Source organism: Mycobacterium sp. NGS69, assembly GCF_059812165.1.
Genome location: NZ_JCALCD010000004.1, coordinates 514,028 through 570,840, shown reverse-complemented (window position 1 = coordinate 570,840; position 56,813 = coordinate 514,028). Strand labels below are relative to the sequence as shown.

Here is a 56,813-nt window from a genome sequence, read left to right as displayed (position 1 = left end):
GCAGGTTCTCCCTCGGCGACCGTCCGGGTCGCAGCTCGGGCACCGGCGGCAGCGCGTACACCAGGGTGGCGTGCACCAAATCATGCTTGCTGCACCAGCGCCGGTACAGGGCCGCCTTGCCGGTGTGTGCGCGCGCCGCGATGCCTTCCATCGTCAGCCCGCCGTAGCCGACTTCGGCCAACTCCGCCAGCGTCGCCTCGTAGAGCGCACGTTCGAGCACCTCGCCACGTCGGCGGCGCCGGGTGCTGCTCCGATCCTCGGTTAGCTGCGGCATTTCTCGATAGTAGCCGCCCGCGTTCCTATTCGCTGCGGGTCGGCGACGCGGAGGTAGGGTGCCTCCATGCCTGAGACTCCACGGCTGCTGTTCGTCCATGCGCATCCCGACGACGAGAGCCTCGCCAACGGTGCCACGATCGCCCACTACACCGCCCGCGGGGCGGAGGTGCGCGTCGTCACCTGCACGCTCGGCGAGGAGGGCGAGGTGATCGGCGACCGGTGGGCCGAGCTCGCCGTCGACCGCGCGGACCAACTCGGCGGCTACCGGATCGGTGAGCTCACGGCCGCGTTGCGAGAGCTGGGCGTCGACGCGCCACGCTACCTCGGGGGCGCGGGCCGCTGGCGTGACTCGGGCATGGAGGGCACCCCGAGGCGGGGCCGCCAGAGGTTCATCGACGCCGACGAACGCGAGGCCGTCGGCGCGCTGGTCGACATCATCCGCGAGCAGCGCCCCCACGTCGTCGTGACCTACGACCCCAACGGCGGCTACGGGCACCCCGACCACATCCACACCCACACCGTCACGACGGCCGCGGTCGCCGCCGCCCCCACCGACGATTACCCGGGCCGGCCCTGGGCGGTGCCGAAGTTCTACTGGACGGTCCTGGCCACCAGCGCGTTCCAGGCGGGCTGGCAGCAGCTGGATCGCGACGACCTGCTGCCCGACTGGATGGTCCCGCCGCAAGACGAATTCGACTTCGGATACGCGGATTCCGACATCGACGCCGTCGTGCAGGCCGCCCCGGATACGCTCGCGGCGAAGATCGCCGCCCTCGCCGCGCACGAAACCCAGCTCGTCGTTGGCCCGACGGGCCGGGCCCTCGCGCTGTCGAACAACCTGGCGTTGCCCATCCTCGCCGAGGAGCACTACGTCCTGGTGGCCGGTTCCGCGGGGGAGCGCGACGCGCGCGGCTGGGAGACGGATCTGCTCGCGGGACTCGGTTTGACCGCCGCCGCGACGCGGTAGGCTGCCAAACAGGCAGCCACGGAAGGAATTCGAATGGACCCCGACCTGGACCCTAATATGCAGCACTGGCAGGACCGGCTCGACAGCCTGCAGTGGGTCATCGGCTCGATACTCGCGAACGTCGACAGCGTCCCGACCTGACCGAAACCAAGCCACGCGCCGCGTCCATCCAGGACGGCGGCGCGACGGATCCCGCGATTCGTTTCGTCGTTTTGGCGCTGCTGGCCGTAGACGGGATTCTCTCGGCCCTGGCCGGCGCGCTGCTGCTTCCTTCCTATATAGGTTCGATTCCCTTTCCGATCAGTGCACTGCTCAGCGGACTGCTCAACGCGGCGCTGGTGTGGGCCGCCGGCCTGTGGACCGGCTCGGCGCGGGTGGCCGCGCTGCCGTTGTGGACGTGGCTGCTGACGGTCGCCGTGCTGAGCATGGGCGGTCCCGGCGACGACGTGATCCTGGGCGGCCGCGGACTGATGGCGTACGGGGCACTGGTCTTGATCGCACTGGGCGTCGCGCCCCCGGTCTGGGTGCTGTGGCGGCGCGGCCAGCGGGGCTGACGGCCCGGGTTAGGGGAAGAAGGGCGGCAGCGGCGGCAGCGGCGGGAGGAAGCTGAGCGCCCAGTAGACCTCGGTGTTGATGAACTGGTTGATCGACGCCGTGGTGGCATCCCAGAAGTCGGCCAGCCCCTGGGCGAAGTTGATGCTGCCCTGTAGCCAGTCGATCGTGTTGAACAGGGCGGCCTGCACCATGGGCTCGAAAAGGTCGTAGAAGAAGTAAATCTGGGGGGCCACCCAGCTGATATACGGCAGGTAACCGGCCACGTACGCGGCGAGGTCGAAACCGTACTGGACGTAGGGCTCGACGAGCAGGTACCCGGCCTTGATGGCGTCGCCGATCGACCCGGATGCCGCCGGCACGACTGCGGCGTTGGTCATGGCGGCCGGTGTGACGAGCGCGCTTGCCGCGGTGAGGGCGCGGATCCCACCGGTCGGCAGTAGCGCGCCGGCCTCACTGGCGAGCGCCGAAAGGCCACCCGGGAAACCGGAGCCCAGCAGCCCGGCGCCGCCCAGGAAGTTGGAGCCGGCCACGACGCTCTCGACCTGGTTCACCGCGCTGGACAGGCCGCCGCCGACCATGCCGATGCCGCCGCCGCCCACCAGCCCGGCGCCGCCGCCCAGGGCGTTGGAGCCGGCCACGGCGCTCTCGACGCGGTCCACCGCAGTGGTCACGGCGCCGCCGATCACGCCCGCGACGCCGCCGCCACCGCCGCCGAGCAGCGACGCGGCCGGCGCGTTGACCGCGCTGGCGAGGTTCTGCGCGGCGCCGGGCAGCGCCGCGGCGGGCGCGTTCACCGCACCGGCGAGGTTCTGCGCGGCACTGGACTCCGCCGCCGAGAACGCGTTCGCACCGGAGCTCAAGGTCTGGACAAATTGCTCGTGAAACTGTGCGATCTGCGCGCTGAACTGCTGATATCCCAGCCCGTGCTCGGAGAGGAACGCCGCGACCTGGGCAGAGACGGCGTCGGCCGCCGAAGCCGCCACGGCGGATGTCGGCGCCGCCGCCGCCGCGCTGGCGCTGTTGATGGTCGAACCAATGCCAGCCAAGTCCGAAGCCGCTGCCGCCAGCGCCTCCGGGGTGGCGAATAGGAACGACATTCGGTACCTCCCTGGATACGACGGATGCTATCTCGATCGCCGCTGGCAGGCGGGCAAGTTGGGCAAACACTTAACTTGCGGCCGCACGGGCCTGCACGAGGGCCGGGATGTCGACCGCAGACCGCCGGGAGCCTGGCGCTACTGTTGCGCGTATGGCACCGCTGCCCAGAGCTGCACGGGCTGGCGGATGAAATTCGATCGTGGGGAAGTTACACCAACGTGCCACTGACACCGGAGCCTCCGGCGCCCAGCGCTCTGCCTAGCCCTGTCGTTCCGCCTAAGGCCGGCGTGTCGGCGTTGCGGCGCGTCCTGCGGAGGGCCCGGGACGGGGTCGCGCTCAACGTCGAAGAGGCGGCCGTCGCCATGACCGCGCGCGGGGAGGACCTCGCCGATCTGTGCGCGAGCGCGGCGCGGGTGCGCGACGCGGGCCTCGAGTCGGCGGGTCGGCGCGGCGCGGGCGGCCGGCTGCCGATCAGCTATTCGCGCAAGGTGTTCGTGCCCGTCACCCACCTCTGCCGCGACAGCTGCCATTACTGCACGTTCGTCACCGTTCCGGGCAAGCTGCGCGCGCGAGGCGCCGGCATGTACCTGGAGCCGGACGAGATACTCGACCTGGCCCGCCGCGGGGCCGAACTCGGTTGCAAGGAAGCGCTATTCACCCTCGGCGACCGGCCGGAGGACCGGTGGCCGGAGGCGCAGGACTGGCTCGCCGAACGGGGCTACGACTCGACGCTGTCCTACGTGCGGGCGATGGCGATCCGGGTACTGGAGGAAACCGGGCTGTTGCCGCACCTGAACCCCGGCGTGATGAGCTGGTCGGAGATGTCGCGGCTCAAGCCGGTGGCGCCGTCGATGGGCATGATGCTCGAGACGACGTCGCGGCGGCTCTTCGAGACGAAAGGGCTTGCGCACTACGGCAGCCCGGACAAGGACCCGGCGGTGCGGCTGCGCACTCTCACCGACGCCGGCCGGTTGTCGATTCCGTTCACCACCGGGCTGCTGGTCGGCATCGGCGAGACGCTGGCCGAACGCGCGGACACCTTGCATGCGATTCGCAAGTCGCACAAGGAGTTCGGGCACGTCCAAGAGGTGATCGTGCAGAACTTCCGGGCCAAGGAACACACCGCGATGGCGGCGTACCCCGACGCCGGGATCGAGGACTACCTGGCGACGGTGGCGGTCGCGCGCCTGGTGCTCGGCCCCGGCATGCGCATCCAGGCGCCGCCCAACCTGGTGTCGCGCGACGAGTGCCTGGCCCTGATCCGCGCCGGGGTGGACGACTGGGGCGGCGTCTCGCCGTTGACGCCCGACCACGTCAACCCGGAGCGGCCCTGGCCCGCGCTGGACGAGCTGGCCGCCGTCACCGCCGAAGGCGGATACGACCTGGTGCAGCGGCTGACCGCGCAACCCAAATACGTCCAGGCCGGCGCCGCGTGGATCGACCCGCGGGTGCGGGGACACGTGCTGGCGCTGGCCGATCCGGCGACCGGCCTGGCCCGCGACGTCAACCCGGTGGGCATGCCCTGGCAGGAGCCCGACGACGTGGAGTCGGCCGGCCGGGTCGACCTCAATGCGGCGATCGACACCGAGGGCCGCAACACCGCGGCCCGCAGCGACCTGGACAGCGCGTTCGGTGATTGGGAATCGATCCGCGCGCACGTGCATGAGCTGGCGGCGCAGGGCGCCAAAGCGCCAGCACGCCTAGACACCGACGTGCTCGCCGCGCTGCGTTCGGCCGAACGCGACCCCGCCGGCTGCACCGACGACGAGTATCTGGCGTTGGCGACCGCCGAGGGCCCGGCGCTGGAAGCCGTTGCCGCGTTGGCGGATTCGCTTCGACGCGACGCCGTCGGCGACGACGTGACCTTCGTGGTGAACCGCAACATCAACTTCACCAACATCTGCTACACCGGGTGCCGCTTCTGCGCGTTCGCGCAGCGCAAGGGCGACGCCGACGCGTACTCGCTGTCCACCGAGGAGGTGGCCGACCGCGCGTGGGAGGCGCACGTCGAGGGCGCCACCGAGGTGTGCATGCAGGGCGGGATCGACCCCGAGTTGCCGGTGACCGGGTACGCCGAGCTGGTGCGCGCCGTCAAGGCCCGGGTGCCGTCGATGCACGTGCACGCGTTTTCCCCGATGGAGATCGCCAACGGGGTGACCAAGAGCGGGTTGAGCATTCGCGAGTGGCTGATCAGCCTGCGCGAGGCCGGCCTGGACACCATCCCGGGCACCGCCGCGGAGATTCTGGACGACGAGGTGCGCTGGGTGCTCACCAAGGGCAAGCTGCCCACCTCGATGTGGATCGAGGTCGTCAGCACCGCGCACGAGGTGGGCCTGCGGTCGAGCTCGACGATGATGTACGGCCACGTCGACACGCCGCGGCACTGGGTGGCCCACCTGAACGTGCTGCGCGACATCCAGGACCGCACCGGCGGCTTCACCGAGTTCGTGCCGCTGCCCTTCGTGCACCAGAACTCGCCGCTGTACCTGGCCGGCGCGGCGCGCCCGGGCCCCAGCCATCGGGACAACCGGGCGGTGCACGCGCTGGCGCGGATCATGTTGCACGGCCGCATTTCCCACATCCAGACCAGCTGGGTCAAGCTCGGCGTCGAGCGCACGCGGGTGATGCTCAACGGCGGCGCCAACGACTTGGGCGGGACGCTGATGGAGGAGACCATCTCGCGGATGGCCGGGTCCGAACACGGGTCGTCGAAGACCGCCGCGGAGCTGGCCGCGATCGCCGAGGGCATCGGCCGCCCGGCGCGCCAGCGCACCACCACGTACGCCCCGCTCGCCGCGTAATCGTCACCGGCCGCGGGTATACCCGAGGCCGTGAAGCGACACATCGACGACGACCGATTCCCCGAATGGCGTCCGTTTGTGGACGCCGTGCAGCAGCGCCCACCTGAGGCCGGCACCTGGTGCGAAGCGTGGACGGTGCGCGACATCGTCATCCATCAAGCCGGAAACGCCGAGGAGCTCGCCCGGGTGCTGGCGGCGCATCTGGAGGGCGAACCCGTCGGCACGCGCGGCTTCGAGGAACGGGAGGCTCCGCTGCGCGCCATGAATGACGCGGACCTCTGGGACGGGCTGCACGACCGGATGGCCACCCTCAACGAGGTCGCGGCCGCGGCCGAAAGCGTCCCCGCCGACACGGACGTGGCCTGGACCGGGCGCACCATGAAGGCGCCCTGGTTCGCCGAGCACATGCGAGAGGAACTCGTCCTGCACGGCTGGGACGTCACCGGCGATGACGCGGCGGCCCAGGCCCGGCTCGCCGAACCCTGGATGACGACGCACAGCGTCGTCGCGGTGGGACGGCCGCTGCTCGCCAAGGGCGCCAAGTCGCTGGGGCCCGGCGAGCGAATCGAGGCGCGGTTGCGGGTCTTCGGCAGCGACGACGTGGTGATCACCGCGGACGCGGAGCGGACCTCGATCGGAGTGGCCGGGCCCGAAGGCCCGGCCACTCTCGAAACCGATTCCGCCGCAAGGGTTTTGCTGCTCTGGGGTCGCCGACCCGGAAACCCGTCGCGGATTTGCAGCGACGCTGGGCCCGAACTGCTCGGCCAGGTGCGCCGGCTGCTCAGCGGCTACTGAACGCTCAGTAGTTGTTGCAGCTCCCGGCCACCGACAACACGTCGTTGAAGTACGGCGCGGCCGCAGGCATGGCCTGGATCTGCTGAGCCATCTGCATCCGCTTCGGCGGCGGCGAGGCCAGGAACTGGCGCAGGTAGGACGTGGCGACCGGCGATGCGGTCAGCTGCGCGGCAGCCGCCGGGTCCGTCGCGTTCAGCGCGGCCATCACCTGTCCGTAGTTGCAGGTCGTGTTGACGACCGGATCCAGCGGATCGGCGGACGCGATCCCGGCGCCGGCGGTCAACGCAAAAGCAACGCCCCCTGCGGCAGCAGCCAATTTGGTCAACGACAGCTTCACCATCTGTGGACACCTTCCCCAATTCAATGCACCGTCGATTAACGGCGACGACATCTGCCCAACGGTTGCCGTCTGCGGTCGAGGTTACCAGGCCCCGTGAGCATTCATCTATCGGAACGGTTATCGCACAGGATCTTCTAATCGTAACTATGCGCAGGTCAGGGCGTTTTGCGCGCCTGTTCGCCCACGGTGAAATGCGGCCCGGCCCGGCGCACCCGTGCCGGGTGGTTGACGTGTATGTGCAACGTCTAGTATCAGTAACCGAATGCTTGCGCTGTCGCGGCCGGAGCGCCGCGGCGAGCCGAACCGCAGCCCACACGCAGTACATGGAGGAGATGTCTGTGACGTACACGATCGCCGAACCCTGCGTCGACATCAAGGACAAGGCTTGCATCGAGGAGTGCCCGGTCGACTGCATCTATGAGGGTGCCCGGATGCTGTACATCCACCCCGATGAGTGCGTCGACTGTGGGGCCTGTGAGCCGGTCTGCCCCGTCGAAGCGATCTATTACGAAGACGACGTGCCCGAGCAGTGGAGCCAGTACACACAGATCAACGCCGACTTCTTTGCTGAGCTGGGGTCGCCGGGCGGTGCCGCGAAGGTCGGCATGACCGAGAACGACCCGCAAGTCGTCAAGGACCTGCCGCCCCAGGGCGAAGGCGACTGAGCGAGCGAGTGTCGGCGTCCCTGCCGGAGTTTCCCTGGGACACGCTGGCCGACGCCAAGGCGCGGGCCGCTGCCCATCCGGACGGGATCGTCGACCTGTCCGTCGGGACCCCGGTCGACCCGGTCGCGCCGCTGATCCGGGAGGCGCTGGCCGCGGCCAGCGCCGCGCCGGGCTACCCCGCCACCGCCGGAACCGCGCGGTTGCGCGAATCGGCGGTGGCCGCGCTGGCCCGCCGTTTCGGCATCACCGGGCTGACCGAGGCGGCCGTGCTGCCGGTGATCGGCAGCAAAGAGCTGATCGCGTGGCTGCCGGCGCTGCTCGGCCTGGGCTCCGCGGACCTGATCGTGGTGCCGGAGCTGGCGTATCCGACTTATGACGTGGGCGCGCGGCTGGCCGGCGCCCCGGTGCTGCGCGCGGATTCGCTGACCCAGGTGGGCCCGCAATCCCCGGCGCTGTTCTACCTGAACTCGCCGAGCAACCCGACCGGGCGGGTGCTGGGCGTCGACCATCTGCGCAAGGTCGTCGGATGGGCGCGTGAGCGGGGGGTGATCGTCGCCTCCGACGAGTGCTACCTGGGTCTGGGTTGGGAGGCCGCGCCCCGGTCGGTGCTGCATCCCTCGGTCTGCGACGGCGACCATACCGGGCTGCTCGCGATCCACTCGCTGTCGAAGAGCTCGTCGCTGGCCGGCTATCGGGCCGGCCTGGTCGCCGGGGACCCGGCGCTGGTCGGCGAGCTGCTCGCCGTGCGCAAGCACGCCGGCATGATCGTGCCGACACCGGTGCAGGCCGCCATGGTGGCCGCCTTCGATGACGACGCCCACGAGCGGGAGCAGCGCGAGCGGTACGAACGGCGGCGGGCCGCCCTCCTGCCCGCACTGCGCTCGGCCGGTTTCGCCGTCGACCATTCCGAGGCCGGCCTCTATCTCTGGGCCACCCGCGGCGAGCCGTGCCAGGACAGCGTCTCCTGGCTTGCCTCCCTCGGCATCTTGGTGGCGCCCGGCGACTTCTACGGCCCGGGCGGTGCCCGGCACATCCGGGTCGCGCTGACCGCCACAGACGAGCGCGTCGCCGCCGCGGTCGAGCGGCTGACTTAGCCCGTCCGCCCGCCGCGTGGAATGGCGGCGCGGCAGAATGCAGGTCGTGACAACTTCGACGGGCAAGGTTCCCATCCCGACGTCCGTCGGCGACATCGCCAGGCGGGTGTTTCTGGGCAAGCCGTTGATCACAGAGAACCTGTCGCACGAGAAGTTGTCCAACGGGATTGCGCTCGGGGCGCTTTCGCCCGATGCGATCTCCTCCACGGCCTATGGCTCTGAGCAGATCTTGATCGAGCTGCTGCCCAACGCCGGCCTGGCGGCCTTCGCGTTGCTGCTGCCCATCAACGCCGCGATCCTGGTGATTCTGGTGTTGGTGGCCGCGTCGTACCGGCAGGTCGTCATGGCCTACACCCGGGCGGGCGGCTCCTACATCGTGGCGCGGGAGAATTTCGGACCCAAGGTGGCGCAGGTCGCCGCCGCGGCGCTGCTGATCGACTACGTGGTCACCGTGGCGGTGCAGGCGGCGGCCGGGACGGTGGCGGTGGCGTCGGCGATCCCGGCCGTGGGCCCCTACAGCCTGGCGGTCACCGTCGGCGTGGTGCTTCTCATTTGTTACGCGAACCTGCGCGGATTGCGGGAAGCGGGCGTGCAATTCGCGCTGCCGACCTACTTTTTCGTCAGCATGATCGGGCTGACGATCGTGGTCGGTGTCATCCGCGAAATATTTTGGGGATTACCGACTTACGATGCCCAGCACATCGCGGGAGCGGTGCCGGTTCATCAGGGCGACGGCCTGGTGATGGGCGCGACGGTGTTGGTGCTGCTGCGCGCGTTTGCCAACGGCGGTTCGTCGCTGACGGGGGTCGAGGCGATTTCCAACACGGTCAACGTCTTCCAGAAGCCGCAGGGCCGCAACGCCCGCCGGGTGCTCACGATCATGGCCTGCATCCTCGGGTTCCTGCTGGCCGGCGTCGCCTATCTGACGTTCGTCACCCACGCGACGCCTTTCGAGGCCGGATACCCGTCGGTGTTGTCGCAGGTCGCCCGGATTGTGTTCGGCCACGGGACAATCGGCAATGTCCTGTACATCGTCGTCCAGGCGTCGACGGCCGCCATCCTGTACACCGGCGCAAACACCAGCTTCAACGGCTTCCCGGCGCTGGCGAGTTTCGTCGCCGAAGACCGCTTCCTGCCGCGTCAGCTGATGAAACGCGGTCACCGGCTGGTGTTTTCGAACGGCATCATCGCGCTCACCGCGCTGTCGGTGGTGCTGCTGGTGACGACGGGCGGCTCGGTCACCGCGCTGGTCCCGTTCTACGCGATCGGCGTGTTCACGGGCTTCTCGATGGCCGGCTACGGGATGACCAAGCACCATCTCACCCATCGGGAGCCGGGCTGGCGACGTCGCCTCGCGATCAACCTGTCCTCGGCGATCCTGTCGACCATCGTGGTGGGCATCTTCGCGGTGGCGAAGTTCACCGAGGGTGCGTGGCTGGTGGTCGTGGTCTTCCCGGTGCTGGTGTTCGTGCTGATGCGCCTGAACCGGGAGTACCGCGCCGAGGCCGCCATCCTCGAGATGTTCCGCACCGACCGCCCCGAGTTGGTGAAGTACGCCCGGCACAAGGTGTTCGTGTTCGTGAACTCGCTCGACCTCGCGGTCATCGAAGCGCTGCGCTACGGCAGGGGGTTGCGGGCCGACGAATTGGTCGCCGTGCATTTCATGGTCGACGAAGCCCATGCGAAGGCGCTGCGAAAGCGTTGGGACGACTTCGATCTCGACACCCCGCTGCGGGTGGTCGACTGCCCGGACCGCAGGGTCACTCGGGCCGCGCAGGTGCTGGTCGCCAAGGCGCGCGACGAACACAAGAACACCAACGTGACCGTGCTGCTGCCGCGCCGGACCTACGCTCCGCTGCTGGGCCGCCTGCTGCACGACCGCACCGCGGACAAAGTGGCCCAGGCGGTCAGCCTGATCCCGGACGCCGCGGCCACGATCGTTCCGTACGACGTGGAGTCCCGCATCAAGGAGGCGTATCCCGAGGGGTTCGAGCAACGAATCTCCCGCGAACTCGACAAGATCGAGGCGTGGGTTTCGAGAGACGAGGAGCAAGAGGTCGAGGCCTACGAACACCCCGATCGATCGGCGTCGGTGATCACGGTCGGTGGCCTGATCCCCGGGCAGCGCGCCACCTTCGAGGGGCGGGTCAACGAGGTCCAGGACATCAACGAACGCAGGCGCACCGTCCGGCGGGTCGTCGTCGGCGACAACACCGGCGAGATCTGCGTGACGTTCCGGCACGGGCGCGGCGGCGCCGACATCCAGCCCGGCCAGGTGCTCCGGATCACCGGCAAGCCGCGGCAGAGCGGCACCCAACCGATGGTGATGGTCGATCCCGCGTATCACGTCGTCGAGGACCCCGCGAAGGCAGCCGGGTCGTGAAACGACTGGCGGCCGTGATGGTTTCGGTGCTGTCCTCAGATACCGGCTAGGCCGACCGCCAGCAGGACGCACCCGACCGCGGCCAGTAGGGCGGTGACCTCGATGCGGCGCCGCGACCGGATCCAGTCGTGCAGCGCCGCCATCGAATCGCGCGTCGCTTGAGGCGCCAGCAGGTACACCACGAGGGGAATCTCCACCAGGGCGAAGGCCACGGCGTTGAACATCAGCAGCGCGCCGACCTGGGTCGCGGCCGCGGCGCCCGACGCCAGAATGACGGCCAGCGCGGCGAGATAGTCGACCGAGGGCAGCGCGATGCCGAGGCCGGCCGCCGCCGCGACCCACAGGGAACGACCGGTCATCACTCGCTGCGCGCGCGTCGCGAACCTCTCCGGCACGGCCACCCGGTTGCGTGTCACCACCAGTGCGGCGGCGGCCAACAGCGCCAGTAGGCCGATGCAGATCTGCACCCTCGGCAGCGTGCAATAGGTCGACCACATCAGCCTGCGCCGCAAGACGAACAGGACGACCAGCCCCACGCTCATGCCCATGGCGAAGCCGCCGCACAGGAACGCCAGCAGCTGCAGCATCGGCCGTGGCCGGTTCAACATCAGCACCGTCATGCCGACCCGGAAGGGCTCGAGGCTGACGGCGATGGCCATCACCAGGATGGTGATCCACATTGCCGGCCAGGTTACCGCCCGGCCTATGCGCTAGGCCGTTACGCCCCAATGCAACACGCGAGAGGTGAGCAGGACGATGCCGAGCGACACCGACGCGACGACGGTGAGCCCGATGACCGCGACGACCAGCGGCCGCCATCCGGTGCGGGCGATCAGGCGGATGTCGGTGTTGAGCCCGACTCCGGCGAAGGTGAGCAGAAACGCCCATTTCGACACGTTGGCGAGGTTGGCGCTCTGGCCTTTGGTCAGCAAGTGCGCGGTGGCGATCGCCGAGACGGCCAGGAAGCCGAGCACGAATTTCGGGAACTTCTTCCAGACGAACGCGGCCTTGGCCTTTGCGCCCGGCGCGATCTCGTCGGCCTGCCCCCGCGCGGCCCAATACAGCGCGAAGCCCAGGACGACGAACCCGATCAGCGCGTTGCGGGTCGACTTGACCAGCACGGCGATCTTGCCGGCGTGGTCGGAGAACAGATAGCCCGTGGCGGTGGTTTCGGCGGTGTTGTCCACGGCGAGCCCCGCCCAGATGCCGAATTCGCGATCGGTGAGGCCGATCGAATGGCCCAACGGCGGCAGTACGAACAGCGCCACCGCGCCCAGCGCCAGGATCGCGGCGATCGCGTAGCCGACGTCGGAGTTGCGGGCCCGGATCGCGCCCTTGGCGGCGATGATTGCCGACACCCCGCAGATCGAGGTGCCGATCGCCAGGAGGGAGCCGAGTTTGCCGGACAACCCGAATGCGCGGGCGGCGACGATGATGATGGTGCCGGCGACCGCCATGTCGACCACAATCTGGACCAGGCTCAGCCCACCGAGTTTGGCGACGTCACCGAGCACGAATCGGGCCCCCAGCAAGACGATTCCGACTTTGAGCCAGAACTCGTAGGTTTGAACGCCGGGGCGGAATATCCGGTGCAGGCCGATGGTGTTGGTGATCAGCAGCCCAATCACGATGGCCCACAACACGTATTCGATGTCGGGCACTCGCCAGTGTTCGTGTTTGGCCAGCGTGTTCCACCAGGTCTGCGCGTATTTGCCGAGCAGACCCACGCCGATCAGCAGCAGGATGCCCGGTAGGTAGTCCAGCGGTTGCCCGCTGGTGAAGGCGGGCGCGTCGAGCGCCTCGTCGTGCTCGGTGAACCGCACCTCGGTGGTACTCACGCGATCACCACGGAATCTTCGGCAGCACATTGGCTACCGCCAATGCCGCGATCGCACCGGCGAGCAGGGTCGCCCACCAGTCCACCGACACCGAGCTGACCCGTTCGCGCCAACTGGGCGGCTTGGAATCCTGCTCGCTCACGATGACAGCTTTGCGTGGGCGGCGCCGGCGACCAAGCGATTGGCTCGCGGTGAATCTAGGTGGGTAGCCCGTCCCGTTCGGCGTCCGTCCGGTAGCGCTCCACCCATTCGTCGGAGCGTTGGTCGGCCTGGCGCTCCAGGGCCGGCTCGGGCGCCAGCCGCGGGTCGAGCCCCAACGCCTCGAGGATGCTCGCGACCACCTGAGTCAGGTTGCGCCACAACACCGGATACGGAACTTCCATCCGCTCGATGTCTTCCTCGGCGAACCAGGTCCGCCAGCCCTCCTCCTGTGCGCGCAGCATACGGACGACGTGTGCGATCGCCTCGGCGTGATAGGTGGCGCGCGCGTCGCGCGCCGGATCGGGCCTGCCCCGCCACACCCGCGTCTGCACCGCTCGCCAGAATGAGACCGCCTGCGACACCACATCGGGGCGATGCACGTGGATGAGGAGCGGTTCCTCGCCGATGACGTCGCGGATCGCCGCCCGCAGGCCGTCGCCCGATCGATTCGGCAGGTCTTTCGCCCGGTTCAACAGCAGCGGCGTTTGGTTCCACATCAGCTTGCCGCCCCACACGCCGTTGGGTGTCCGCCCGACCGTGCGGATGTAGTCGCGCCAGATCTCGGCCGGCGCGAGGTCGGGCGTCCCCTCGTCCAGGGGATCGAGCAACCGCAGGACCGACTCGTCGTCCACGTCGGCGAACCACTGGCGCGGCTGTGGGGCCTGGCTGGTGCTCGGCAGGTACTGGAAGAATTCCTGCGGCTCGCCCGCGACGCCGGTCGCGCGCAGCGATTCCACGAGCAGCGTGCTGCCGCTGCGCTGGGAAGCCAGCACCAAATACGACGACGGCTTTTCTGTCACCAAGGAAGCCTATCCGGCTGAAAATCCGCTGCAACACTTTGAATTGGCTTCACACTGAACATAACCATTGCGGGCGGCCGGCCGCTCTTTCGCGGTTGCGGCACGGTGATGCGATGATTACCGGCGTGCAAAACTCCGCCAAAGAGGCGGCCCGCCGGAACAGCTGGTGGACCGGCTGCCCCACGAGATCGCGGTAGAAGAAGAAAGAAGCATCGAATGAACACCATCTCGGCATTGGGTGCGGCGGTCGGGGTCGCCGCACCCGCGGTCTTGCTTTTCGGTGCGGCGGGTGCGCACGCCGACGACAATTACCAGCAGTTCGCGTCCGCATCGGGAAACATTCGGTGCATTCTCAACGGCCAAGACGCTCCGCTGCCGATAGCCATATGTCAGATCGGGGACCACACTTACCCGGTCCCACCGGGATTGGGCCGGGACAAGAATGGGGGGCCGTGTCCGCCCGGATCGGATCTGGGTCGCGATTTTCGTCTCGACCAGGGCCAGGCGCCCTATGTCACGTGCACTTACTCGGCGCTCGGTTCGGGGGCCGGCGCGTGGCCGGCGCTCGGCTTCGGCCAGACGAGATCGCTGGGCACGCTCACCTGCAGCAGCGAGCCCGCCGGGGTGACGTGCACCGACGCCGGGACCGGGCATTTCTTCCGGGTATCGCGCGAGTCGTATGAATTGGGTTGAGGCAGTTATTTGACGCCTGTATTAATGCGCCTTAATTGGCGCGAGCGACAATTATTTACAGATATTCGGCTCGTTTAACCGGTTTAATGCCGGGCATGTTTGGGTAAAATTCCACATGCCCCTCGGGAAATTGCACACACGCCAGTATAAATTGCTCACCGCCACGGCGACCGTCTGCCTGGCCGCCTGGTTTGGTTCCGGAATTGCGCACGCCGACACCAACCGGGAGCGCGAGGCGTGCGCACTGATGGACGACCACTCCAGCGCGATGATCAACGGGTACTCGTCGTACGCGGGGCAGTACGCCTTCGTGGTGCTGTCCCACGAAATGCCGCCATTGGATGCGGCGCACGTGCTCAAGGCCGCCACGATTGACGTGTGCCCCAACCACGCCGGCGATCTGCCGGTCGACTGGCAATAGGGCCACCCCAGTAACCGCCGTCTAGAACGGCGGGGGCCTGTTGCGTTCGGCGACGCGGTCGTCATTGAGGGCGCGTTCGGCGTCGATGCGACGGTTGCGGTCTTGGTCGCGGGTGCGGCGCCGGGTGGGCATCACGATGCCGCGACCGCCGAGGGGCGGGTATGCGGTTGGGGCACTGGGCAATTCGCCGGTAGGCAGGCGCAGGGCGGGAAACAGTAGGCGTCTGCCCGGTCGGGTGACGTATGCGTGCCCGGCAGGGGAGGTCCACACGATGGTGCCATCGGGCCACCGTCGATCCCGCCAGCCGGGCCAGAACGTCTTGAGCAGGTGATGCTATCGACTGGCTCTATTACCCATCACCGCCAAGGCTATGGACTCCACGTGAACTGGTTCATCGGGACGCTAGCAACCCTTCGGAGAGGTAGCTAGGTTTTCCCATATCCTCTTGCCGCTCTGGAAACAGAAATACGCCTTTTTCTGGCGACCCGCTCGGAACGGGCAACCCGGGGTATGGGGCCGTTGTTAGGTTGAGACATGGATGTTGGCACGATCTCGGCGGCATCTGGCGGCGACGACACAGCGGCCGCACAGACCGGCACTGCGGCGCGTCCAGTAGCTCTGTTCGTGCTGGGCATGGGCCGCTCCGGAACATCGGCGCTCACACGGGTTCTGTCGCTGTGCGGTGGTGCGCTCCCGGCCGAGCTGCTAGGCGCCCACACGAGCAATCCGCTCGGCCATTGGGAACCGATTAAAGCCCTGCGTATCAACGAGGCAATCCTGGACCGCCACGGCAGCAACTGGCACGACCCTTCACTACGCCTGTACGAGGAGGGCGCATTCGACGCCAGAGAAATCGTTGCCTGCATCGCCGAGATCGGGGAGTTTCTCACAACCCTGCCGGCTGCGCCGCTCGTGGTCATTAAGGAGCCGAGAATAACGGCTCTCTCCAGCCTGTGGTTCGAGGCGGCGCGTCAGGCCGGCTTCGACATCGCGACCGTGATCTCGGTGCGCCACCCCCAAGAGGTCATCGCGTCGCTCGCGGTGCGCGATCGAGCTTCGACGGAGCTCTCGAGTGCCTTATGGCTGAAATACAATCTGCTGGCCGAGGGAGACACGCGCGCCCTGCCGCGGGTGTTCGTCGAATACGCCAACCTCCTCGACAACTGGCGCCAGGAAGTAAAGCGGATTTCCACGGCGCTCCAGATCGATCTCAACACCGGGGATGGCGCCACGATTGAGGATTTTCTCCGACAGGATCTTCGCCGCCACCGATACCGCGGCCCGGTCACAGAGCTCTTCGGCACAGACTGGATTTCGGTGGTCTACGAAGCGCTGTGCGCGGCGGCCCGCGACGAGCCCTGGGATGGGTCTCAGCTGGATCGCGTTTTCGCCGCGTACCGGGCAAGGAAACCCGATTTCCAGACGATGTTAGAGGATTTCCGTGCCCAGTTAGCCGAGGATGGGCGGCCCGGCACCAGCCCTTGACCACCTGGGGCCAACCAAAGCCGCCGCGGTTCTCGGTCATCGACCGGACCGCGGCCAGCTTCGGCAGTCGCCGCGTTTGCACACATAGAGCCGCAGGTCAAAGCAGGTTTTAGGCCAAAGTCACCGCTAATCGCTTCGGCACGCGGCAACGCGAACGCATTCTCGAATCTAGTCCCGGCTGCCGACCCGCGGGGGCCCCGAAAGCGCAATTGTGGGCAACCGCCAACTGTGGATAACTACGCCGGGCGTTCGGTCACCCGCAATCCCAGCGAAAACACCAACCGCACCTCGGGGTCCGACAGCGAGGTGCCAAGCAGCTTCTCGATCCGCCGCACCCGGTAGCGGACGGTGTTGGGGTGCACCTGCAGCCACTCGGCGGCGGCGGCGACGTCGCCGAAGCTGTCCAGGTACGCCCGCAGGGTCTCCGCCAGCACGGGGTCGCGGGCGCGCAGGTCGCGTATGCGCGTGTCGACCAGCCGCTCGTTGGCGCCGACCAGCGTGACGATCTCGTCGAGCAGGACGGTTGTGCGCGCTTCGGCCACCGATGTCACACGTCCGATCGAAACCGGGTGTCGCTCAGCGCTATCGAGCACGCGGTCCAGTTCGGCGCGCGCCGCGGCGACCCCCGCCAAGCCGGCGACCGGCGCGGCGATGGCGGCGCGCAGCTCTACGCCGATCTCGGCGCGCAGCGCGGCGATCGTGCCACGGACCCAGGAAGCGACCGACCGCATCTGGGTCTGGGGCAACAGCACGTAGATTCGCGAATCGTGCGACGCGATCTGGGCGTCACGACGAAAAGCGCTGGCGCTCAGGGCCAGAACCTCGGGCAGCCGTGGATGGGGGTCCCCGATGGTATTCCAGCCGATCAGCGCGGCGGCGCCATCGGCGGCGAGGCCGAGGTCGCGCGCTATGGCGCCCACGTCGGCCGGCTCGTCCGTCAGCCCCAGAAGTTGCTGCACCCGGCGCGCCTGCGTGGACGGCCGCGCGGCCAGGCGGGCCATGATCCGGGCTGCCAATACCGCTGCGCCGCGCAATATTTCGTCGGCGTCGTCGGCCAGGGGCTGCGACCCTTGCTGCACCCAGATCGTGCCGGCGAACACCGGCGGCCGGCGGGCACCGGCCGGCGGTTGGTGGACCCCGATCGCCAGCCGCGGCCGAAGCCCCAGCTCCGGGCGTTCGGCGACGCGCACCACCTCGCCGCTGGCTCGCAGCGCGTCGAAGATGCCCCATTGGCCGATCCACTGCAAATGCTCGGGCGGGCCGGCGCGGCCCAGGATGGAAAGGCGGCGCAACTCGTCGGCCTCGTCGTTGGAGGCCGAATAGGCGAGCACGTGCGACTGCGCGTCTTCGATGCTGACCATGCCGTGGATGCGGTCGGCCAGCGACTGGGCCAGGCCGAACAGGTCGGTGCCCGAATCGTCGACCGGCTCGCCGCGGTCCCCATGGTGTTCCAGGACGTGATTGACCAACTGGTAGAGCCGCTCCCAGCGCGCCCTCGGTTCGACGGCCACCACCGCCGACCCGGCCGCGACCGCCTTGGTCACCAACGCATTCGACGGCTCTTTGGCGAAGACGGCCACCGGCGCGCGCGCTTGTTCGTGAAGCCAGCGCAGGGCCTCGTCCTCGGCGACCCCGAGCAGGAAGAAGGCGTCGGCCGAGCCGGCCGCGGCCGCCAGGCCCAGCCGCACGTCATCGGAATCGATCAGCGCCGCGGATCCCACCGGAAGGTCGAGGCCCCTGGGCGCGTCGACCAGGCTGACCAGCGTCGCGTCCAGCGCCAGCAGCAGCTGGCCCAGGCCGACCCGCGCCGCTTGCATGTTGTCCGATCTTACTACCAAATGCAGACGATCTTGTTCAATCGGCTAACGGGATGGCGCCGCGTCCGGGGGACCCTTAGCGTCATGGACGCGATCACCGAGGTACCTGTCCCTGCCAACGAGCCGGTCCACGACTACGCCCCGAAATCCCCGGAACGAACCCGCCTGCTCTCCGAGCTCAGCGACCTGGCCGCCAATCCGATCGACCTGCCGCACGTCATCGGTGGCAAGCACCGGATGGGCGACGGCGAGCGGATCGACGTCGTGCAGCCGCACCGGCACGCCGCGAAGCTGGGTACCCTCACCAACGCCGGGCACGCCGACGCGGCGGCGGCCATCGAGGCCGCGATGGCCGCCAAGAAGGACTGGGCGGCAATGCCTTTCGACGAGCGCGCCGCGGTGTTCCTGCGTGCGGCCGACCTGCTGGCCGGGCCGTGGCGCGAAAAGATCGCCGCCGCAACGATGCTCGGCCAATCCAAGTCGGCTTATCAGGCCGAGATCGACTCGCCCTGTGAGCAGGTCGACTTCTGGCGGTTCAACGTGGCGTTCGCCCGCCAGATCCTGGCGCAGCAGCCGATCAGCGGGCCCGGCGAGTGGAACCGCAGCGACTACCGGCCGCTGGACGGCTTCGTGTACGCGATCACTCCGTTCAACTTCACCTCGATCGCCGGCAACCTGCCGACCGCGCCCGCGTTGATGGGAAACACCGCGGTGTGGAAGCCGTCCATCACCCAAACCCTGTCGGCCTACCTGACCATGCAACTGCTCGAGGCGGCCGGCCTGCCACCCGGCGTGATCAACCTGGTCACCGGCGACGGGTTCGCGGTTTCCGATGTGGCGCTGGACGATCCGCGGCTGTCCGGCATCCACTTCACCGGGTCGACGGCCACCTTCCAACAACTTTGGCAGCGGGTCGGCGCCAACATCGGCCGCTACCACAGCTATCCGCGGCTGGTCGGGGAGACCGGCGGCAAGGACTTCGTCGTCGCGCACGCCTCGGCGCGCCCGGACGTTTTGACCACGGCGCTTATTCGCGGCGCGTTCGACTACCAGGGGCAGAAGTGCTCGGCCGCGTCGCGGGCGTTCGTGGCGCACTCGGTGTGGCAGCGCATGGGCGACGCCTTCCTGGGCCGGACCGCCGCGCTGCGCTACGGCGACATCACCGACCTGACCAACTACGGCGGCGGGCTGATCGACCGGCGGGCCTTCACCAAGAACGTCGACGCCATCGAGCGGGCGAAGGGCGCGCCCGGGATGACCATCGCCGTCGGCGGCGAATACGACGACAGCGTCGGCTATTTCGTGCGGCCCACCGTGCTGCTGTCCGACGACCCCACCGACCAGGCCTTCGCGACCGAGTACTTCGGTCCGCTGCTGTCGGTGCACGTCTATCCCGACGACCAGTACGAACGGATCCTCGACGTCGTCGACACCGGCTCTCGCTACGCGCTGACCGGCGCCGTCATCGCCGACGACCGTGCGGCCGTGTTGACCGCGCAGGACCGGCTGCGGTTCGCCGCCGGGAACTTCTACGTCAACGACAAGCCGACCGGGGCGGTGGTCGGGCGCCAGCCGTTCGGGGGTTCGCGCGCATCCGGCACCAACGACAAGGCCGGATCGGTGCTGAACCTGTTGCGCTGGACGTCGGCCCGCACCATCAAGGAAACATTTATCCCGGCCACCGACCACACCTACCCGCACATGCAGGGCGACTGATGGCCGGCGTCTTCGCGCGCACGGTTCGTCCGGCGATCATGGCGGCCCGGCGGCGCGAGGGGTTGCGCCGGGCCGCCGAGCGGCTGCCGATCACCCGGCGGGTGGTGCGCCGGTTCGTGCCTGGGGAGACCATCGATTCGGCGCTGAATAGCGTTGCCGCGCTACGCGAATCGGATCGATGGGTCAGCGTCGACTACCTCGGCGAGGACGTCACCGACGTTGACGACGCCGACGCGGCGACGCAAACCTACCTGGATCTGATCGAGGTGCTGAGCCGGTCCGGCGATGTCGGTGATGACGGCATCCGGCCGCTGGAGGTGTCGCTGAAGCTGTCGGCGCTGGGGCAGTCGCTGGAGCGCGACGGCGAGAAGATCGCGCGGGAGAACGCCTGGTCGATCTGCTCGGCCGCGCGGCGGGCCGGGATTTGGGTGACGGTGGACGCGGAGGACCACACCACGACCGACTCGACGCTGTCGATCGTGCGCGACCTGCGGGCCGAATTCCCCTGGCTTGGCGCGGTTTTGCAGGCCTATCTGCGGCGCACGCTCGGCGACTGCGAGGAATTCGCCGCTTCCGGGGCCCGGATCCGGTTGTGCAAGGGCGCCTACGACGAGCCCGCGTCGGTGGCCTACCGGGACGGCGCCGAGGTCACCGAGTCCTATCTGGCCTGCCTTCGGGTGCTGATGGCCGGGTCGGGCTATCCGATGGTGGCGTCGCACGACCCGGCGATCATCGAGGCGGTTCCCGGCATCGCCGGGGAATTGGGCCGTGGCGCAGGTGATTTCGAATACCAGATGCTGTACGGCATCCGCGACCGCGAACAGCGGCGGTTGGCCGACGCGGGCAACCGCGTGCGGGTGTACGTACCGTTCGGCACGCAGTGGTACGGATACTTCCTGCGGCGGCTCGCCGAGCGGCCGGCCAACCTGGCGTTCTTCCTGCGGGCGCTGACGCACTAGGGCGTAGCCTCTGCGCTATGAGCCTGGTTGTCGACGAGATGCCCGACCTTGGCATCACGCGGGTGTCGCGCTGGATCTTCAACTGTTATGTGCTGCGGGGCGACGACGGCGTGGTGGTCGTCGACGCCGGACTGCCGCGGGTCGCCGGCGACCTCGCGGCCGTGCTGGGCCGCGGCGGGACCCTGCGGGCCGTGGTGGCGACGCATGGCCACAGCGACCACGTCGCCGGCGCGGTGGAACTGGCGGCACGCCACCGCGCGCCGATCTGGTTGCCCGAGGCGACGCTCACTTACCTCGACGGGGTGAAGCCGCGGACGCCGACGCCGGCCAAGGCCGCAACCATCTGGCCCACCATGATCGACCAGCCGCTCGACCGGGTCGGGGTGGCGGGGCTGCTCGGCGGCGCCCGGGTGGCCGGATACGGCACCCCGCTCGGCATGCGCTGGAGGGGTCCCTCGCCGGCCGGCGGGCTCGGCGACGGCCGGCCGCTGCCCGGCGCGTCGGAGTGGACCGTGATCAATGCTTACGGTCACACCGACGACAGCATCGCGCTGTGGAATCCGAGCACCCGGACGCTGCTGTCCGGTGATGCCGTGCTGACCGTGCGCGGCAAGGCCTGGCACACACCGGAAATCGTCGACGCGTCGAGTGCCGCCGCCACCCGCCGGCGCCTCGAGGAGCTGCCGGTCGCCCACCTGCTGCCCGGCCACGGCCGACCGGTTCATGCCCCCGAAACCGTTTGGCCGCAACAGCGGCGCTGAGCCCTAGCCGCGCCGGGGCCGCGGGCGATCGCCCGCGAATCCCCGCACCACGTGCGCGCGTACGAACTCCGCCACCACCTCGGGGTCGTTCATGTCCAGCGTCGACGACGGCGTGCTGAAGAGCGAAAAGAGCATGCGGGCAAACCATTCCCCGGCGGCCTCGACGTCGAGGTCCTTGCGGACCTCGCCGGTGAGCCTGGCGGCGGACAGGTAGGGCGCGAAGAACTCGACGCACTCGCGCAACAACACCGCGGCGTCCTTGGTCAGCAGCAGGCTGGTGGCGTCCTCGTCAAAGTACTTCTCGGAGGCCAGGACCTGCCGCGCCTGGGTGACGAACACCGCCGCGCGGCTCAGCTTGTCCTCGAGCGAGCTGCCCGCCTCCATCGCCCTGGACATCTCGCGGTAGAAGCGTTCGGACGCGTGTTCGGCGCACGCCTCGACGATCGCGCCCTTGTCGCTGAAGTACTCGTAGACGGTGCTGCGCGAAACGCCGGCCTGCTTGGCGATGTCGACGATGGTCGCCTTGTCCAATCCCTGTCTGCCGAAACAAATGAACGCGGACTCGACGATGAGTTCGCGCGTGTCGGTGGTCTGCGCCGCCTGTGTCGTCACGGCACCAACGCCCCCCTCGGCACCAGCCCGGCGTCGGCGGCGGCGAACGCGTCGTTGACGTCGCCCAGGCGAAACGGTTTGGGCATCAGCCGGCCGAACGGAAAATTGGTGTGCCGCAGGAAGGACAACCCGATCGCCAGCGTGACCGGGTCGTAGAGCATCACGCCGCGCACCGACTTGTTGCCGTAGACCAGGGCGCTGGGGTCGAGCTCGAAGGTGCGTCCCATCCCGACGTTGCCGACCTCGAGCAGCGTGCCGCCGTTGTTCAGAAAGCCGACCCCTTCGGGAATGACGCCCGGCACGCCGACGACCTCGAGCACCCAGTCGGCGCCGATGCCGTCGGTATGTTGGCGGACCCGCTCGGTCAGCTCGTAGGATGAGATGTCGCTGGCGTCGATGCAATGGGTCGCACCGAAATCGGATGCGACGTCGAGCCGTTCGGGGATCTTGTCGATGACGATGACGGCCGCCGCGCCCGCGGTGCGGGCCACTGCGGCGGCGTTGATGCCCAGCCCGCCCGCGCCCTGGATGACGACGGTGTCGCCCAGTCGCACGTCGCGCAGCGCGAAAAGCACCTGTGCCAGCGCACAATTGAGCGGCGTGACGGCCTCGTCGGAGAGCTCCTCGGGCACCTTGTACACCGGTTGCCGCCGACTGGTGTAGTAGTACTCGCCGTGCGCGGCCACGAAGTGCGGTCGCTGCTCGTGGGTGCGGTATTCGCCGGCCATCAGGTTCTGGCACGCATACGACCGGCCCCGCGCGCACGCGTGGCACTGCCCGCAGGTCCAAAAGTACGGTGTGACGACGCGGTCGCCGACGGCGAGCGGCTTGCCGGTCGCGTCGGAGGTCAGCCCCTCGCCGAGTTCGGCTATCTCGCCGACCATTTCGTGGCCCAGGGCAAAGGGGCACGGCAGCGGCAGCTCGCCGCGGAAGATGTGCAGGTCGGATCCGCAGATGCCCGCCATCCGCAGCTTGAGCGCCGCGGTCCCCGGCGCGGGCGCGGTGAGCGGGAATTCGGCCAGCTCGATCGGCCCCCCCGGTGCGGTCAAGACCGCGAGCTTGGGCATGAGCTTCCCCCTTAGTCGGCGGGCGCGAGGATCAGCCCGCTGGTCGGCACGCCGGTTCCCGACGTGACGAGCACGTGCTCGACGCCCTCGACCTGGTTGTGCGAGGTGCCGCGCACCTGGCGCACGCCCTCGGTGATGCCGTTCATGCCGTGGATGTAGGCCTCGCCGAGCAGCCCGCCGTTGGTGTTGATCGGAAATTCCCCGCCCAGCGACAGCCGCTCGACGGTGGCGAAGTCTTTGGCCTCGCCGCGCCCGCAGAAGCCGAGCTCCTCGAGCTGCGTGAACACGAACGGCGTGAAATGGTCGTAGATGAAGGCGGTTTGGATGTCCTGGGGCTTGAGGCCCGAGTCGCGCCACAGCCGGTTGGCGACCACCCCCATCTCCGGGAGCCCGGTGATGTCGTCGCGGTAGTAACTGGTCATCATCTCGCCGTTGGCGGCCGCACCCTGGGCGGCCGCGGTGATGATGGCCGGCGGCTGCCTCAGGTCGCGCGCGCGTTCGGCGCTGGTCACCACCAACGCGACCCCGCCGTCGCTTTCCTGGCAGCAATCCAGCAGGCGAAGCACGGGTTCGACGATCCAGCGCGAGTTCTGGTGATCCTCGAGCGTGATCGGGCGCTGGTAGAACCAGGCGTCGGGGTTGGTCGCCGCGTGCGCGCGGTCGACGACGGCGATGCGGCCGAAGTCCTCGTTGGTCACCCCGTACGTCGACATGTAGCGCTGGGCGTGCATCGCGACCCACGCCGCGGGGGTGAGCAATCCGAACGGGGCGTAGTGCGCCATGAACAGCGGGGTCGCGGACATGTCGCGCCCGCTGCCGCCGAACCGGAAGCCGGACCGTTCGTTGAATGCGCGCCAGCAGACCACCACGTCGGCGACCCCCGTCGCGACGGCCATCGCCGCGTGCACAACCGTGCCGGCCGCCGCGCCGCCGCCGTGATGGACGCGGGAGAAAAAGCTCAGGTCGCCGATGCCCACGTTGCGGGCGATCTCGATCTCGTCGCTGGAGTCCATGGTGAAGGTGACCATGCCGTCCACATCGGCAGGCGTCAGGCCGGCGTCGTCGAGCGCGGCGCTGACCGCCTCGCAGGCCAATTGGAGCTCGCTGCGCCCGGATTCCTTGGAGAACTCGGTCTGGCCGATCCCGACGATGGCGCAGCTGCCGGGCAGCGAGGAGCTCATGCGCGGGCCCCGTCGAGCAGGCTCAGCACCGCGGTGCCGGAGACGTGATCGCCCAGGCTGTTGGAGCCCTTGAAGGTCACTTCGACGAAGTTCTCGCCGTCCGAGCCCTCGGTTTTGGACGTCACGCTGCCGGTGAAGCGCAGCGGGTCGTCGGGGAAGCACGGCACGCCGAGGCGGATCGACAGGTTCTTCACCATCGCCTCGGGACCGGCCCAGTCGGTGAGGAAGCGCACGCAGTACCCGTTGGTGGTCAGGATGTTCATGAACAGGTTCGGCGAGCCCTGCTTGTTGGCGAAGTCGCGGTCGTGGTGCACCGGCATGAAATCCCGCGACGCGATGGCGCCGGCGACGATCATCGTTGTGGTGATCGGGATTTCGAGCGGGGTCGCCTCGTCGCCGACGTTGATGTCGACCCACTTGAGGGTGGTGCGGCTGGTCATCGGTTTCCTTCCGGATAGGTGCTGCCGATACTGGCCAGCTGCGCAGTGGCGGGACCGAGGGTGAGCTCGTTGTGCTTGGCCCACAGGAAATAGCGGTGTAGGGGATAGGTGACGTCGATCCCGATGCCGCCGTGGACGTGTTGGGTGGTGGCGGCGACCCGGGCGCCGGCGTCGGCGGCCCAGAACTTCGCGATGCGAGCCGCCCGGTCCGCAGCTCGTTCCCGCGCGATCAGCCAGCCCGCGTGCCAGGTGGTCCATCGGATCGCTTCGACGTCGATGAAGGCGTCGGCCATCCGCTGCTGCACCGCCTGGAAGCTGCCGATGGGCCGCCCGAATTGCTCACGGCCGCTGGTGTAGTCGGCCGCGATGCGCAAGGCCCGCTCACAGACGCCGAGCTGGATCGCGCACAGGCCGACCAGCGCCCGCGTGTGCAGCGATTCGATCCGTCCGTCGAGCCGGTCCTGCGCGGAAACCGTTGCACCATCGAGGAATACGTCGGCGTGCGGTTCGCGGTTGGTGGTCGCGACCGGCCGGATCTCGACGCCGTGGGCGTCGGTGGGCAGCAAAAACAGGCCGACCTCACCGTCGTCCGTAGCGGCGGGGATCAGGACGGTGTCGGCGATTTGGGCAGCCGGGACCAGCTCCTTGGCCCCGTCCAGCCGCCAATTCGCCCCGTCGCGAGAGGCTTTGGTGGCCGGGCTCGCCGGATCGGATCGGCCCGGCTCCTGCAGGCCCGCGCTCAGGATGCGGGTTCCGGCGACGACGCCGGGCAGGAACCGTTGCCGTTGCTCGGGGGATCCGTGTCGGGCGATCGGGTCGGCGCCGAGCACCAGCGTCGCGTACGCGGGCACTGGGGCGACGCTGAAGCCCACCTCGGCCAGCAGCACGCCCAGCTCGAGGAAGCCGCCGCCGTTGCCGCCGACCGCCTCGGGCAGCGCGGTGCCCAACAGGTCGGCGGCCGCAAGCTCGCTCCACAGCGCGGCGTCATAACGGGTTTCGCCGGCCTCCAGCTCGGTCAGCCGTTCGGGGGTGGCCCGGCGCTCGAAGATATCCCGGGCGAGTTTGGCGATCGTCTCCTGCTCTTCGGTGAACGTGAAATCCATCGCCCCACCTACCGGACGGGCCGAAACTGGTGCAGCACCAGGTCGTCATCGAAGGCCTGGTAGTAGACCTCGACCGGCATTCCGACCGTCACGTCGGCGGGGTCCATGCCACACAGGTTCGACACCACCCGCACCCCTTCGTCGAGCTGCACCAGCGCCACGATGTAGGGATATTCGAAGAACGGGAACCGGGGTTCGTGCGGCATCACGTAGCTGTACACGGTGCCGCGGCCCGAGGATTCGATCGGCTCCCACTGCAGGGACCGGCAGTTCGGACACATGGGGCGAGGCGGGTGGCGCAGCGCGCCGCATCCGCCGCAGCGCTGGATCAACAGCTTGTGCTCGCGCAGGCCGTTCCAGAAGAACTCGGTGTCCGGGCTGATCGCCGGCGCCAGCCGGGGGGCCATCAGGCTGCCGGCCTGAATCGCAGGACGCGGAATCGCTGTCGCCCCAGTACCTCACCGGTCTCGTCGGTGTAGGTGATCAACCAGGTCAAAAAGAAGCCGGTGCCCAGCGCCGTCTTCTTCTCGTCGGAGACGTCCTCGAACACCGATGTCGCGCTGATGACGTCACCCAGCCGCGGATAGCGTTCGATCTCGAATTCCGAGTTGGTCGCCACCGTGCTGGTGTACCCGGCCTCATCCAGAAATGCCGTTGGGTTGCTGAGGATCTCGACGGGGGCGCCGCCCCGCTCGCGGATCCCCTCCAGCTTCGGGGACGGCATGGTCCAGGTTTGCAGCATCACCGGCGGCGACACGATGCCGCCGAATCGCGACGACGCCGCGAACTCCGGGTCGAGGTAGACCGGGTTCATGTCGTCGAGCGCGTGGGCCCAGTGCCGGATCATCGGCTGGTTGACCGGATCCGGTGCCACCGTGGGCGCTCCGGTGCCGCCGGTGGGCTGGCCGACGAGCGCCCGCAGCTTCGCAAGCACCTCGGAATCTTGGTCGGTCATGAGGTTGTTGCGGCGTGGAAACCCCTGGCTTTAGCCACGAGTGGGAACGCCGCGTCTCCTTTCGGTGGGTTGTCGGTGGTGACGGTTAGGTTGCGGGGGTGTCGCGTTATCGGTTGTTTCCGACTGTCGAGCAGGCGGTGGTGTTGGTTGAGCACTGTCGCCACGCTCGGTATGTGTGGAACTTGGCGGTCGAGCAGCAGCAGCACTGGCAGCCGGGTCGGCGAGCGCCGGGCTACAACGAGCAGTGCGCCCAGTTGACGGTGGCCCGTGCCGAGTATGAGTGGCTGGCGGCTGGCTCGCAGACGGTGCAACAGCAAGCGTTGCGGGATTTCGCCCAGGCGATGCGCAACTTTTTCAATGGCACTCATCGTCGGCCGACGTGGCGCAAAGCCGCTGTGCATGAGGGCTTTCGGCAGGTCGGGTTGAAGGCCCACCATGTCGAGCATCTGAACGGGCGGTTTGCTCGGGTGTGGGTGCCCAAGGTCGGCTGGGTCCGGTTTCGTCTGTCGCGGCCGGTCCCCGGGGGTGTCAAGTCCTACCGCGTCACCTGTGATCGGGCCGGGCGCTGGCACATCGCGTTCGCCCACGTCCCGCAACCCATTCCGGGGCCTTCCGATGACTCGGTGGTGGGTATCGACCGTGGCGTGACGGTGGCGGCAGCCTTGTCGACGGGTGAGCTGCTGTATGCCCCTGGCCTGAGCCGCGGCGAGGCCAAGCGCCTCAAGGTGCTGCAACAGCGCCTGGCCCGCGCCAAGCGTGGCTCCAATCGGCGCGCTCGCACGAAACGCGCAATCGCGAAACTCAAGGCCCGTGAGGTCGACCGACGTAAGGACTGGGTCGAAAAGGCCACCACGGATCTCGCGCACCGGTTCGAAACGATCCGCATCGAGGCGCTGGACGTGCGCGCGATGACCCGCTCTGCGCGGGGAACCGTGGAGCAGCCCGGAGTAGGTGTTGGCGCCAAACGCGCTCTGAACTGCGGGATCAACCGCAGCGGTTGGGGTCTGCTCGCTGCGCGCTTGCAGCACAAAGCCGTTGGTCGAGTCGAACAGGTCCCGGCCGGGTACACGTCGCAACGATGCTCGGCGTGCGGGTATGTCGCTCCCGGAAACCGTAAGAGCCAAGCGGTTTTCCAATGCGAAGCCTGCACCGCGGGTCCGTGCAACGCCGACGTGAACGCCGCACGCAACATCGCCGCCGGACGGGCGGTGACAGCACGGGGAGACCTCGGCATTAGCCGGTCTACGAACCGTGAACCTCAACTCTGCTCTCCTGCCGCATAGATAGTGGGACGGGTTGGAATCCTCTGGCTTCGGCCAGAGGAGGACGTCAAGATCCTCCTGTTTGCTGGGGGCGAAGGTCGCGGGGCGCCCTCGGCATCCCCAACCCGGCCATGGCGATGATGTCACGCTGAATCTCGTTGGCGCCACCGCCGAACGTATTGATGACGGCCCAGCGATACGCGGTTTCCAGGGCGCCGCGCAACGGCGCGTCGTCGCCGCGGCGCACCCCGTTGCCGTCGAGCACCTCCAGCAGCTCGCGGGCGACCTGCTGCGTGAGCTCGGTGCCGAAAACCTTGGCGGCCGACGCTTCTCCCATGCTGAGCACGCCCTTCGTCATCGCCGCGTTGATCCGCGTGTTGACGAGTTTGTACGCGGCGACCTGGGCCTCCACCCTGGCCAGCGCGAGCCGCACCCACGGCTGGTCGATGACGCGTCCGCCGTCGAGCTCGGTGGTGGTGGCCCAGTCCAGGGTCTTCTCGAACAGCGGCTCGAGCGCGCCGAGGTTGCCCAGGGCGGCGCGTTCGAAGTTCAACTGGGTGGTGATCAGCTGCCAGCCCTGGTTCTCGCCGGCCACGATGGCGCTGGCCGGGACCCGGACGTCGTCGTAGAACGTGTAGAAGGTGGAGATGCCCGGCATGGTGTGCAGCGGCTGCCAGGAGAAGCCGGGCGACGAGGTGGGCACGATGAAGATCGAAATGCCCTTGTGCTTCTTGACGTTCGGGTCGGTGCGGGCGGCCAGCCAGATGTAGTCGGCGTAGGCGGCGCCACTGGTGAACATCTTCTGGCCGTTGATCACGTAATCCGCGCCGTCGCGCACCGCGGTGGTGCGCAGCGACGCCAGGTCGCTGCCCGCCCCCGGCTCGGAGTAGCCGATCGCGAACTCCACGCTGCCGTCGAGGATGGCCGGCAGGAACTTCCGCTTCTGCTCCTCGGTGCCGCATTGCATCAGGGTGGGACCGACCGTGTTGAGCGTCACCAGCGGGATCGGTGCGCTGACCCGCTGCGCCTCCTGGGCGAAAATGAATTGCTCGATCTCCGAGAAACCCCGTCCGCCATACTCTTTGGGCCAGCCGACGCCCAGCAGCTTGGCCGCCGCCAGGGCGCGCACGCATTCGCGCACCTCGGGACCGCCCTCCATGCGCTCGCTCAGCGCCATGGTGCGTTCGGGCGTCATCACCTCTTCCAGCGCGGCGCGGATCTCGGCGCGCAGCTGCTGTTGCTCGGGCGTGTAGTCGAGCTCCATCACTCGGCCGTCCCGAGCCGCACCGGCATCCGTTTCACGCCGGGCACCATGGTGGCGCGCATCCGGTCCACCTCGCCGACCAGCTCCAGCCTGGGGAAGCGCCGCAGCAGCTCGTCGAACATCACCGAGGCCTCCAGCCGCGCCAATTGCGCACCGACGCACGAGTGTTCACCGCACCCGAACGCGATGTGCGGATTCGGGTGGCGGGTCACCCGGAACTCCTCCGAGTCGGCGCCGAAGATGTCCTCGTCGCGGTTGGCCGACCCGTACAGCATCACCACCGTGTCGCCCTCGGCGATCCGCTGCCCCCGGATCTCGACGTCGGCCGTCGCGGAGCGGGCCATGTGCGTCACCGGGCTGTTCCAGCGCAGCATCTCCTCGACGGCGCCCGGGATCAGCGAGCGGTCCTCGACCAGCAGCCGGCACTGGTCGGGGTGGGCGATCAGCGCCCACGTGCCCAAAGCGATGAGATTGCGGGTGGTTTCGTTGCCGGCGACCAATAGCAGGAACGCGAAGTTGAGCAGGTCTTCGTCGGTGAGTCGCACCCCGTCGATCTCCGCGCCCGCCAGGACCGACAACAGGTCGTCGTGCGCCTCGACGCGCCGCTGGGCGATCAGCTTCTGGAAGTACTCGAAGAGCTGCCCGATGGCCACGAAGGGATCGAGTTCGATCTCGGGGTCGGCGCTTCCGGTGGCGGCGTCCGACCACGCCCGGAACTGCTCCCAGTCGTCGGGCGGGGCGCCGATGAGCTCGGCGATCATCCGGGTGGGCAGCGGCGCGGCGATCTCTTCGGCGAACTCGTGGACGGAGTCGGGTCGGACGTCGTCGAGGATGCCCCGCACGATCTCGCGGATCTTCGGCTCGAGGACGGCCACCCGGCGCCGGGTGAACCCGGAGTTGATCAGCTTGCGCATCTGCCGGTGCCGCGGCGGGTCGGTGAAGATCAGGCTGCCCGGCTGGACCGGGCTCGGCTGTGCGGGATCGGGGATGGTGATGCCCTTGGTGGAGCTGAACAGCGCCGGGTTACTCGACACGAAGCGGATGTCCTCGTACTTCAGCAACGCCCAGAAGTTCGTCACGTCGTTCCAGCACACCGGCGACGAGGCGCGCAGCTCCCGGTACGCCGGGTACGGGTCGCCCGCGTAGAAGTCCGGGGAATGCAGTGGAACAGCGGTCCGCATGGCGGGCCTCCCTCGGCAGGCGATCCGACACATCACACTGATGTGTCTTGCGACGTTGTGTCTACTCCGGTGCGGCCGTGTCTGTCAATGCGCCGCCAACGCCGTGCAGTAGCGCGGAATTCGTTCAATTGGTGATTGACGCCGGGGGGCCGTGGGTGAACACTGGCTGACTAGATGACCGACGTTCGGGTGAGGAAGCGCGCATGACCGAGCTACAGACTCCGGGATCTCTTGTCGACACCTACCAGCTCTACATCGACGGCGGCTGGGTCGACGCCGAGGACGGTCGCTACGACGACATCAATCCGGCCACCGAACAATCGATCGGCACCGCGCCCGACGCCAGCATCGCCCAGGTCGGCGCGGCGATCGACGCCGCGCGCCGGGCCTTCGACAGCGGGCCGTGGGGCCGCACGGGTCCCGACGAGCGGGCCGCCTGCCTCAACCAGCTCGGCACGGCGCTGCTGAAGCACGCCGACGAATTCTTCGCGCTGTCGCAGGCGGAGTGGGGCTGTGTGTCGAACGAGCGGATGATGCAGATCGACGGGGCCGGCTACATGTCGATGGTCGCGGCCCAGCTCGCCGCGCAGCTGGGCGAGGAAGCGGTGACCGGAATGAGCGCCGGCACCACGCTGCTGCGCCACCAGCCGCTGGGCGTCGTATCGGTCCTGACGCCGTGGAACTTCCCGCATTGCCTCAACGTCATGAAGCTCAACCACGCGCTGGCCGCGGGCAACACCGTCGTGCTCAAGCCCTCGCCGCTGACCCCGCTCGCGGGGCTGGCGCTCGCGCGGATCATCGACGAGGAGACCGACATCCCGCCCGGCGTGGTCAACGTCGTCACACCGTCGGGCGTGGAGGCCGCCCGGCTGCTTACCACCGACCCGCGCATCGACATGGTGAGCTTCACCGGCAGTTCGGTCGTCGGGCGCCAGGTCATGTCCGCCGCGGGCGACACCATGAAGCGGATCCTGCTGGAACTGGGCGGCAAGTCGGCCAGCATCGTCCTGGACGACACCACGGTCACCGACGAGATGTTGCGGCAGATGCTGTTCGAGTCGTGCTCGCTGCACGCCGGGCAGGCCTGCATCCTGCACAGCCGGATGCTGCTCCCCGATTCGCTGCACGACGACGTCGTCGACCGGCTGGTGGCCCTAGCCCGCGACGTCAAAGTCGGCGATCCCGCCGACCCCGACGTGCAGATGGGGCCGCTGATCAGCGCGGCGCAGCGGGACCGGGTCCAGGCGCACGTCGACGGCGCGGTCCACGACGGAGCCCGGCTGGCGACCGGCGGTGGCCGCCCGGCCGGCCTGGACGTCGGATTCTATTTCGAGCCAACGATTCTCACCGGCGTCGATCCGGATTCGACCATCGCCCAGGAGGAGGTGTTCGGGCCGGTGCTGACGGTGCTGCGCTACCGCGACGACGACGACGCGGTCGCCATCGCGAACAACTCCCAGTACGGACTTTCCGGGGCGGTATGGGGCGGCGACCTGGACCGCGCCGTCGGTGTCGCGCGACGCATCCGCACCGGACAGGTCGCGGTCAACGGGGTCGGTCCCGGCGGCGCGCCGTTCGGCGGGTTCAAGCTGAGCGGGTTGGGGCGCGAGGGCGGCGGCCTCAGCGGCCTGCACCAGTACATGGAGGCCATGGCGATCGGGGTTCCCGCGTGAGCGGACCCCTCGCGGGGCTGTCCGTCGTCGAAATCACCAAGGAAATCTCCGGCCCTTACGCGGCAAAGCTTTTGGCCGACCTCGGTGCCGAGGTCACCAAGATCGAGCCGCCGGGCGGGGATCCGCTGCGCCACTGGGGCAGCAGTGGGTTGTTCGAATACCTCAACGCGGGCAAGCGAATTGTGGCACTGGAGGACGCCCCGGACCTGATCGCGCAAGCGGACGTGCTGGTGGAGAACCTCGGCCCGGGAGAGCTGGAAGCGTTGGGCTTCGATCTCGACAGCGTGGTGCTGCTGCGCATTTCCGCGTTCGGGCAGTCCGGGCCGTGGCGCGACCGGCCGGCCACGTCACTGACGTTGCAGGCGGCGTCGGGCTGGGTCAGCGCCCGCGATCCCGACCGCCCGCCGGTGCAGGTCGGCGCGCGCATCGCCGAGTACGTCGCGGGTGGCTACGGCGCACTGGGCGCGTTGACCGCGCTGCGGTGCGCGTCCGATGAAGTTGTGCGGGTGGATGTTTCGGAATTCGAATCCTTGCTGTCGACGCTGCCGTATCCCATGCTGATGGCGCAGAAGATGGTCGGCCTGGGCCTACCCGCCAACGCCCGCAGCGCTCCCATGCTGGGGGTGGTCCGCGCCGCCGATGGCTGGGTGGGCATCAACTGCCTGACGGGCCAGCATTGGCTTGACGTGTGCGCGATGCTGGGCCTGCCCGAGTTCGGCGAGCAGCAGATCGCGATCATGCTGGGCGGCCCCGAACGCGCCGAATTCTATGCTCGCGCAGAGCCATTGCTCGCCGAGCAAACCGTCGCCGAGATCGTTGAACTCGCCCAGGCGATGCGCATTCCGGCCACCCCGGTCAACGACGGCGCCACCGTCCTGGAGTGTCCGCAATACGTCAAGCGCGAGTTCTTCGTCCAACAGGCGGGCTTCCGACGCCCGGGGAAGGCGTTTCGGTTCAGCGGTGCCGCGAACCGAACCGCACTGCGAAATCGGGGCCCGGAAATCGCAGTGCCGTTCGATTCGCGAACCGAAGGGCCCTTCACGGGACTGAAAGTCCTTGATCTGAGCACCTTCTGGGCGGGCGCCTACCTGACCTGCTACCTGGGCGCGTTCGGCGCCGACATCATCAAGGTCGAGTCGATCCAGCGGCCCGACGGTTTTCGCTACTCGGGCGCGTTTCCCTTCGAGGGCGACGACTGGTACGAGCGGAGCGGCCTGTGGCAGGCCACCAACCTCAACAAGAAGGACCTTACGCTGGACCTGACCTCGCGGCGCGGCCGGGAAATCGTCCGGCGGCTGGCCGCGCAGGCCGACGTCGTCGTGGAGAACTTTTCACCGCGGGTGGTGGAGCAGTTCGGCCTGGACTACGAGTCGCTGGTGGAGCTGAAACCCGACGTGATCATGATCCGGATGCCGGGTTTCGGCTTGCAGGGCCCTTGGCGCGACTACGTCGGGTGGGCGTTGAACTTCGAGCAGACCGCGGGGATGTCGGCCGTCACCGGATATCCGGACGGGCCGCCGTGCAACCCGCAGGGACCGGCCGACCCGATCGTCGGCGTGCATGCCGGCGTCGCGCTGCTGGCCGCGCTCGAGCATCGGCGCCGCACGGGGGAGGGTCAGCTGATCGAAATCGCACAGATCGAGGTCGCGGCCGCCGTGACCGCCGAACCGGTGATCGAGTACTCGATGAACGGCGTCGTGCAGGCGCGGCAAGGCAACCGCCGGCTGGGCTACCTGCAGGGCGTCTACCCGACGAACGTCGACGACGCGTGGGTGGCGCTGTCGCTACCCGGGGACCCGGGAATCGACCATGACGCGTTCGACGAACTGGTCGCCGCGTGGACCCGCACCCAGCCGCCGGAGGCGATCGTCGAAACCCTTCGGGCCCAGGGCATCCCGGCCGAGCAAGTGATGACCAGCGAGAAGATGTACGACATAGTCCAGCTCGACGCGCGCGGGTTCTACGAGGAGCTCGCGCATCCCGTCACCGGATCGCACCGCTATCCCGGCTGGCCGTTTCGTATCACCCCTGGGCCGGCACGCCACCACCGCGGCGCCACGCCGACGCTGGGCCAGCACAACGACGAGATCCTGTCAGGGCTTGGCCTTTCCGCCGACGAGCTGGCCGCCCTGCGGGCCGAACGGGTCATCGGGGAGCGGCCGCTCAACGGGTAGGTCGTGAGCCTTTGGTAAACGGCCCGTCACATGCAAAGCTGCTGGCATGGTCATCCAGATCGCCCGCCCCAAGCTCGAAGGCAACATCGCGGTCGGGGAGGATCGCCAGATCGGCTTCGCCGAGTTCGGCGCCCCCTGGGGTCGCGCGTTCTTCTGGTTCCACGGAACTCCCGGCGCCCGTCGGCAGATCCCCATCGAGGCCCGGGTCTACGCCGAAGAGCACGACATCCGCCTGATCGGCATCGACCGGCCGGGCATCGGGTCGTCGACGCCGCATCGGTACAAGAACATCCGGGCGTTCGGCGACGACCTGCGGACCATCGCCGACACCCTGGGCATCGACAAGATGGCCGTCATCGGCCTGTCCGGCGGCGGCCCGTACGCGCTCGCGTCCGCCGCGGTGCTGTCCGACCGCGTGGTGGCGGCCGGCGTGCTGGGAGGCGTCGCGCCGTTCCTCGGCGACGAGGGGATCACCAGCGGCCTGATGAACCTGGGCAAGCGGGCGGCGCCGCTGTTGAAGCTGGGGGGTGACCCGCTGCGAATCGGGGCGAGCCTGGTGATCCGGATGATCCGTCCCGTGGCGAATCCCGCGCTGTATCTGTACGCCGCGGTGTCGCCGGAAGGCGACCGGCGCCTGCTCACCCGCCCCGAGTTCGCCGCCATGTTCCTCGACGACCTGCTCAACGGCAGCCGCAAGCAACTGGCGGCCCCCTTCAACGACGTCATCCTGTTCACCCGCGACTGGGGCTTCCGGCTCGACGAGGTCAAAGTCCCGGTCCGCTGGTGGCACGGCGACAGCGACCACATCGTTCCCTTCGCCCACGGCGAGCACGTGGTGTCCCTGCTGCCCGACGCCGAGCTCATCGTGCTGCCCGGCGAAAGCCACCTCGCCGGGCTGGGCCGCGGCGAGGAGATCTTGGCCACCCTGACGAAGATCTGGGACGAGCAGCCCTGACGCTGCCGGGTAACCTGCAGACGTGCTGCTCGCGTCGCTCAATCCCTCGGCCGTTACCACCACCGACATCGCCGACGCGGTGCGCATCGACGGCGCCACGCTCAGCCGCAGCGACTTGGTCGGCGCGGCAACGTCGGTGGCCGAGCGGGTCGCCGGCGCCAATCGGGTCGCGGTGCTGGCCACGCCGAGCGCGGCTACCGTGCTCGCGGTCACCGGCTGCCTGATCGCCGGCGTGCCCTTCGTGCCGGTGCCGTCCGACGTGGGTGTGGCCGAGCGCCGGCACATGCTCACCGACTCCGGGGCGGAAGCCTGGCTGGGCCCCGAGCCGGACGACCGCGACGGGCTGCCGCACATCCCGGTGCGCCTGCACGCCCGGTCCTGGCACCGCTACCCCGAGCCCCCGCCGGACGCGACCGCGATGATCATCTACACGTCGGGCACCACCGGGCTGCCCAAGGGCGTGCAGCTGAGCCGCCGCGCGGTCGCCGCCGACCTCGACGCGCTGGCCGAGGCCTGGCAGTGGACAGCCGACGACGTGCTGGTGCACGGCCTGCCGCTGTTCCACGTGCACGGGCTGGTGCTGGGCCTGCTCGGGTCGCTGCGGATCGGAAATCGCTTCGTGCACACCGGAAGACCGACACCGGCCGGCTACGCGCAGGCGTGCTCGGAATGGGGCGGATCGCTTTTTTTCGCGGTCCCCACCGTGTGGTCGCGGGTGGTCGCCGACGGCTCGGCGGCCGAGGCGCTGCGCCCGGCGCGACTGCTGGTGTCCGGCAGCGCGCCGCTGCCGGTGCCGGTGTTCGACCGGCTGGCCGGGCTCACCGGGCATCAGCCCATCGAACGCTACGGCGCCTCGGAGTCGCTGATCACCATCTCGACGCGCGCCGACGGCGAGCGCCGCGCGGGCTGGGTGGGCCTGCCCGTAGCCGGCGTGCAAACCCGGCTGCTCGACGACGACGACAACCCGGTGCCGCAGGACGGGGAAACCGTTGGGCGCCTTCAGGTTCGCGGGCCGATGATGTTCGACGGCTACCTGAACCGGCCCGAGGCCACCGCGGAGGCGTTCGCCCCCGACGGTTTCTACCGCACCGGCGACGTCGCGGTGATCGACGGCAGCGGCATGCACCGCATCGTCGGACGCGAGTCGGTCGACCTGATCAAGTCCGGCGGGTACCGCGTCGGCGCGGGCGAAATCGAGACGTCTCTGCTGGGGCACCCCGGCGTGCAGGAGGCCGCCGTCGTCGGCCTGCCCGACGAGGACCTGGGCCAGCGCATCGTCGCCTACGTCGTCGGCTCGTCCGAGCTGCGCGCCGACGAGCTGATCGAGCACGTCGCCAAGGAGCTGTCGATCCACAAGCGGCCGCGGGAGGTCCGCCTGGTGGCGGCGCTGCCGCGCAACGCCATGGGCAAGGTCCTCAAGAAGCAGCTGCTGTCCGAGGGCTGAGCGCCCAGCGCCCCGGTCGCGAGCGTGCGCAGATGTACACGCTTTGCGGCGCGTCGCCGGTCAAACACGCACGCTCGCGGTGGGGAACGCTTAGGCGACACGCAGCGTTTTGCCAGGTTTTCCATCGAGCGGGACGGTGAACCTTCACCTACCGTCGTAGGCGTGACGGAACTGCCGACGGTCGCGCCCGCACCCGCCCGCACCCCCATGCGGCGGGTGGCGGCGGCCTGCCTCGTCGGCTCGGCGATCGAGTACTACGACTTTCTCATCTACGGCACCGCGGCCGCCCTGGTGTTCCCGACGGTGTTCTTCCCGCGCCTCGGTTCGACGCTGGGCGTCATCGCCTCGCTGGCGACGTTCGCGACGGCCTTCCTGTCCCGCCCGCTGGGCGCCGCGGTGTTCGGGTACTTCGGCGACCGGCTGGGCCGCAAGAAGACGCTGATCGCCACGCTGCTGATCATGGCCGTCTCGACGGTCAGCGTCGGGCTGGTGCCCAGCACGGCCGCCATCGGTGCGGCCGCCCCCTTGATCCTGATCGTGTTGCGACTCATGCAGGGGTTCGCCGTCGGCGGCGAATGGGCGGGGTCGGCGCTGCTGAGCGCCGAGTACGCGCCGCCCGGCAGGCGGGGCCGCTACGGCATGTTCACCTTGCTCGGCGCCGGCACCGCCGCCGTGCTGGCCAGCCTGACCTTTCTGGGCGTCAACTTCAGCATCGGGGAACGCAGCGCCGCGTTCATGCAGTGGGGATGGCGGCTGCCGTTTCTGTTCAGCGCCGCGCTGATCGGGATCGCGCTCTACGTGCGGCTCAACATCGACGAGACCCCCGTGTTCGCCGAGGAGAAGGCGCGCGACCTGGTGCCCAAGGCGCCGCTCGGGGAGGTCTGGCGCCTGCAGCGCCGCGAGATCCTGCTGGCCGGCGGCAGCCTGCTGGGCGGGTTCGGTTTCGGCTACCTGGGTCACACCTATCTGCTCATCTACGCCAATTCGCACCTCGGGTATACGCGCGGCTTCATCTGGTCGGTGGGCGCTCTGACCGGGCTCGTCAGCATCGCCACGGTCGCGGCGTCGGCCACCCTGTCCGACCTGGTCGGGCGCCGCCGCCTGATGTTGCTGGGCTGGTCCCTGCTGCTGCCGTGGGCGTTCGTGGTGATGCCGTTGCTGAACACCCGCAACCCGGCGCTGTACGTGGTCGCGGTCGTCGGCATGGCCGTCGGCGGGGCGATCGGCGCCGGGCCCACCGCGGCCTTCATCCCGGAGCTGTTCGCCACGCGTTACCGCTACAGCGGGTCGGCGCTGGCCCTCAACCTCGCCGGAGTCATCGGCGGTGCCCTGCCGCCGCTGCTGGCCGGGACGCTGGTCGCGACGTACGGCAGCTGGGCGATCGGCGCCATGCTGGCCGCGCTGACGTCGGTCGGCCTTCTCTGCACCTACCTGCTGCCGGAAACCAACGGCACCGCACTGGGTTTGGAGGATGCGCCCCGCTGACTCAGTTGGCGTGCAGGTCCTCGTTGAGCGCGATGCCCTGACCGTCGCGGGCCACCACCTCGACCGCCCCGGTGACCGAATTGCGCCGGAACAACAGGTTGTTGGCGCCGGAGAGCTCGCGGGCCTTGACCGCTTTGCCGTCGGGCATGGTGACCTTGGTGCCCGCGGTGACGTACAGGCCGGCCTCGACGACGCAGTCGTCGCCCAGCGAGATGCCCAGGCCCGCGTTGGCGCCGAGCAGACACCGCTTGCCGATCGAAATCACTTCGGTGCCACCGCCGGACAGCGTGCCCATGATCGACGCCCCGCCGCCGATATCGGACCCGTCGCCCACCACGACCCCCGCCGAGATGCGCCCCTCCACCATCGACGCGCCCAGGGTGCCGGCGTTGTAGTTGACGAAGCCCTCGTGCATCACCGTCGTGCCCGGCGCCAGGTGCGCGCCCAGGCGCACCCGGTCGGCGTCGGCGATGCGCACGCCGGTGGGCAGGACGTAGTCGACCATCCGCGGGAACTTGTCGACGCCGTAGACCGTCACCGGCCCGTGGCGGCGCAGCCGCGCGCGCACGGCCTCGAAACCCTCGATCGCGCACGGACCGCGATTAGTCCACACGACGTTGGTCAATACCCCGAACAAGCCGCCGGCGTTCAGCCCGTGCGGCGCCACCAACCGGTGCGACAGCAGATGCAGCCGCAGGTAGGCGTCGTAGGCGTCGGCGGCCACGTCGTCCAGCGAACCGATGACCGTGCGCACGGCGATGGTCTCGGTGCCGCGCTCGTCGTCGCGGCCGACCAGCCCGACCAGCTCCGGCGGCACGTCGGACAGCGCGAGCCGCGAGGTGGCAGTGGTGTCAGCCGTGCCCGATTCCGTCAGTTCCGGTGCGGGAAACCACGTGTCGAGCACCGACCCGTCGGAGGCCAGCGTCGCCAACCCAATGCCTGCAGCTCCAGTCACGGCGGCCAGGTTACTTGTGCCGCCGAGCAGACGCAGAATCGCATCCCAAGGCGGCCGATAGTGCGATTCTGCGTCTGCTCGCCGAATGAAGGCGACCCATTACCCTTGGGGGCGTGCTGGACCTATGCGGGGACCCCGTCGAGCTGACCGCGGCGCTGGTCGACATCCCCAGCGAATCGCGCGACGAGACGCGCCTCGCCGACGAGGTGGAGGCAGCGCTGCGCGCCCAGACCGACGGGTTCGAGATCGTCCGTAACGGCAACGCCGTGCTGGCGCGCACTTCGCGGGGTAGGCCGTCGCGGGTGCTGTTGGCCGGGCACCTCGACACCGTGCCGGTGGCGGACAACCTGCCGAGCCGCTTGGCGGGCGGCGACCTGTGGGGTTGCGGCACCGCGGACATGAAATCCGGTGACGCCGTCTTCCTGCACCTGGCCGCCACCGTCGCCGAGCCGGTGCACGACCTGACGCTGGTCTTCTACGACTGCGAGGAAATCGACGCGGCGGCAAACGGTTTGGGCCGCATCGAGCGCGAGCTGCCGGAGTGCTTGACGGCCGACGTCGCGATCCTGGGCGAGCCCACCGGCGGCTACATCGAAGCCGGCTGCCAGGGCACGCTGCGCGTGGTGGTCAGCGCCACCGGGGCGCGCGCGCATTCGGCCCGATCCTGGTTGGGCGACAACGCGATTCACAAGCTGGGCGCCGTGCTGGACCGGCTGGCCTCCTACCGGGCGCGCAGCGTCGACATCGACGGCTGTGAATACCGCGAGGGCTTGTCGGCGGTGCGCATCGACGGCGGCGTGGCGGGCAACGTGATCCCCGACGCGGCCGCGGTGACGGTCAACTTCCGGTTCGCCCCGGACCGGTCGGTCCAGGCGGCGCTGCGGCACGTGCACGAGGTGTTCGACGGGCTGGACGTCCGGATCGAGATGACCGACTCCGCGGCGGGCGCGCTGCCCGGCCTGTCCCAGCCCGCGGCCAAGGCGCTGGTCGAGGTCGCCGGCGGGCGCGTGCGCGCGAAATACGGCTGGACCGACGTGGCGCGGTTCGCCGCGCTGGGCATCCCGGCGGTCAACTTCGGGCCGGGCGATCCCAACCTGGCGCACACCCGCGACGAACGGGTACCGGTCGCCAACATCACCGCCGCGGTGGAGACGCTGCGGCGCTATCTGAGTGGCTGACGTGGCCGAGCCGCGCGCCAGCGCAGCGTTCGGCGCCGACGGCCGCGCTAGCGCGACGCTCGGCGGAACATCGGGGCGTCACGCCGGCGTCACGGCCACGTCGACCCTGGCCGCGCCGGGGCTGGCCACGACGGCCAGCACGGGCGCGTTGGGCGGCGAAACAACTTGTCCGCCAGTCACATTCACGTGATAGCCATTCGGGTACTCGACGGGCGGCACCGAGATGAAGGTCTGCGCGCCGGGGGCGAAATTGCCCGCATGGTCGGCCCGCTCGATCGTGTAGCAGAGCCGGAAGACGCCCGACCGGAACGACCACTCCCTCGGCGTGCCCGCCACCACCTGCGGGTACGGTGCGGCGAGCACCGCGAGCTTGGCCGCGTTCACGTTGGCGCCCGTCGGCGGCTGGCTCGGGTCGAAGACCAGCGCCTGGTCCGTCGGCGACGAGCTCGTCTTGTCGTTGCCGGTGTAGGCCCACTCCAGCCAGCCCATCCGCTGGTGGTCGGTGTGGCGCATCACCTCGGCGAGGTTGTTCAGGTCGTTGGTGGCGCCGAACTCCGTCAGCAGCGGCGGGACGTGGTGGAAGCCCGAGTAGAGGTTGGCGTTGGTGATCGTGAGGCCGTCCTCGAAGCGGCAGGTGATGTTCTTGTGCAGCACCGATTCGATGGCGCAGTAGTCGTGGAACGAGAACCCGGTGTTCGGGTCGGCCACCCCGCCGATGTCGGTGTGGACGCCCTCGTCGGACAGCGTGTTCGGCTCGAAGAACACCAGCGTGGTGGGGTCGGCCGTGCGGATGACCGGCACCACCTTCCGATAGAACACGGTCAGCTTGTGGTCCTGGATCGGGCAACCCAGCACGAAGTTGAAGCAGCCCTCCCAGATGAAGCCGGGCCACGGCTCGTTCAGGATTTCGTAACCGAACACGCCCGGGTTGCCGTGGAAGAAGCCTGCGACGTGCGCCCACGCGCGCGCGTAGTGGTCCTGCAGCCCGATCCCGTCGGGCGCCGGGGCGTCGCGCCAAAAGGCGTTCCAGGCGAACTCCTCCGCGGGGTTGAGGAAGTAGTTGCCGGGAAAGCCGAGCTGCGGGTTGGGCAGGCCCGCCTGCGCCACCGCCCACGCCGGGGCGCCCTCGCCCTGGAACGCCTCGTTGTAGAGGTCCTGGTGGAAATCGAGCAGGCTGACGATGCCGTGCGCCGCCAGCGTGGCCACGGTCTGCGCGATCGACGTGAGGTAGTTGTCGTCGTAGCTGAGCGGCTGCGGTTCCACGGCGGCCCAGATGACGCCGACCCGCATCGCGTTGAAGCCGTTGGCCTGCAGGAAGGCCGCGTCGTCGTCGCCGAACCCGTCGGCCGACGGCGTATAGGGCGGCACCTTGTACACCTGGTTGAGCCCGTGCAGGATGACGACGCGCCCGTCGGCGTCGGTCATCCACCGGCCGGCGTGGCCGAGCGGCAGCGTCGGCCCGGTGGGCGCCGCCAGGGCGCGCGGCGGCGCGACGACCGACGACGCGTCAGTCGTCAGCGCGGCGATCAGCAAACCGGCCGCGAGCAGCCGGGCCGCGCGCGAAGGGCGGATACGCATCCAGCCTCCAAGCCCCGAGCGAAGTCACTCTGGGAAACAGTGAGGCGCAATAGTCACTGTGGTAACACGTGCGAGTCACGGTTCGCGCACAATGCGGCGCGCCTGCGCGCCGGCATCCGCGGCTGCGGCGTGCATCCCGACGGCCGCCAGCTCGTCCGCCACGACCCGCAGCGCCGCCTCGTCGCCGGCCGCCAAGGCGCGCGCGTGGGCGAGCGCCAGGCCGCCCGCCGCGCAGTCGACCTCGCCGCACAGCCGGGTCAGCGGGTCCACCGCGCGGGTGTCGCCCAGGCGGACGGCCTCGTGCCAGGCGCGCAGCGCCACCGCCGACTGCCCGCCGCGTTCGGCCATCCGGGCGGCCTCGCGGGCGGCCGCGACGGCGCCGGGCGCGTCGCGGGTGGCCGCCAGCCGCCACGCCCGCGCAATGCCGAGCTCCGGACCGAACAGCGCCGACTTCGTTCCATGCCGAGACTCGGCCCGGCTCAGCGCCTTCGCCGTGGCGGCGATGTCGCCCTGCTGGGCCAGCGCGGTGGCCAGCAGCGTCAGCGACAGCGGCCCCCACGAGTAGCCGGTGCGTTCCAGGGTTGCGGCGGCCGGGCCGAGCAGCGCCGTGGCTTGGGCGAACTCGCCATCGGCGATCAGCACGTGCGCGAGCAGCACCTCGCCGATCGCACGGCCGGGCTGCTGCAGTTCGGCGAAATCGGTGAATTGCTGGGCCAATTCGCGCGCCCTGGCGTGCTCGCCGGCCATCAATAGCGCGGTGGTCTGGCCCAGCCCGATGGTGAACCGCAGCAGCCCGGGGTGTTCGGCGGACAGGGCGCGCTGGGCCAGCGGTTCGACGTCGCCGAAACGGCCCTGCCGGGCCGCGCACAGCGCGGCGGCGCTGGCCGCCCAGGCCACGGCCTGGTCGTCGGCCGACGGTGAGTCCAGCACCTCGCCGGCGACCTTGACGGCGTATCCGACGTTGCCGGCGTTCATCGCGAAGGTGGCGCTCAGCGCGTCGAGCGTGGTGCGCGGGCCGGGATCCGCGACCCGGTTGCGGACGGTGCGCAGGAACGCGGTGGCCCGCTCGGGCTCGCTGAGCATCCAGAACTGGTTGGCGGCCCGCAGCAGCGCCCAGTCCATGAGCGCCGGCTCGGCCAGCGCGGCGGAGTCGACCTCGGCGAGCAGCGCGTCGGCCTCGCGGCCGCGGCCCTGAAACCCCAGGGCGTGCGCCAGCGACAGCCGCGCCGTCAGGCCGCCGGACCGCTCCAGCGCCCAGCGGGCCAGCCGCTCGCCGAGCGCGAGGTCGCCCAGGCGCAGCGCCTGCTGCGCGGCGGCGGCGACGTCGGCGACGCGTTGGGGGGTGTCGCTGTCCAGCGCCAGGGAAGCCAGCCGCAGCCGGTCGCTGAGGTGGTCCGAGGCGCGTCGGGACAGCAGCTCGACGACCTCGCTGCGCCGTCGTCGCGCGTCGTCGGGACCGAGCGCGGCGCGCGCCCGCTCGGCGAACAGCGGGTGTGCGGTGTACACGACCGGCTCGCCGCCGTCGCCGCGTGCCCGGGTTTCGGCCGCCCCGGCGTCCTCCGCCGCGCCGACCGCGCCCGCGCCGGCGAGGGCGGTCAGGTCGGCGAGCGACAGCGGCTCGGCGACGGCGAGGTAGTCCAGCACCGCCCGCGCCGCGGCGGGCAACTCGGCGAGGAACGCGTCGACTTGGGCGGGCGTGGTCGCGCCCCCGGGCGCCTCGACGTCGATCCGCTCCAACAGGCCGTCGGTCCACAGCGCCGCGATGGCCTCGGGCGCGGCCTCGGCGCGGGCGGTGACGACCATCCGGGCCGTGCCGGCCAGCGCCAGCTGGTACACCAACGTGGCCGACAGGACGTCGAGCTCGTGGGCGTCGTCGACGACGAGCAGCAGATCGTCGTCACCCAACGAGGCCCGGGCGGCCCGCAAGAGCGCGGCCGGCTTGCCGAGGTCGGAGATCGCCACCAGGTGGCTGAACGCCCCGAACGGGACGGCGCGCTCGGTCGGGGTGCCGGTGACCCAGCGGGTGAGTGTGCCCGGGTGCTCGCGGACGTAGCCTTCGGCGGCCAGCCGGGCCAGGGTGGATTTGCCGCAGCCGTCGGGCCCGAGCACGACGGCCCCGCCCGGCGACGATGCGGGCCGCTTGCGGCCGGCGAAGGAGGCGGGCAATCCGGCAGGCCCGTTCCCGAGCGCGTCGTTCAGCCGCTCCAACGCCGCCGCGTGTTGGGGGACGTTCCAACGAATCGGCACCCGCCGGAGTTTATTGCGCGCGGTGTGCGGGCCGCACCGGGCGTGGTCTACCTTTCGTTGTATGAGCTCCGACTGGGCGGTGTGCGTTTACTGCGCCTCCGGTCCCGAGCATGCCGAATTGCTTGAGCTGGCTTCGGAACTCGGCGATGCGATCGCCGAGCGCGGCTGGACCCTGGTGTGGGGCGGGGGCCGGGTTTCGGCGATGGGCGCGGTGGCGAGCGCGGCGCGGGCGCGCGGAGGGCGGACCGTCGGCGTCATTCCGCAGCACCTGATGCGCCTCGAGGTCGCCGACCGCCACGCCGACGAGCTGATCGTCAGTGACACCATGCACGAGCGCAAGCAGATCATGGAGGCCCGCGCCGACGCGTTCATCGTGCTGCCCGGCGGGCTGGGCACCCTGGACGAGCTGTTCGACGCGTGGACCACGGGTTATCTGGGGCTGCACGACAAGCCCATCGTGCTGCTGGACCCCTTCGGGCACTACGAGGGGCTGTGGCTGTGGTTGTGCGGGCTGCTCGACAGGGGGTACATCACGCAAGCGGCGATGGACCGGTTGGTGCTGGTGGATAAGGTGGGGGCCGCAGTGGAGGCGTGCGCACCCGCCTGAGTTTGCGGATCTGCACCTAGGGGAATCGAGGATGACGTGTCCGACCACGACGGGGGAGCCCGCACGGCCGTCAGGCTGACCGACATCGCGTCTCGGGTGCCGGGGCTGCTGGCCGACCTGCCGGCGATCGTGCGCGGGGCACGAACCGGCCTGCTGGCCCAGCCGGGCTCCAAGAAATCGATCGGCACGGTGTTCGCCGAGCGGGCCGCCCGCCACGGCGACCGGGTCTTCCTGCGGTTCGGCGATCAGCAGGTGACCTATCGCGACGCCAACGCGACCGCCAACCGGTACGCCGCGGTGCTGGCCGCGCACGGCGTTGGCAGCGGCGACGTCGTCGCGATCATGCTGCGCAACTCGCCCCACGCGGTGCTGGCGATGCTGGCCGCGGTCAAGTGCGGCGCGGTCGCCGGGATGATCAACTACCACCAGCGCGGCGAGGTGCTGGCGCACAGCCTGGGCCTGCTGGACGCCAAGGTTTTGATCGCCGAGACCGACCTGGTCAGCGCGGTGGCCGAGTGCGGCGGCACGGGCGCCACCGAGACACTGACGGTCGAGGACCTGGACCGCTTCGCCGTCAGCGCGCCGGCGACCAACCCGTCGTCGGCGACGGCCGTGCAGGCCCGCGACACCGCGTTCTACATCTTCACCTCGGGCACAACGGGTTTCCCGAAGGCCAGCGTGATGACGCACCTGCGCTGGCTCAAGGCGCTGGCCGCGTTCGGCGGCATCGGGTTGCGGCTCAAGAGCACCGACACGCTGTACAGCTGCCTGCCGCTGTACCACAACAACGCGCTGACGGTGGCGTTGTCGTCGGTGATCAACTCCGGGGCGACGCTGGCGCTGGGCAAGTCGTTCTCGGCGTCGAAGTTCTGGGACGAGGTGATCGCCACCGAGGCCACCGCGTTCATCTACATCGGCGAGATCTGCCGCTACCTGCTCAACCAGCCGGCCAAGCCGACCGACCGCGCGCACAAGGTCCGGGTGATCGCGGGCAACGGGCTGCGCCCGGAGATCTGGGACGAGTTCACCAAGCGGTTCGGCATCGCGCGCGTGTGCGAGTTCTACGCGTCCAGCGAGGGCAACACCGCGTTCATCAACATCTTCAACGTGCCGCGGTCCACCGGCGTCTTCCCGATGCCGCTGGCCTACGTGGAATACGACCCCGACACCGGCGAGCCGTTGCGCGACGAGAACGGGCGGGTGCGCCGGGTGCCCGCCGGCCAGCCCGGCCTGCTACTCAGCCCGGTCAACCGGCTGCAGCCGTTCGACGGCTACACCGACCAGGAGTCGACCGAAAAGAAGTTGGTGCGCAACGCTTTTCGTGAGGGCGACTGTTGGTTCAACTCGGGCGACGTGATGAGCCCCCAGGGCATGGGGCACGCCGCGTTCGTCGACCGGCTCGGCGACACGTTCCGGTGGAAGGGCGAGAACGTCGCCACCACCCAGGTGGAGGCGGCGCTGGCCTCCGACGAGTCCGTCGAGGAGTGCACGGTGTTCGGCGTCGAGATCCCGCACACCGGTGGGCGCGCCGGGATGGCCGCGGTCCAGCTGCGCGAGGGCGCCGAGTTCGACGGACACTCGCTGGCGCGCGCGGTGTACGGGCAGCTGCCGCCGTATGCGCTGCCGTTGTTCGTGCGGCTGGTGAAGACGCTGGAGCACACCTCGACGTTCAAGAGCCGCAAGGTGGAGCTGCGCGAGCAGGCCTACGGGTCCGACGTCGAGGATCCGCTGTACGTGCTGGCCGGCCGCGACGAGGGCTACGTGCCGTTCTACGACGAGTACCCCGAAGAGGTCGCGGCGGGTAAGCGGCCGAAGGGCTGAGTTGGCTTGCGCCGAGCGTGCGGCCAGCCGCACGTTCGGCGTCCAACGTGCGGCTGGCCGCAGACTCGCGGACCGGGCCAGGCACCATGGATGGGTGCATTCGACGTTCTGCGGCCGGCCGGTCGCGGGGGATCGCCCGCTGATCATGGCGATCGTCAACCGCACCCCGGACTCGTTCTACGACCGGGGTGCGACCTTCAGCGACGCGGCGGCCCGGGACGCCGTCCATCGGGCCGTCGCCGAGGGCGCCGACGTCATCGACGTCGGCGGGGTCAAAGCGGGCCCGGGACAGAGCGTCGACGTGGACACCGAGATCGCCCGGCTGGTGCCCTTCGTCGAGTGGTTGCGCGGCGCCTACCCCGACCAGCTGATCAGCGCCGACACCTGGCGCTCCGGGGTGGCCCGGGTGGCCTGCGCGGCGGGCGCGGACCTGATCAACGACACCTGGGGCGGCATCGACCCGGCCCTGCCCGAGGTGGCCGCCGAGTTCGGCGCGGGTCTGGTGTGCTCGCACACCGGTGGCGCGCTGCCGCGCACCCGCCCGTTCCGGGTGAGCTACGGGAACGCGACGCGCGGGGTGGTGGACGACGTGATTCGCCAGGTGACCGGCGCCGCCGAGCGGGCGGTCGCGGCCGGGGTGGCGCGGGACCGGGTGCTGATCGACCCGGCCCACGATTTCGGCAAGAACACCTTCCACGGGCTGCTCTTGTTGCGACACGCGGGCGAACTTGTTAACACCGGATGGCCCGTCCTGATGGCTTTGAGCAACAAGGACTTCGTCGGGGAGACTTTGGGTGTGGAACTGACCGAACGGCTGGAGGGGACGCTGGCGGCCACCGCGCTGGCGGCGGCGGCCGGCGTCCGAATGTTCCGGGTGCATCAGGTGGAGGCCACCCGGCGGGTGCTGGAGATGGTGTCCTCGATCCAGGGGACACGCCGACCGGCGCGCACGGTGAGGGGCCTGGCATGACGGAGCTCGCGGACCTCGCCGGCGTGGGCATGCTCGCCGCGCGGCCCGGAGACGTCTGGCTGGCCGACCGACGCAGCAGCCGTGGCGGCCGGACGGTCCGCGAGCTGGAAGAGGCGAAGGCCGGCCGGACCGTCTCGGTGGTGCTGCCGGCCCTCAACGAGGAAGCCACCGTCGAGTCGGTGATCGACAGCATCTCACCGCTGGTTGACGGCCTGGTCGACGAGCTGATCGTGCTGGATTCCGGCTCGACCGACGACACCGAGATCCGTGCCATCGCCGCCGGCGCCCGCGTCGTCAGCCGCGAACAGGCGCTGCCCGAGGTGCCGGTCCGGCCCGGCAAGGGCGAGGCGCTGTGGCGCTCCCTCGCGGCGACCAGCGGCGACATCGTGGTTTTCGTCGACTCCGACCTGATCAACCCGCACCCGATGTTCGTGCCGTGGCTGGTGGCCCCGCTGCTCACCGGCGACGGGATCCACCTGGTCAAGAGCTTCTATCGACGCCCGCTCAAGGTGGGCGAGACGGGCGCCGCGGCGGCGACGGGCGGCGGCCGGGTGACCGAGCTGGTGGCGCGGCCGCTGCTGGCGGCGCTGCGCCCGGAGCTCAGCTGCATCCTGCAGCCGCTGGGCGGCGAGTACGCGGCCAGCCGGGAACTGCTGACCTCGCTGCCGTTCGCGCCGGGCTACGGCGTGGAGATCGGGCTGCTGGTGGACACCTTCGACCGGCTGGGCCTGGGCGCGATCGCCCAGGTCAACCTCGGCGTGCGGGCGCACCGCAACCGGCCGCTCGCCGAGCTCGGCGCGATGAGCCGCCAGGTCATCGCCACCCTGCTGTCGCGCTGCGGGATCCCCGACTCCGGGGCCGGGCTGACCCAGTTCTTCGCCGACGGGCCCGACGGTTACGGCTATACCGCGCACACCTCGCCGGTCTCGCTGGACGACCGGCCGCCGATGAACGGGCTCAGGCCGCGCTAGGTTTGTCGGTCGGATAGGGCAATATCGACGGCGTGGCGTTGGTGTTGCTGTACCTGGTGGTGTTGGTGCTGGTGGCGATCGTGTTGTTCGGCGCGGCCAGCCTGCTGTTCGGCCGCGGTGAGCAGCTGCCGCCCCTGCCGCGCGGGACGACGGCGACGGTGCTGCCCGCCTACGGCGTGACCGGCGCCGACGTCGACGCCGTCAAGTTCACCCAGGTGTTGCGGGGATACAAGACCAGCGAGGTGGACTGGGTGCTGGACCGGCTCGCCCGCGAGCTGGAGGCGCTGCGCGGCCAGCTGGCGGCCGTGCACGCCCCGTCGGCCGCCGCGGAAGAAGACCGGCCCGGCGCCGCGGAACCCGCGGACGCCGAGAATCGTCAGGACTAGATATGAACGACGACGGCCTGGTTCGGTGCGGTTGGGCGGCCATTCGGCCCGGGCCGGACTTCGAGATGTACCGCGACTACCACGACCAGGAGTGGGGCCGCACCCTGCGCGACGGGGTGGCGCTGTTCGAGCGGATGAGCCTCGAGGCCTTCCAGAGCGGCCTGTCGTGGCTGATCATCCTGCGCAAACGGGAGAACTTCCGGCGCGCCTTCGACGGGTTCGACATCGAGGCGGTCGCCGGCTACACCGACGCCGACGTGCAGCGTTTGATGGCCGACACCGGGATCGTGCGCAACCGCGCCAAGATCGACGCGACCATCGCCAACGCGCGCGCCGCCGCCGAGCTGGGATCCGCCGAGGACCTGTCCAAGCTGCTGTGGTCGTTCGCGCCGTCGCCGCGCCCCCGCCCGGCCGACGGCTCCGAAATCCCGTCGGCCACCGCCGAATCGAAGGCGATGGCCAAGGAGCTGAAACGGCGCGGATTCCGGTTCGTGGGGCCGACCACCGCCTATGCGCTGATGCAGGCGACCGGCATGGTCGATGACCATATTCGCGATTGCTGGGTGCCCGCCACGCCCGTTTGACGGCCCGATGCCGCATCAGAAGCGGGTCTTTGTGTAACTGCCGACCCGAATAGGGAACAATGGAGGGGTGATTTGGCAGTTCAATGTCGGGTATGGCTGGAAATCCACTGGCGGGGCATGCTCGGCGCCGACCAGGTCCGGGAAGCCGGGCCAGCTCGAATCTGGAGGGAGCACTCGATGGCGGCGATGAAGCCCCGTACCGGAGACGGTCCTTTGGAAGCGACCAAGGAGGGGCGCGGCATCGTTATGCGGGTACCACTCGAAGGAGGCGGACGGCTGGTCGTGGAACTGACGCCCGACGAAGCCGCCGCCCTGGGTGACGAACTCAAGGGCGTAACCAGCTAAGGCGGCGTTACGCGCACACCTTCCGGTAGATCTCCAGCGTCTGCTCGGCGACGTGCGCCCACGAGAAGTCCTCGACGCACCGCTGACGTCCCGCCTCGCCATAGCGCTTCGCCTTGTCGGGGTCGGCGACGAGCTCATTGACCGCTTCGGCCAGGCCGGCCCGGAAAGCTGCCGGGTCCTCGGCGTCAAAGCGCACCAGCGACCCCGTGACGCCGTCCGAAACCACCTCGGGTATGCCGCCCACTCTGGACGCCACCACCGCCGTCGCGCAGGCCATCGCCTCGAGGTTCACGATACCCAAGGGCTCGTATACCGACGGGCACACGAAAACCGTTGCCGCCGAGAGTATTTCGCGCAATTCTCCGATCGGTAGCATTTCCTGGATCCAGAACACCCCGTCGCGCGCACGGGCCAGCTCGGCGACGGCGGCGCGGACCTCCTCGGCCAGCTCGGGCGTATCGGGAGCGCCGGCGCACAGCACCAACTGCACCTCCGGGCTGAACTGGTGCGCGGCCGCCACCAGGTGCGCGACGCCCTTCTGCCGGGTGATCCGCCCCACGAACGCCACCATGGGCCTGGCCGGGTCCACCCCGAGTTCGGCCAGTACGGACCCGCTCTCCGCCGGGCCGGCCGGATACCAGACGCCTGTGTCCACCCCGTTGCGCACGACGTGCACCTGGCTCGGATCCAGCGCGGAGTACACGCGCAGAATGTCTTCGCGCATCGCCGAGCTGACCGCGATGACGGCGTCGGCGCCCAGCACCGCGGTCCGCTCCACCCACGTCGACACCCGGTAGCCGCCGGCGAGCTGTTCGGCCTTCCACGGCCGCAGCGGCTCGAGCGAATGCGCGGTCAGGACGTGGGGGATGTCGTACAGCAGGGCGGTCAGATGCCCGGCCAGTCCGGTGTACCAGGTGTGCGAGTGCACGACGGTCGCCGCCGATGCGGCGTTCGCCATCAGCAGGTCGGCGGACAACGTGGACAGCGCCGGGTTGGCGCCGTGGATGCGCGGGTCGGGCTCCTGGGCGAAGGCATCCGGACGCGGTGCGCCCATGCAGTGCACGTCGACCGGGCACAGCCGGCGCAGCTGGGCGACGAGTTCGGTGACGTGTACCCCGGCTCCGCCGTAGACGTCTGGTGGGTACTCCCGAGTCATCATCGCAACCCGCATACCCGCACCGTAGTTCGGCGACGGGGCCGCGCGCATCTCGGGGGAGGATCGCGCCGCGGGCGGAGCCAAAACCATTGACGGACAGCCCGTCAGGGGGCGGCCAATAGGCCGCTCCCCCTGGCAGCGGTTCGCGGGGGCCGATAGTTTGTAGCCATGAGGGAAGCGCCACACGTGCTGGGGATTGTCCTGGCCGGCGGTGAGGGCAAGCGGTTATACCCTCTGACCGCCGACCGGGCGAAACCCGCCGTTCCCTTCGGGGGCGCCTACCGGCTGATCGATTTCGTGCTCTCCAACCTGGTCAATGCCCGCTACTTGAGAATTTGTGTTCTCACGCAATACAAGTCGCATTCACTCGACCGTCATATTTCGCAGAACTGGCGGCTGTCCGGCCTGGCCGGCGAGTACATCACCCCGGTGCCCGCGCAGCAGCGCCTCGGACCGCGCTGGTACACCGGTTCCGCCGACGCGATCTATCAGTCCCTCAACCTGATCTACGACGAAGACCCCGATTACATAGTCGTTTTCGGCGCCGACCACGTGTATCGGATGGATCCCGAGCAGATGGTCCAGTTCCACATCGACAGCGGGGCCGGCGCGACGGTGGCGGGCATCCGGGTGCCGCGCAGCGACGCCAGCGCGTTCGGCTGCATCGACGCCGACGACTCCGGTCGCATCCGCAATTTCGTGGAGAAGCCGCTGGAGCCGCCGGGCACCCCCGACGACCCGGAGACGACGTTCGCCTCGATGGGCAATTACATCTTCACCACCAAGGTCCTCATCGACGCCATTCGCGCCGACGCCGACGACGACCACTCCGATCACGACATGGGCGGCGACATCATCCCGCGGTTGGTCGACGACGGGATCGCCGCGGTCTACGACTTCTCCGACAACGAGGTGCCCGGCGCCACCGACCGCGACCGCGGCTACTGGCGCGACGTCGGGACGCTGGACGCGTTCTACGACGCGCACATGGACCTGGTCTCGGTGCATCCGGTGTTCAACCTGTACAACAAGCGCTGGCCCATCCGCGGCGAGTCGGAGAACCTGGCGCCGGCCAAGTTCGTCAACGGCGGCTCGGCCCAGGAGTCGGTGGTGGGCGCCGGCAGCATCATCTCGGCGGCGTCCGTGCGCAATTCGGTGCTGTCGTCGAACGTCGTGGTCGACGACGGCGCCATCGTGGAGGGCAGCGTGATCATGCCGGGCGCGCGAGTCGGCCGGGGCGCGGTGGTGCGGCACGCGATCCTGGACAAGAACGTGGTCGTGGGCCCCGGCGAGATGGTCGGGGTGGATCTCGAGAAGGACCGCGAGCGCTTCGCGATCAGCGCCGGCGGCGTGGTCGCGGTCGGCAAGGGCGTCTGGATTTAGCGCGGCTGGTTGGCCGCTCGCGAGGTGACTACCACACGTTGGGCACCAAGCGATACCGCACGTGCTGCGCGTATTCGCGGTACCCCGGCAAGTCCTGGACGAGCAGCTTCTCCTCGTCGAGGATGCGGAAGACCAGCACCGCGATTCCCGGGACGACGAAGAGCAGCCCCCAGTACGAGCCCAGCGCCAGCGGCATGCCGACCATCATGATGACGTTCCCGACATACATCGGGTGCCGGACGAGCTTGTAGACGCCGTCGGACGCCACCTTCTGGCCGGCTTCCACGGTGATGTTGGCCGCGGCGTAACTGTTTTGGATGATCACCAGCATGGCCAGACCGAGTCCGGCCGCCACCAGCGCGTCGCCGAGCAGGGACAGCCACGCCGGCACCGTGGACCAGCCCATCCGATGATCGAGTGCGCTGAACGCCATCATCGCGAAGAGGACCAGGAACGAGCTGGTGATGATGACCTTCTGCGCCGGCCTGGTCTCCGCCCGCGGGCCGGCGTGCATGCGGCGCTGTAGGGCCGCCGGGTTCGCCTTGGCCAGGTAGATCGTCGGGCCCAACGAGGCCACCGTGAACACGGCGAGGAAAACCCATGCCTGCCAGTAGTGGAACGTGCCCGCCGGTCCGAACAGGATCAAGCAGGTCGCGGCGGTCCCGAAGACCGAGGATGCGGCCAGTCGAATAGCGGTTTTCATGATCGTGCCCTCCCTAGCTACGTAGATCACGGCGTCGAAAAGCCATGATTCCCAAGGTGATCAGCGCGGCGTCGATGGCCAGCAGCCACAGCAGCGGCGCGGCGGTGAAGTCGGCCCCGACCCGCGGCGTGTGCGCGAACGGTTCCAGGTCTTGCACCCACTGCGGGAACCGGGCCAGCGAACCGATCAGGTACACGGTGATGAACGCGATCAGGACGCCCCATGCGACCGGTGTGAACCGCGGGGCCAGGCCGAACACCGCGACGGTGACGGCGGCCAGCAGCCACACGGCGGGCAACTGGACGGCCGCGGTGCCGACGACGACGGCGACCTTGCCGCCGACGTCGCCGGCCGCGACCCCGTAGACGAGCCCGCCCGCCACGCCGCTGACCAGCATCGCGATCGCGGACCCGGCGAGGGCGGCCACCAAATGGCTTGCCAGCCAGTGGGTTCGGGAGACCGCGCCGGCCAGCGCGGTCTCGGCGCGCTGGCCGGTCTCCTCATGGTGCGGGCGCAGGGCGAGCGAGATGGCGAACGCGGCGGCGACCATGCCCATCATGGCGTATGCCACCGCGATGAAGGCCTCCTCCAGGGCGCTGGTGCCGCCCATCCGCGCGACGATGTCGCGCACGATGGCGCTGCCGCCGATCTCGTCGCCGATGCCGTGCACCACGCTGCCCATCAGCAGGCCGTACAGGCACAGGCCCACGGTCCACAGCACCAGCGCGCCGCGGTCCAGCCGCCACGTCAGGCCGTCCACGCTGCCCAACCGCGGGCCGGCGCGGCCCGGACCGGGACGTTCGGCGATCAGCCCGGCGCCCACGTCGCGGCCGGCGAGCAGCCGGTAGGCGACCAGGGTGAGCACGGACGTCGTCGCCACGTGCAACAGCAGCACCCACCAGCGATCGCCCGCGTACGGACGGACCTGCAGCGACCACCCCAGCGGCGAGAGCCACGACAGCGTTCCGTCGCCGGCGTCACCGATGGCGCGCAGCGTGAACGCCGTCCCCAGCACCGCGAACGCGGTGCCGCGGGCGACGCGGGCGCTCGGCGAGAGCTGCGCGGTGACCGCGGCGACCGCGGTGAAGACCAGCCCGGAGCACGCCAGCGCCGCGCCGAAGGCGAGCGACCCGCCGCGCGGGATGTCGGTGGTCAGCAACCCCACCGCGCCGATCGCGCCGGTAGCGATCGACGCCCCGAACGACAGCAGCAGGGCCGCGCTCAGGCTGGCGTACCGCCCGACCGCGGTCGAGTCCACCAGTTCGGTCCGGCCCGTCTCCTCGTCGGCGCGGGTGTGCCGGATCACCGTGAGGATGACGGCCACCGCGATCAGCAGGTGGAACATGCCGGCCTTCCAAATGCCAACGGCGCCAACGCTGTGGTTGTACACCTGACCGTAGAGCGCGCGCTGGGCCGGGCTGGCCATGATGGATGCCGCGAACCCGGCGCGGGCGGTCTCGGAGGGGTAGACCTTCAGGACGCTGCCGACGTAGACACTGGCCAGCGGCACCGACAGCAGCAGCACCCACAGCGGCAACGAGACCCGGTCGCGGCGCAGGTACAGCCGCAGCATCCCAAGAGTCCCGGAGAAATTCGAACCGGCCCGGGGCGCCGGGTGCGCCGGGTGGCGGGGCCGATCCAGGGTCGCGGTGCTCATGCCGAGACCTTGTCGGTGGTGTCGTAGTGGCGCAGGAACAGTTCCTCCAGGGTCGGGGGCTGGCTGACGAGGCTGCGCACGCCCGCGTCGCCGAGGGCCCGGATGAGTTCACCCAGGCTCTCGCTGTCGACCTGGGCGCGCACTGTGTTGCCGTCGATGCTGACGTCCTCGACGCCCTTGATCCGCCTGAGATCGCCTGGGTCACCGATTATTTCGGCGCGGATCGAGGTGCGGCTGAGGTGCCGCATGGACTCCAGCGTGCCGCTCTCGATGGTCTGGCCGGCGCGGATGATGGTCACCCGTTCACAGAGCGCTTCCGTTTCGGCCAGGATGTGGCTGGACAGCAGAACCGTCGTGCCACGGTCGCGCGCCTCGGCGACGCACTGCTGAAACACGTTCTCCATCAACGGGTCCAGGCCGCTGCTCGGCTCGTCGAGCAGGAGCAGCCGCGCGCGCGACGAGAAGGCCGAGATCAGGGAGACCTTCTGCCGGTTGCCCTTCGAGTAGGTGCGCGCCTTCTTGTGCGGGTCGAGGTCGAATCGCTCGATGAGCTCGGCGCGACGTCCTTCGTCGATGCCCCCGCGCATGCGGGCCAGCAGGTCGATGGTCTCGCCGCCGGTCAGTGACGGCCACAGCGTGACATCACCTGGTACGTAGGCGATTTGGCGGTGCAGCTCGACGGCGTCGGTCCACGGGTCGCCGCCCAGCAGCCGGACGCTTCCGCTGTCTGCCTTCACCAGGCCCAGCAGGATGCGGATGGTGGTCGACTTCCCGGCGCCGTTGGGTCCGAGGAAACCGTGTACCTCTCCCGCGCGCACCGTGAGGTCGAGGCCGTCCAGCGCGCGTACCGCGCCGAAGTTCTTTGTCAGGCCACGGATTTCGATGGGTGCGACATTGGCGGAGTTGTCAGCCGGCATGGGATTCTCCTTGATCTTCTGCTGCCAGAAATGCGTCGTACATGGTGCGATCGACCATCAGGCCCTCGGTGTAGATCTCGAGGGCCGGCAGGATCATGTCCCGGGCGTAGTCGCGCAGGACCGCACGCAGATCGGTTGGGGTGTCGTGCATTTGGATGTAGAGCAGGAGGCTGCCGCCTCCGGTGATGCCGAGATATTTGGCTCTGGCCTTCGGATCGCGGCTGGGCTTTATCGTGCCGGCCCGCACGCCCTCTTCCATGTATTCTTCGGCGTTATCAATCATCCTCTGCCACAACATCTTCGCGAGGTCGCCGCCGGTCTGCATGCTACGCACCAGGTAGGCCGTCATCGGGGCGAATTCCTCGATCTCGGCGAGCTGCGCGAACCAGGTGGCGGGATCGTTCGACTTGATCGTCTCCGACTTGGTGTTGCGGATCTGTTCGGCGATGTACTCGTCGCAGGCCTTGCGCAGGCGTTCCTTGGAGCCGAAGTGGTGGATCACCAGCGCGGCGCTCACCCCCGCGGCTTCGGCGATGGCCCGCAGACCCACGCCGAAGCCGTGCTGTCCGAACTGCTCGATGGCCGCGTCGCGGATTCGAGCCGTCGCGGTCAGGTCAGCTGAACGCATGTTCAGTAGATTAAACGCGCGTTCAGCCGCCGGTCAAGGGGCGCCCCGTCAGGAACTCGTAAAGATTTGGCTCGCCGGGAGAACTAGTCGCGGACGGCGGCCAGCAACCCGTCGCCGAGCGGCACCAGGGCGGGGGTGAGCCGTTCGTCCTCGGCGATCAGCCGGGCCGCCTCGCGCACCGCGGTCACCTCCGCGTCGCGGGCCGCGGGATCGCCCGCCCGGCCGCCCAGCGCCGCGCGGTGCACCACGATGACGCCGCCGGACCG

Annotated in this window: 53 protein-coding genes and 1 pseudogene (2 of these 54 running past the window's edge); 28 read left to right on the top strand and 26 right to left on the bottom strand. The window is 69.4% G+C overall.

Features of this window, described 5'->3' with window-relative positions:
* On the bottom strand, positions 1-274 hold the beginning of the coding sequence (locus AC5Y2S_RS15470; RefSeq protein WP_499956952.1) for a TetR/AcrR family transcriptional regulator. 338 nt of this gene lie to the left of the window's left edge; only the first 274 of its 612 coding nucleotides appear in the window; the start codon lies at positions 272-274; its stop codon lies off the left edge, out of view.
* A gap of 66 nt (positions 275-340) precedes the next feature.
* On the opposite strand from AC5Y2S_RS15470, the gene mshB reads away from it, so the two are divergent.
* Positions 341-1,243: an N-acetyl-1-D-myo-inositol-2-amino-2-deoxy-alpha-D-glucopyranoside deacetylase gene (mshB, locus tag AC5Y2S_RS15465; protein WP_499956951.1), complete on the top strand. Its 903-nt coding sequence runs from the start codon at positions 341-343 to the stop codon at positions 1,241-1,243.
* A gap of 92 nt (positions 1,244-1,335) precedes the next feature.
* Positions 1,336-1,797, top strand: a complete 462-nt coding sequence (locus AC5Y2S_RS15460) for a hypothetical protein (protein ID WP_499956950.1) — start codon at positions 1,336-1,338, stop codon at positions 1,795-1,797.
* Between the two features lie 9 nt (positions 1,798-1,806).
* Here the strand turns inward: AC5Y2S_RS15460 and AC5Y2S_RS15455 are convergent, their stop codons facing one another.
* Positions 1,807-2,895, bottom strand: coding sequence for a PE family protein (locus AC5Y2S_RS15455; RefSeq protein ID WP_499956949.1), 1,089 nt, complete (start codon positions 2,893-2,895; stop codon positions 1,807-1,809).
* A 225-nt stretch (positions 2,896-3,120) separates the two neighbouring features.
* Between AC5Y2S_RS15455 and AC5Y2S_RS15450 the strand changes: the two genes are divergently transcribed.
* Together AC5Y2S_RS15450 and AC5Y2S_RS15445 are read left to right on the top strand one after the other, a co-directional pair.
* Positions 3,121-5,697 (top strand): bifunctional FO biosynthesis protein CofGH, encoded by a 2,577-nt coding sequence (locus AC5Y2S_RS15450; protein ID WP_499957070.1) that lies wholly within the window; start codon positions 3,121-3,123, stop codon positions 5,695-5,697.
* 30 nt (positions 5,698-5,727) lie between these two features.
* On the top strand, positions 5,728-6,492 hold the full coding sequence (locus AC5Y2S_RS15445) for a maleylpyruvate isomerase N-terminal domain-containing protein (protein ID WP_499956948.1): 765 nt from the start codon (positions 5,728-5,730) through the stop codon (positions 6,490-6,492).
* Positions 6,493-6,496: 4 nt separating this feature from the next.
* Here AC5Y2S_RS15445 and AC5Y2S_RS15440 read toward each other — a convergent pair whose 3' ends face one another.
* A complete protein-coding gene (locus AC5Y2S_RS15440) occupies positions 6,497-6,829 on the bottom strand; it encodes a hemophore-related protein (protein ID WP_499957069.1) in 333 nt (110 codons plus the stop codon).
* A gap of 341 nt (positions 6,830-7,170) precedes the next feature.
* Between AC5Y2S_RS15440 and fdxA the strand changes: the two genes are divergently transcribed.
* From fdxA to AC5Y2S_RS15425, 3 genes are read left to right on the top strand one after another with little or no spacing between them, the layout of a single operon-like run.
* Positions 7,171-7,497 (top strand): ferredoxin, encoded by a 327-nt coding sequence (fdxA, locus tag AC5Y2S_RS15435; protein ID WP_067151133.1) that lies wholly within the window; start codon positions 7,171-7,173, stop codon positions 7,495-7,497.
* Between the two features lie 8 nt (positions 7,498-7,505).
* Positions 7,506-8,591, top strand: a complete 1,086-nt coding sequence (gene dapC, locus AC5Y2S_RS15430; RefSeq protein ID WP_499956947.1) for a succinyldiaminopimelate transaminase — start codon at positions 7,506-7,508, stop codon at positions 8,589-8,591.
* Between the two features lie 46 nt (positions 8,592-8,637).
* Entirely contained in the window at positions 8,638-10,974 is a 2,337-nt protein-coding gene (locus tag AC5Y2S_RS15425; RefSeq protein ID WP_499956946.1) for an APC family permease, read from the top strand.
* A gap of 35 nt (positions 10,975-11,009) precedes the next feature.
* On the opposite strand, the gene AC5Y2S_RS15420 is transcribed toward AC5Y2S_RS15425, so the two are convergent.
* From AC5Y2S_RS15420 to stf0, 4 genes are read right to left on the bottom strand one after another with little or no spacing between them, the layout of a single operon-like run.
* Positions 11,010-11,654, bottom strand: coding sequence for a GAP family protein (locus tag AC5Y2S_RS15420; RefSeq protein ID WP_499956945.1), 645 nt, complete (start codon positions 11,652-11,654; stop codon positions 11,010-11,012).
* A gap of 30 nt (positions 11,655-11,684) precedes the next feature.
* Positions 11,685-12,797 carry a YeiH family protein gene (locus AC5Y2S_RS15415; RefSeq protein ID WP_499957068.1) on the bottom strand — a complete coding sequence of 371 codons (1,113 nt, stop codon included), beginning with the start codon at positions 12,795-12,797 and terminating at the stop codon, positions 11,685-11,687.
* Positions 12,798-12,816: 19 nt separating this feature from the next.
* A complete protein-coding gene (locus AC5Y2S_RS15410; protein ID WP_499956944.1) occupies positions 12,817-12,954 on the bottom strand; it encodes a hypothetical protein in 138 nt (45 codons plus the stop codon).
* Positions 12,955-13,009: 55 nt separating this feature from the next.
* On the bottom strand, positions 13,010-13,813 hold the full coding sequence (gene stf0 / locus AC5Y2S_RS15405; RefSeq protein ID WP_499904691.1) for a trehalose 2-sulfotransferase: 804 nt from the start codon (positions 13,811-13,813) through the stop codon (positions 13,010-13,012).
* A gap of 216 nt (positions 13,814-14,029) precedes the next feature.
* Between stf0 and AC5Y2S_RS15400 the strand changes: the two genes are divergently transcribed.
* The 3 genes from AC5Y2S_RS15400 (at position 14,030) to AC5Y2S_RS15390 (ending at position 16,412) form a co-directional block, all read left to right on the top strand.
* Positions 14,030-14,506 carry a hypothetical protein gene (locus AC5Y2S_RS15400; RefSeq protein WP_499956943.1) on the top strand — a complete coding sequence of 159 codons (477 nt, stop codon included), beginning with the start codon at positions 14,030-14,032 and terminating at the stop codon, positions 14,504-14,506.
* Between the two features lie 151 nt (positions 14,507-14,657).
* A complete protein-coding gene (locus tag AC5Y2S_RS15395) occupies positions 14,658-14,927 on the top strand; it encodes a hypothetical protein (RefSeq protein WP_499904688.1) in 270 nt (89 codons plus the stop codon).
* 633 nt (positions 14,928-15,560) lie between these two features.
* Positions 15,561-16,412 (top strand): sulfotransferase family protein, encoded by an 852-nt coding sequence (locus tag AC5Y2S_RS15390; RefSeq protein ID WP_499957067.1) that lies wholly within the window; start codon positions 15,561-15,563, stop codon positions 16,410-16,412.
* Between the two features lie 236 nt (positions 16,413-16,648).
* Here the strand turns inward: AC5Y2S_RS15390 and AC5Y2S_RS15385 are convergent, their stop codons facing one another.
* On the bottom strand, positions 16,649-18,229 hold the full coding sequence (locus tag AC5Y2S_RS15385; RefSeq protein ID WP_499956942.1) for a PucR family transcriptional regulator: 1,581 nt from the start codon (positions 18,227-18,229) through the stop codon (positions 16,649-16,651).
* A gap of 84 nt (positions 18,230-18,313) precedes the next feature.
* Between AC5Y2S_RS15385 and pruA the strand changes: the two genes are divergently transcribed.
* Genes pruA through AC5Y2S_RS15370 form a run of 3 tightly spaced genes read left to right on the top strand, consistent with a single transcriptional unit; the run spans position 18,314 to position 21,665 of the window.
* On the top strand, positions 18,314-19,945 hold the full coding sequence (gene pruA / locus AC5Y2S_RS15380; RefSeq protein ID WP_499956941.1) for an L-glutamate gamma-semialdehyde dehydrogenase: 1,632 nt from the start codon (positions 18,314-18,316) through the stop codon (positions 19,943-19,945).
* Entirely contained in the window at positions 19,945-20,904 is a 960-nt protein-coding gene (locus AC5Y2S_RS15375; protein WP_499956940.1) for a proline dehydrogenase family protein, read from the top strand. Before pruA ends, AC5Y2S_RS15375 begins: the two co-directional genes overlap by 1 nt.
* A 17-nt stretch (positions 20,905-20,921) precedes the next feature.
* Entirely contained in the window at positions 20,922-21,665 is a 744-nt protein-coding gene (locus AC5Y2S_RS15370) for an MBL fold metallo-hydrolase (RefSeq protein ID WP_499956939.1), read from the top strand.
* A gap of 3 nt (positions 21,666-21,668) precedes the next feature.
* On the opposite strand, the gene AC5Y2S_RS15365 is transcribed toward AC5Y2S_RS15370, so the two are convergent.
* The 7 genes from AC5Y2S_RS15365 to AC5Y2S_RS15335 are packed head-to-tail and all read right to left on the bottom strand — an operon-like array spanning position 21,669 to position 27,023.
* Positions 21,669-22,277 (bottom strand): TetR/AcrR family transcriptional regulator, encoded by a 609-nt coding sequence (locus AC5Y2S_RS15365; protein WP_499956938.1) that lies wholly within the window; start codon positions 22,275-22,277, stop codon positions 21,669-21,671.
* Positions 22,274-23,344, bottom strand: coding sequence for a zinc-binding dehydrogenase (locus AC5Y2S_RS15360; RefSeq protein ID WP_499956937.1), 1,071 nt, complete (start codon positions 23,342-23,344; stop codon positions 22,274-22,276). The genes AC5Y2S_RS15365 and AC5Y2S_RS15360 overlap by 4 nt, the downstream gene beginning before the upstream one ends.
* Before the next feature lie 11 nt (positions 23,345-23,355).
* Entirely contained in the window at positions 23,356-24,525 is a 1,170-nt protein-coding gene (locus AC5Y2S_RS15355) for a lipid-transfer protein (protein ID WP_499956936.1), read from the bottom strand.
* Positions 24,522-24,965 (bottom strand): MaoC family dehydratase, encoded by a 444-nt coding sequence (locus tag AC5Y2S_RS15350; RefSeq protein ID WP_499904675.1) that lies wholly within the window; start codon positions 24,963-24,965, stop codon positions 24,522-24,524. Before AC5Y2S_RS15350 ends, AC5Y2S_RS15355 begins: the two co-directional genes overlap by 4 nt.
* Entirely contained in the window at positions 24,962-26,068 is a 1,107-nt protein-coding gene (locus AC5Y2S_RS15345) for an acyl-CoA dehydrogenase family protein (protein WP_499956935.1), read from the bottom strand. The genes AC5Y2S_RS15350 and AC5Y2S_RS15345 overlap by 4 nt, the downstream gene beginning before the upstream one ends.
* Positions 26,069-26,076: 8 nt before the next feature.
* The gene (locus tag AC5Y2S_RS15340) at positions 26,077-26,475 is read right to left on the bottom strand and encodes a Zn-ribbon domain-containing OB-fold protein (RefSeq protein WP_499956934.1); all 399 of its coding nucleotides are present in this window, start codon (positions 26,473-26,475) and stop codon (positions 26,077-26,079) included.
* A complete protein-coding gene (locus AC5Y2S_RS15335; protein ID WP_499956933.1) occupies positions 26,475-27,023 on the bottom strand; it encodes an FAS1-like dehydratase domain-containing protein in 549 nt (182 codons plus the stop codon). The genes AC5Y2S_RS15340 and AC5Y2S_RS15335 overlap by 1 nt, the downstream gene beginning before the upstream one ends.
* A gap of 98 nt (positions 27,024-27,121) precedes the next feature.
* On the opposite strand from AC5Y2S_RS15335, the gene AC5Y2S_RS15330 reads away from it, so the two are divergent.
* On the top strand, positions 27,122-28,306 hold the full coding sequence (locus AC5Y2S_RS15330; RefSeq protein ID WP_499956932.1) for an RNA-guided endonuclease InsQ/TnpB family protein: 1,185 nt from the start codon (positions 27,122-27,124) through the stop codon (positions 28,304-28,306).
* 46 nt (positions 28,307-28,352) lie between these two features.
* On the opposite strand, the gene AC5Y2S_RS15325 is transcribed toward AC5Y2S_RS15330, so the two are convergent.
* Both AC5Y2S_RS15325 and AC5Y2S_RS15320 read right to left on the bottom strand, forming a co-directional pair.
* Complete coding sequence (locus tag AC5Y2S_RS15325) at positions 28,353-29,549, bottom strand: acyl-CoA dehydrogenase family protein (protein ID WP_499956931.1); 1,197 nt, start codon at positions 29,547-29,549, stop codon at positions 28,353-28,355.
* A complete protein-coding gene (locus tag AC5Y2S_RS15320; RefSeq protein ID WP_499956930.1) occupies positions 29,549-30,730 on the bottom strand; it encodes a cytochrome P450 in 1,182 nt (393 codons plus the stop codon). The genes AC5Y2S_RS15325 and AC5Y2S_RS15320 overlap by 1 nt, the downstream gene beginning before the upstream one ends.
* 203 nt (positions 30,731-30,933) lie before the next feature.
* On the opposite strand from AC5Y2S_RS15320, the gene AC5Y2S_RS15315 reads away from it, so the two are divergent.
* From AC5Y2S_RS15315 to AC5Y2S_RS15295, 5 genes are all read left to right on the top strand, one after another.
* On the top strand, positions 30,934-32,403 hold the full coding sequence (locus tag AC5Y2S_RS15315) for an aldehyde dehydrogenase family protein (RefSeq protein ID WP_499956929.1): 1,470 nt from the start codon (positions 30,934-30,936) through the stop codon (positions 32,401-32,403).
* Positions 32,400-34,577, top strand: a complete 2,178-nt coding sequence (locus AC5Y2S_RS15310; RefSeq protein WP_499956928.1) for a CaiB/BaiF CoA transferase family protein — start codon at positions 32,400-32,402, stop codon at positions 34,575-34,577. Before AC5Y2S_RS15315 ends, AC5Y2S_RS15310 begins: the two co-directional genes overlap by 4 nt.
* A 46-nt stretch (positions 34,578-34,623) precedes the next feature.
* Positions 34,624-35,532, top strand: a complete 909-nt coding sequence (locus tag AC5Y2S_RS15305) for an alpha/beta fold hydrolase (RefSeq protein ID WP_499904665.1) — start codon at positions 34,624-34,626, stop codon at positions 35,530-35,532.
* 22 nt (positions 35,533-35,554) lie between these two features.
* Entirely contained in the window at positions 35,555-36,976 is a 1,422-nt protein-coding gene (locus tag AC5Y2S_RS15300; protein WP_499956927.1) for an acyl-CoA synthetase, read from the top strand.
* A gap of 207 nt (positions 36,977-37,183) precedes the next feature.
* Entirely contained in the window at positions 37,184-38,461 is a 1,278-nt protein-coding gene (locus AC5Y2S_RS15295) for an MFS transporter (RefSeq protein WP_499957066.1), read from the top strand.
* 1 nt (position 38,462) lies between these two features.
* Here AC5Y2S_RS15295 and dapD read toward each other — a convergent pair whose 3' ends face one another.
* On the bottom strand, positions 38,463-39,425 hold the full coding sequence (gene dapD, locus AC5Y2S_RS15290; RefSeq protein WP_499957065.1) for a 2,3,4,5-tetrahydropyridine-2,6-dicarboxylate N-succinyltransferase: 963 nt from the start codon (positions 39,423-39,425) through the stop codon (positions 38,463-38,465).
* A gap of 104 nt (positions 39,426-39,529) precedes the next feature.
* On the opposite strand from dapD, the gene dapE reads away from it, so the two are divergent.
* Positions 39,530-40,594 (top strand): succinyl-diaminopimelate desuccinylase, encoded by a 1,065-nt coding sequence (gene dapE, locus AC5Y2S_RS15285; RefSeq protein ID WP_499956926.1) that lies wholly within the window; start codon positions 39,530-39,532, stop codon positions 40,592-40,594.
* Between the two features lie 78 nt (positions 40,595-40,672).
* Here dapE and AC5Y2S_RS15280 read toward each other — a convergent pair whose 3' ends face one another.
* Positions 40,673-42,172 carry a cellulase family glycosylhydrolase gene (locus AC5Y2S_RS15280; RefSeq protein ID WP_499956925.1) on the bottom strand — a complete coding sequence of 500 codons (1,500 nt, stop codon included), beginning with the start codon at positions 42,170-42,172 and terminating at the stop codon, positions 40,673-40,675.
* 75 nt (positions 42,173-42,247) lie between these two features.
* The gene (locus tag AC5Y2S_RS15275) at positions 42,248-44,419 is read right to left on the bottom strand and encodes an AAA family ATPase (RefSeq protein WP_499956924.1); all 2,172 of its coding nucleotides are present in this window, start codon (positions 44,417-44,419) and stop codon (positions 42,248-42,250) included.
* Positions 44,420-44,480: 61 nt separating this feature from the next.
* Here AC5Y2S_RS15275 and log point away from each other — a divergent pair, with 61 nt between their 5' ends.
* From log to AC5Y2S_RS15240, 7 genes and pseudogenes are all read left to right on the top strand, one after another.
* Complete coding sequence (gene log, locus AC5Y2S_RS15270) at positions 44,481-45,026, top strand: cytokinin riboside 5'-monophosphate phosphoribohydrolase (RefSeq protein WP_499956923.1); 546 nt, start codon at positions 44,481-44,483, stop codon at positions 45,024-45,026.
* Positions 45,027-45,062: 36 nt separating this feature from the next.
* Positions 45,063-46,847, top strand: coding sequence for a long-chain-acyl-CoA synthetase FadD6 (gene fadD6, locus AC5Y2S_RS15265; RefSeq protein ID WP_499956922.1), 1,785 nt, complete (start codon positions 45,063-45,065; stop codon positions 46,845-46,847).
* Between the two features lie 145 nt (positions 46,848-46,992).
* Complete coding sequence (gene folP / locus AC5Y2S_RS15260) at positions 46,993-47,817, top strand: dihydropteroate synthase (RefSeq protein ID WP_499957064.1); 825 nt, start codon at positions 46,993-46,995, stop codon at positions 47,815-47,817.
* Positions 47,814-48,788 carry a glucosyl-3-phosphoglycerate synthase gene (locus AC5Y2S_RS15255; protein WP_499956921.1) on the top strand — a complete coding sequence of 325 codons (975 nt, stop codon included), beginning with the start codon at positions 47,814-47,816 and terminating at the stop codon, positions 48,786-48,788. Before folP ends, AC5Y2S_RS15255 begins: the two co-directional genes overlap by 4 nt.
* Before the next feature lie 32 nt (positions 48,789-48,820).
* Entirely contained in the window at positions 48,821-49,174 is a 354-nt protein-coding gene (locus AC5Y2S_RS15250; protein ID WP_499956920.1) for a DivIVA domain-containing protein, read from the top strand.
* Positions 49,175-49,176: 2 nt separating this feature from the next.
* Positions 49,177-49,795 (top strand): annotated as a pseudogene (locus tag AC5Y2S_RS15245) (DNA-3-methyladenine glycosylase I).
* A 140-nt stretch (positions 49,796-49,935) separates the two neighbouring features.
* Entirely contained in the window at positions 49,936-50,103 is a 168-nt protein-coding gene (locus tag AC5Y2S_RS15240) for a DUF3117 domain-containing protein (RefSeq protein ID WP_003406247.1), read from the top strand.
* Between the two features lie 7 nt (positions 50,104-50,110).
* On the opposite strand, the gene glgA is transcribed toward AC5Y2S_RS15240, so the two are convergent.
* Entirely contained in the window at positions 50,111-51,274 is a 1,164-nt protein-coding gene (glgA, locus tag AC5Y2S_RS15235) for a glycogen synthase (RefSeq protein WP_499956919.1), read from the bottom strand.
* A 153-nt stretch (positions 51,275-51,427) separates the two neighbouring features.
* Between glgA and glgC the strand changes: the two genes are divergently transcribed.
* Entirely contained in the window at positions 51,428-52,642 is a 1,215-nt protein-coding gene (gene glgC / locus AC5Y2S_RS15230; protein ID WP_499956918.1) for a glucose-1-phosphate adenylyltransferase, read from the top strand.
* 28 nt (positions 52,643-52,670) lie between these two features.
* Here the strand turns inward: glgC and AC5Y2S_RS15225 are convergent, their stop codons facing one another.
* The 5 genes from AC5Y2S_RS15225 to AC5Y2S_RS15205 all read right to left on the bottom strand — a co-directional run.
* Entirely contained in the window at positions 52,671-53,345 is a 675-nt protein-coding gene (locus AC5Y2S_RS15225) for a methyltransferase family protein (protein WP_499956917.1), read from the bottom strand.
* Positions 53,346-53,358: 13 nt separating this feature from the next.
* Positions 53,359-55,002 carry an ABC transporter permease gene (locus AC5Y2S_RS15220; protein ID WP_499956916.1) on the bottom strand — a complete coding sequence of 548 codons (1,644 nt, stop codon included), beginning with the start codon at positions 55,000-55,002 and terminating at the stop codon, positions 53,359-53,361.
* Positions 54,999-55,919, bottom strand: coding sequence for an ABC transporter ATP-binding protein (locus AC5Y2S_RS15215; RefSeq protein WP_499956915.1), 921 nt, complete (start codon positions 55,917-55,919; stop codon positions 54,999-55,001). The genes AC5Y2S_RS15220 and AC5Y2S_RS15215 overlap by 4 nt, the downstream gene beginning before the upstream one ends.
* Positions 55,909-56,547: a TetR/AcrR family transcriptional regulator gene (locus tag AC5Y2S_RS15210; RefSeq protein ID WP_499956914.1), complete on the bottom strand. Its 639-nt coding sequence runs from the start codon at positions 56,545-56,547 to the stop codon at positions 55,909-55,911. Before AC5Y2S_RS15210 ends, AC5Y2S_RS15215 begins: the two co-directional genes overlap by 11 nt.
* 83 nt (positions 56,548-56,630) lie before the next feature.
* Positions 56,631-56,813: the 3' portion of an O-methyltransferase gene (locus tag AC5Y2S_RS15205; protein WP_499904634.1), read on the bottom strand. Its footprint extends 486 nt past the window's final position; the window shows 183 of its 669 coding nt (coding positions 487-669); the start codon falls outside the window, past its right edge; its stop codon occupies positions 56,631-56,633.

What these genes read in the sequence shown, in the direction of transcription:
- mshB (WP_499956951.1), top strand. Translation starts at nt 341, where the DNA reads ATGCCTGAGACTCCACGGCTGCTGTTCGTCCATGCGCATCCCGACGAC.
- AC5Y2S_RS15455 (WP_499956949.1), bottom strand. Translation starts at nt 2,895, where the DNA reads ATGTCGTTCCTATTCGCCACCCCGGAGGCGCTGGCGGCAGCGGCTTCG.
- AC5Y2S_RS15420 (WP_499956945.1), bottom strand. Translation starts at nt 11,654, where the DNA reads ATGTGGATCACCATCCTGGTGATGGCCATCGCCGTCAGCCTCGAGCCC.
- AC5Y2S_RS15400 (WP_499956943.1), top strand. Translation starts at nt 14,030, where the DNA reads ATGAACACCATCTCGGCATTGGGTGCGGCGGTCGGGGTCGCCGCACCC.
- AC5Y2S_RS15390 (WP_499957067.1), top strand. Translation starts at nt 15,561, where the DNA reads ATGGGCCGCTCCGGAACATCGGCGCTCACACGGGTTCTGTCGCTGTGC.
- AC5Y2S_RS15385 (WP_499956942.1), bottom strand. Translation starts at nt 18,229, where the DNA reads ATGCAAGCGGCGCGGGTCGGCCTGGGCCAGCTGCTGCTGGCGCTGGAC.
- pruA (WP_499956941.1), top strand. Translation starts at nt 18,314, where the DNA reads ATGGACGCGATCACCGAGGTACCTGTCCCTGCCAACGAGCCGGTCCAC.
- AC5Y2S_RS15375 (WP_499956940.1), top strand. Translation starts at nt 19,945, where the DNA reads ATGGCCGGCGTCTTCGCGCGCACGGTTCGTCCGGCGATCATGGCGGCC.
- AC5Y2S_RS15370 (WP_499956939.1), top strand. Translation starts at nt 20,922, where the DNA reads ATGAGCCTGGTTGTCGACGAGATGCCCGACCTTGGCATCACGCGGGTG.
- AC5Y2S_RS15360 (WP_499956937.1), bottom strand. Translation starts at nt 23,344, where the DNA reads ATGCCCAAGCTCGCGGTCTTGACCGCACCGGGGGGGCCGATCGAGCTG.
- AC5Y2S_RS15355 (WP_499956936.1), bottom strand. Translation starts at nt 24,525, where the DNA reads ATGAGCTCCTCGCTGCCCGGCAGCTGCGCCATCGTCGGGATCGGCCAG.
- AC5Y2S_RS15350 (WP_499904675.1), bottom strand. Translation starts at nt 24,965, where the DNA reads ATGACCAGCCGCACCACCCTCAAGTGGGTCGACATCAACGTCGGCGAC.
- AC5Y2S_RS15345 (WP_499956935.1), bottom strand. Translation starts at nt 26,068, where the DNA reads ATGGATTTCACGTTCACCGAAGAGCAGGAGACGATCGCCAAACTCGCC.
- AC5Y2S_RS15340 (WP_499956934.1), bottom strand. Translation starts at nt 26,475, where the DNA reads ATGGCCCCCCGGCTGGCGCCGGCGATCAGCCCGGACACCGAGTTCTTC.
- AC5Y2S_RS15335 (WP_499956933.1), bottom strand. Translation starts at nt 27,023, where the DNA reads ATGACCGACCAAGATTCCGAGGTGCTTGCGAAGCTGCGGGCGCTCGTC.
- AC5Y2S_RS15325 (WP_499956931.1), bottom strand. Translation starts at nt 29,549, where the DNA reads ATGGAGCTCGACTACACGCCCGAGCAACAGCAGCTGCGCGCCGAGATC.
- AC5Y2S_RS15320 (WP_499956930.1), bottom strand. Translation starts at nt 30,730, where the DNA reads ATGCGGACCGCTGTTCCACTGCATTCCCCGGACTTCTACGCGGGCGAC.
- AC5Y2S_RS15315 (WP_499956929.1), top strand. Translation starts at nt 30,934, where the DNA reads ATGACCGAGCTACAGACTCCGGGATCTCTTGTCGACACCTACCAGCTC.
- AC5Y2S_RS15305 (WP_499904665.1), top strand. Translation starts at nt 34,624, where the DNA reads ATGGTCATCCAGATCGCCCGCCCCAAGCTCGAAGGCAACATCGCGGTC.
- AC5Y2S_RS15295 (WP_499957066.1), top strand. Translation starts at nt 37,184, where the DNA reads ATGCGGCGGGTGGCGGCGGCCTGCCTCGTCGGCTCGGCGATCGAGTAC.
- AC5Y2S_RS15280 (WP_499956925.1), bottom strand. Translation starts at nt 42,172, where the DNA reads ATGCGTATCCGCCCTTCGCGCGCGGCCCGGCTGCTCGCGGCCGGTTTG.
- log (WP_499956923.1), top strand. Translation starts at nt 44,481, where the DNA reads ATGAGCTCCGACTGGGCGGTGTGCGTTTACTGCGCCTCCGGTCCCGAG.
- folP (WP_499957064.1), top strand. Translation starts at nt 46,993, where the DNA reads ATGGCGATCGTCAACCGCACCCCGGACTCGTTCTACGACCGGGGTGCG.
- AC5Y2S_RS15255 (WP_499956921.1), top strand. Translation starts at nt 47,814, where the DNA reads ATGACGGAGCTCGCGGACCTCGCCGGCGTGGGCATGCTCGCCGCGCGG.
- AC5Y2S_RS15240 (WP_003406247.1), top strand. Translation starts at nt 49,936, where the DNA reads ATGGCGGCGATGAAGCCCCGTACCGGAGACGGTCCTTTGGAAGCGACC.
- glgA (WP_499956919.1), bottom strand. Translation starts at nt 51,274, where the DNA reads ATGCGGGTTGCGATGATGACTCGGGAGTACCCACCAGACGTCTACGGC.
- glgC (WP_499956918.1), top strand. Translation starts at nt 51,428, where the DNA reads ATGAGGGAAGCGCCACACGTGCTGGGGATTGTCCTGGCCGGCGGTGAG.
- AC5Y2S_RS15225 (WP_499956917.1), bottom strand. Translation starts at nt 53,345, where the DNA reads ATGAAAACCGCTATTCGACTGGCCGCATCCTCGGTCTTCGGGACCGCC.
- AC5Y2S_RS15220 (WP_499956916.1), bottom strand. Translation starts at nt 55,002, where the DNA reads ATGAGCACCGCGACCCTGGATCGGCCCCGCCACCCGGCGCACCCGGCG.
- AC5Y2S_RS15215 (WP_499956915.1), bottom strand. Translation starts at nt 55,919, where the DNA reads ATGCCGGCTGACAACTCCGCCAATGTCGCACCCATCGAAATCCGTGGC.
- AC5Y2S_RS15210 (WP_499956914.1), bottom strand. Translation starts at nt 56,547, where the DNA reads ATGCGTTCAGCTGACCTGACCGCGACGGCTCGAATCCGCGACGCGGCC.